Raw genomic sequence first — 55,480 nt, 5'->3', positions numbered from 1 at the left:
AACCTGAAGCTGGCCGAGACGGTGCACCTGTCGCCCACGGCCGTGCTGGAGCGCGTCAAGCGGCTCACGCGCGAGGGCTACATCCTGGGCTACGAGGCGCGGCTGAACCCGGCCAAGCTGGGCGCGTCCATGCTGGTGTTCATCGAGGTGCACCTGGACCGCACGGTCATGGACGTGATGGACAACTTCAAGGCGGCCGTGCAGTCGCGCCCCGAGATCCTGGAATGCCACCTGGTGGCCGGCGGTTTCGATTACCTGCTCAAGACCCGCGTGCGCGACATGGGCGCCTACCGCGAGTTCATCGGCAGCGTCATCTGGACGCTGCCGGGCGTGCGCGAGACGCGCACCTATGCGGTCATGGAAGAGGTGAAGGCGACGACGGCGTTGCCGATTTGAGTGCCGCGTCGCGTCGACTGGTTTGTGCCTACAGAGTTGTAGTCTGAGCCAATAGTGGTGCGCCGTGGTCAGGTCGGAGCTTTGCAGTGGCGCCACACCTCTGGCATGGCCACGCTTTCTGACCGTGGAATCCGCGAGCCCGTTGCCTTAGGGCTCACTGGCGAAGCGCCCGACGGGCGCTCAACGCAGGTGCGGCAAGCGGGCTGCGGCGAGGGTGCTCGGCGTCAGCCCAGCTGTTTGCCAAAGAACCGCATCGTCCGGTCCCAGGCCTGCTGCGCCCACGCGGCGTCGTATTGCGTCTGCGGCAAGCGGCCCGGGCCTTGCGCGGTTTCGTTGGCGAACGCGTGCTGGGCGAGGTAGCGGTGGGCTTCGTAGTTCACGCCGGCCTGCGCGAACTTGGCCTCCAGTGCGTCCACGCCTTCGATGCCGAAGAACGCGTCCTGCGTGGCCCAGTGCGCCTGCAGCGGGATCTTGATCTGGCTGGCGTCGACGAATTCCAGCGGCGGCATGCCGTACCAGACGACGCCCGCGTCGGCCTCGGGCACGAGCATGGACGACAGCACCGTCAGCGCGCCGCCCATGCAGTAGCCGGTTACGCCGACCTTGCCGCTGCCGAGCTTCAGGCCCTTGAGGTATTGCACGGCGCCACGCACGTCCTGCGAGGCGGCCTGGCCGAAGTCCAGCCCCGTCATCAGGTGATGGGCTTCCTCGGCCTCGACGGTGTGCTTGCCGCGGTAGAGGTCGGGCACCAGCGCCGTGAAGCCGGCGCGGGCGAAGCGGTCGGCCACGCCGCGGATCTGGTCGTTCAGGCCCCACCATTCCTGGATGACCACAACGGCGCCGAGCGGCCGGTTGGCCTCGGCGAGATAGCCCGGCACGCTGACGCCATCGGGACGCTGGAAATGAAGGCTCTGGGCCATGGTGTGCTCCTGCAATTCGGTGTGGAGGCCGAATCCTGCCGCAAGTGCCGGGGGTTTCCCGCGCAGGGGGACAATGGGCGCTGCTCATGAACATCGAACACATCGTTTCCACCCGCCTGCCCACGCCCTACGGCGAGTTCACCATCCACGGTTTCCGGGAGGGTGACAGCGGGCAGGAGCATGTCGTGCTGAGCATCGGCGACCTCGCCGGCAAGCCCGGCGATGAACCACCGCTGGTGCGCGTGCACTCCGAATGCATGACGGGCGAGGTATTCGGCTCGCTGCGCTGCGACTGCCGGCCTCAGCTGGAGAGCGCGATGAAGCGCCTCGCCGAAGTGGGCCGCGGCGCCATCGTCTACATGCGTGGCCATGAGGGCCGGGGCATCGGCCTCGTGCAGAAGCTGCGCGCCTATGCCGAGCAGGACGCCGGTGCCGACACCATCCAGGCCAATGCGGTGCTGGGCCTGCCCATCGACGCCCGCCGCTACGACGCCGCCGCATGCATGCTGCGCGCGCTGGGCGTGAACCGCATCCGGCTGCTGACCAACAACCCGCTGAAGATGGCGGCACTGGCCGAGTTCGGCATCGAGGTCGTGGAGCGCGAGGCGTCGCTGACGGCGCCGGGCCCCGAGAACGAGAAATACCTGCGTACCAAGCGCGACCAGATGGGCCACCTGGCCGACTGGTTCGACTGAGCCGCTGCGGCGGCAGCACCCCGCTGCGCGGCGGTGAGCCGCGAGCCGTTGGGTGATGCCGGCGGCGCTCAGCGCGGCCCGCTGCGCCCGCGTGTCGCCCGGCGGGCGCGCACAAAAAAGCCCGGCGGTGCCGGGCTCTTGTCGACGATGCCGCGCGTGGCGCGGCGCCGTGTCACTTCAGGTGGCTGTTGATCAGCTTGGTCATCTCGAACATGTCGGCCTTGGCCTTGCCGAAGATTTCCTTCAGCTTGGCGTCGGCGTTGATGACGCGCTTCTGCAGTTCGTCCTGCAGCTTGTTCTTCTTGATGTATTCCCAGACCTTCTTGGTCACGTCGGTGCGCGGCAGCGGGGCTGCGCCGACGATCGCGGCCAGAGCGTCGCTGGGGGTCAGGGCCTTCATGAAGGCGGCGTTGGGCGTGCGCTTCTTGGCGGGGGCGGCAGCCTTCTTGGCCGGTGCCGCTTTCTTCGCCGGTGCTGCAGCCTTCTTTGCAGGTGCTGCGGCCTTCTTGGCCGGAGCCGCCGCCTTCTTCGCCGGGGCCGCCGCAGCCTTCTTTGCGGGCGCGGCCTTCTTCGCAGTTGCCATGTCGATTCACTCCATCAAAAGTTGTTGATGTGCCGGGCCCGGGTGAAGGCCGCGTAAGCCTTCAATACTCTCTAGCACCCTGCGGCGGCGATGGTACTGCGCTCCCTGGAGGAATAGAAGGCTTTCCTAGAGGGGATGACCCGCACAGCCCCGTGAAATCGGGGCTTTCGGCGCTCCTTGTCGCGGCCAAGCATCAGTACACATCGCGTCGATAGCGGCCTTGCGCGATGAGCGCGTCCACGCGTTGAGCGCCCAGCACCTCGCACAGCAGGGCCTGGACGCCCGCCGCCATGCCTTCGAGGCTGCCGCAAACGTAGATCGCGGCGCCGTTGTCGACCCAGGCGACGAGGCGTTCGCGCTGCAGGGCCAGTGCGTGCTGGACGTAGCGCGGGCCGTTGCCGGCGTCGCGCGAGAACGCGAGATCGGCGTGGGCCAGCACGCCGCTGGCCTGCCAGGCCGCGATCTCGTCGGCGTAATGCGCGTCGTGGGCCTGCTGGCGTTCGCCGTAGATCAACCAGGCCGGTGCCGGCGAGGCGGCGTGCTGGCGGGCCTTCAGGTGGGCGCGAAGGCCGGCGAGGCCGGTGCCGTTGCCGATGAGGATCAGCGGCCGCGCGGCGTTGTCGCCGATGCGGAAGGCCGAGTGCGCGCGCAACCTCAGCGCGGCGCTGCCGCCGAGCGCCAGCCCCTGCGCCAGCCAGCCCGATGCCCGGCCGGTGCTGCCGTCGTCGCGTCGCAGCAGCCGCACCATCAGTTCCAGGCGGCCGTTGGCGGGCAGCGAGGCCAGCGTGTATTCGCGCGGCACCCGGTCCTCGGCATCGTCGAGCTGCAGTTGCACGAGGTCGCCGGCCTGCCAGTCGGGCAGGTCGGCGCCGAGCGGCTCGAAGCCGAGATGCACCACCGGCGCGCCGGCGCTGCCGGGGTTGAGCACACGCCGCTCGACCAGCCGCCAGGGCGTGAAGGGCTGGTCGTCCCAACTCAGCGAGTCACTGGAGCCGGCCACGTGGCTGAGGTGCCGGCGCCACTCGGCGAGCGTGGTGGCGTCTTCGCGGTCCACGTCGAGCCGCGGGAACAGCGGCTGGGCGCCGCGGGCCAGCAACCAGGCATCCAGCGTGCGACCAAAGCCGCAGAACTGCGCGTAGGTGGCGTCGCCGAGCGCGAGCACCGCGATGTGCAGCGTGCCGAGATCGATGTCGTCGCGGCCCATCACGTCGCGCACAAACGGCACCGCGCTGTCCGGTGCGTCGCCCTCGCCGCAGGTGGCGGCAATGAAGAGCGCCTGCCGCGCGCCGGCCAGGTCGGCCGGCTGCGCCTGCCCCAGCGGCAGCACGCGGACCGGCAGCCCGGCGAGGTGAAGCGCGCGCGCGGTCTGCCACGCGAGTGCCTCGGCGGCGCCGGTCTGGCTGGCGTGCAGCACCAGCAGCGGCGTGCCGGCCTCGCTGGCGGGCAGCAGGGCGGCCGCGTCGGCCTGCGCGAGGGCGTGGCGTCGGCGGTGCCGCCACCAGCAGGCGAAGCAAAGCAGCGCATAGCCCGCGACGAGCAGGGCGGCCCAGAGTTCGCGGCTCATGACAGCAGGGCCTCGAGCGCCGGGCTGAAGCGCTCGACGTAGCCGCCGTCATGGCGCTGCAGGAAGCGCGCGGCCAGGCCGTGGGCGGTGGCGAAGGCCAGGCCGGCCTCCAGGCCCATCACCATCAGTGCGGTGGACCAGCCGTCGGCCCACATGGCGCTGGCATGCACGACGCTGACCGAGGCCAGGCCGTGCGCGATGGGCTCGCCCCGGCGCGGGTCGATGGTGTGCGATTGCCGGCGGCCGTCGGCATCGAGGCGAAAGCGTCGGTAGTCGCCCGACGTGGCGATGGCCAGGCCGTGCAAGGCCAGCCGCAGCGGCAGCACGTCTGCATCGGCGGCGGGCGGCTCGAAGTCGACCCACCAGGGCTGGCCGTCGGGCTTGAGCCCGGCGCCACGCAGCTCGCCACCCACCTCGGCGAGGTGGTGCGGCAGGCCGAGTTCTGCCAGCAGATCGGCCAGGCGGTCCACGGCGTGCCCTTTGGCGATGGCGGACAAGTCCAGCCGCAGGCCGCCGGGTTGCTCGATCGAGCGCGTGTGCGCGTCCCAGCCCAGTGCGGCCCAGCCGCGCTGCGCCTGGTCTTCCTGGCCGTCGGCTGGCGGGCCGAATCCCCAGCGCTGTACGAGCGCGCCGGCCGTGGGGTCGAAGGCCCCGTTGCTGGCGGCGGCGATCTGCAGCGCCGCGTCCATCACGTCGGCGAAGCCGGGCGGCAGCACCAGGCGCGTGCCGGGCGCGGCGCGGTTGAAGCGCGACAGCAGCGAGGTGGCGTCCCAGTGGCTCATCTGCGCGATCACGTCGCTGAACAACGCCTCGATGGCGGCGTACAGCGGCGCGAGCGACAGCGGCTCGGGCCCGATCAGCGCGACCGACCAGCTCGTGCCCATGGTCTCGCCGGCCAGGCGCTGCAGCGTCTGGCCCCACGGCGGCGGGCTGCCTTCGATATGCAGCGGCACGAGCACGCGTGCCGCCGGGAGTGCTGGCGCGTTTATTTGGGAAGCACCTCGAACGTGGCGCTGACGGCAGCGCGCTTGATGGGCTTGTCGCGGGTGCCACCGCCCGGGCCGCCCGGCGCGCCGCGCTCGCCCGCATTGGCGCCCACCCAGTACTGGCCGGCTTCGGCCCAGCCGATGGTGAACTCGCCTTCGGCGTTGGTCTGCACCGTGAACTCGCCGCTCTTGTAGCGGTAGCGGTTGCCGGCGCGACGGACCGTGACGTTGGCGTTGGCCTGGGGCTTGCCGTCCAGCAGCAGCTTGAAGCGGCTCTCGTCGCCGTTGGAGAGGTCGGTCACCGGGGTCAGCGGCAGCAGTTCCAGGCCCGTGCCTTCCGGCGTGAAGGCCACCTCGCCCGGCTGTTCGCGGCTGACGAACGTCTGCTGCCGCGTGGCGGTCTCCGTCAGGCTGGTCAGTTCGGCACCGGCGGGCAGGTCTTTGTCCAGCGTCTCGGGCGTGCTGCGGAAGCGCTTGGTCTCGCCGCCCAGCTTGTAGGCGCCCATCAGCGCACGGCTGAAGTTGCTGATGCGGTAGGTGCCGTCCTTGGGGAGCTTCACGTCGAAGCTCTCACGGTGGCGGGCCGAGCTCTGGCCCTCGGGCTGCAGCACGAGGCCGGCCGGCCCGGTGATGCGCAGCTGTTCGAGCTTGAGCGCGCGATCGAAGCTGAAGAGGTCTTCCGACACGGCGGCATCGATGGTGACGACGCCGTCCCGGTTGGTCACGAGCGTCGAGTTCGGCAGCAGCCAGGTCATGTGCGCCTGCGCGAGCAGGGGCAGCAGGGCGGCGGCGGTAGCGATCAGGGTTTTGCGCATGGGGGTTCCTGGGCTCAGGGCTTCACGGTGAGTTGCAGGGCGCCGAGTTCGTCGTCACCTTGGACCTTGATGTCGGCGGCCGCCTTGACGGGCCAGGTGAAGGGCAGGCGCCGCACCTCGCGGCCGCCGGCTTCGCGGCTGACTTCCACCACCATGTCGTAGCTGCCGGGGGCGAGGCCCGCGAAGGCCGGGTGCTGGCTGAGGTTGATGACGTGCTCGCCGGCGCCGCGCGTGGCGCCGCTGACACCGTCGGCCGGCAGGCTCAGCGAGCGTCCGCCCGCGCGCCACCACTGCCGCATGTCACGCACCCACTTCGTGCCGCCGTTGTTGGGCTTCTTCAGGTCGTACCAGACGGCCAGCTGGGCGGCCGCGGTGCTGGTGCCGGACTTTTCGAGCCACACGGCCACATAGGGCTTGTGGTACTCGGCCACGTTCAGGCGCGGCAGGTCGAACTTGAGCTGGACGTCGGCGGCCAGCGCCGGAGCGCCGAGCGACGCCAGGCCGGCTGCGGTGAGGGTGAGTTGGAGCTTCATGGGACGTCTCTAGTGGATCAACAGGAGGGCGAGAAGGGCGGGCAGCACGAGCCCGAATCCCACCAGTGGCCATGTGCTGGGGCGGCGCACGGCGTGGTGTTTCAGGATCAGCAGGCCCGTGATGGAGAAGAGCAGGCAGGCCACGGCGAACAGGTCGATGAACCAGCTCCACGCCATGCCGGCATGGCGGCCCTTGTGAAGGTCATTCAGGTAGGCCAGCCAGCCGCGGTCGGTGTCCTCGAACTCGACGTCGCCGTTCGTGCGGTCGATGCGCAGCCAGGCGTCGCCGCCGGGGCGCGGCATCGGGAGATAGATTTCCTCCGCAGACCATTCTGGGGCTGCATTGCTAACGCTTGTTTTCAGAGTGTCAGCCAACCATGAACGCGCCGCCTCGGGCAGGGGGCCGGCGTGGCTGTCGGCCAGCGTGGCCAGCAGCGCGGGCGGCAACTGGGCGGTGCGCTGGATGACGCGCGGATGGGTCTCGATCCAGCTGGCGTGGTTCAGCGTGATGCCGGTCAGGGAGAACAAGATCATGCCGACCAGGCACATGGCCGAGCTGATCCAGTGCCACTGGTGCAGCGTTTTCAGCCAGGTGGCCCGTTGCGGCGCGTTGCTCACAGCTCGGCCCACTGCCGCAGCAGGTTGTGATAGTGGTGGGTCAGGGCCTTGGTGTCGGCGTCGTCGCCCAGGCGTGCGCGCAGGCGCTGGATGGCCTGGTCCAGCTCGAACAGCATCGTGCGGCGGCCGTCGTCGCGCACCATGCTCTGGGTCCAGAAGAAGGAGCACACGCGCGCGCCGCGCGTGACGGGCTCGACACGGTGCAGGCTGCTGCTGGCGTAGACGATCATGTCGCCGGCCGGCAGCTTGACCTCGTGCTCGCCATAGGTGTCGACGACGATGAGCTCGCCGCCCTCGTAGTCGTCGGGTTCGCTGAGGAACAGCGTCGTGGACACGTCGCTGCGCAGCGGCTGTTCCGTGCCGGCCTGGCGCATGACGGCGCCGTCCACGTGCAGGCCGTAGTGCTCGCCGCCCTCGTAGCGGTTGAACAGCGGCGCCAGCGTGCGCAGCGGCAGCGCCGCGGAGATGAACTGCGGATGGCGCGCGAGCACCTGGCGGATGTGGTCGCCGATCTGGCGGCCGATGGGGTGGTCGACCGGCAGCTGGCGGTTGCGCTTGACCTGGGCGCCTTGTTCGCCGACGGTCTGGCGACCGTCGGTCCAGTCGGCAGCGTCCAGGCCACGGCGCATCTCGCGCACGTCGTCCTTGCTGAGTACGGCGGGGATATGGAGAAGCATGGCTGGAATGCCCAAGCCCGCTTGATGCGGGCTTGGAGTTGGCTAGCTTGGGAGGCCCATTAGAACGAGAAGCGGGCTGTCAGCGTCGACGAGCGCGGCGCGCCGAGGAACAGACGCGAGCCACCATTGTTCAACGACGACATGTAGACCTTGTCGGCGATGTTGGCGACGTTCAGCTGCAGGTTGACTTGCTTGGAGACGCGGTAGGCCGCCATCAGGTCGAACACCGTGTAGGCCGGCAGGTTGGGCGAGTTGGTGGTGGCGGTGGTGCCGCCGACCGTCACGACGCGCTTCTGCTCGGCCGTGTGGCGCGCGCCACCGCCGACGGTCAGGTCTCCCCACTGGTACGAGGTCCACAGCGTGGCCGAGAAGTCCGGCGACCAGCGCACGCCGTCGGTCACGGTGACGGCGCCGGTGGTGCTGTTGACGCTCAGCTGGCTGATCTGCTTGGTCTTCATCGTCTGCAGGCCGGCGGTGATCTGCCAGAAGTTCGTGATCTGGCCGACGGCGGCCAGCTCGATGCCCTGCACGCGCGTCTTGCCGTTCTGGGTGCTGGCCTGCGTGACCGAATCCTGCGTGACCTGCTTGTCGTTCTCGGAGCGATACAGCGCGGCGGTGACGTTCAGGCGCTTGTCCAGCAGTTCCCACTTGGTGCCGAACTCGAAGTTGCTGGTTTCCTGCGGATCGGCCGTGCCAGCGGCCTGGCCGGAGGACGACAGCGTGAAGTTGGCGCTGCCCGGAGGCGTCAACGAGTTGGCAGCGGCTGCGTACAGCGTGCCGTTGTCGGCCAGCTTGTAGACGGCGCCGACGTTCCAGCTGGTGATCCAGTCGCCGGTCCTCAAGTTGGTCGGCACGATGGCGCCGACGCCGTAACCGCGCGGCTGGTAGGTGGCCAGGTTGCCGGAGGTGCCGCCCGTGACGAGCGTGCCGCTGTTGGTGCCGATGCTGAAGTGCTCCACGCGCAGGCCGGCGTTGAGCTTCCACTTGTCGTTCAGCGTGAGCGTGTCGAACGCGTACAGCGCCTGGGTGTTGGTGTGGCCTTCGGTGTCGGCGCCGGTCAGCAGCGGCGTGCCCATCGCGTCGGCGCGGTTCGGGTTGTAGAGGTTGGCAACGGGCACGGCGATGCCGGGGACCGTGACGCCGTTGAGAACGACGTTGGTGGTGGCCGAGCTGCCCGAGGTCGTGCCCAGCGACAGCTGGCGTTCGTAAATCAGCTCCATGCCCAGCGCGAGGTCGTGCTGGATGCCGAGCGTGTTGATGGTCGTGTTCAGGCTGGTCTGGTTCGCCAGGATCTCGTTGGTCTGGTCGACGCGTTGGCGCGAACGGCTGATAGTCCAGCTGCTCGGGTCGGCCGGCGTGACGGCGGTGATCGTGTTGATGCCGGTCAGCACGCGATCCATGTGCGTGCGGCCATAGCGCGAGATGTTGCGGATGGTCGTGCTGCCGCCCAGGTCCATCTCCAGCTTGGCCGTGACCATGTCGGCGTCGACCTTCTCGTAGTCGCTGCTGCTGCCGTAGAACTGGTGGGTAGCCTTGGGGGCGCTGCGCACCTGGGCCGTGGCGTTGTAGAAGCCGTCGAAGCCGATCGTCGCAATGCCGCCGTCAGGCGTGTTGTCCTGGCGCACGTGCTGCGAGAACAGGTAGAAGCGCGTCGGCGTTCCGAGGCCGAAGGCCACGGACGGCGCGATCGCCCAACCCTTTTTCTTCACGAAGTCGCGACCGGGGACGCCGTTGTCCTGCGTCATCACGTTGACGCGCGCGGCGATGCCGTCGCCCAGGCGCACATTGGAGTCCAGCGTGGCGCGCTTGCGGCTGGCATCGCCCAGCGTGATGGTCGCGTCGGTGATGTTGTCGAGTTGCGGCAGCTTGCTGATCAGGTTGATGTAGCCCGCGCTCGCGCCGCGGCCGGTGTCGGCGCCAGCCGGGCCCTTGACGATCTCGATCTGCTCGAGGTTGAACACGTCGCGCGTGACGGCGCCGAGGTCGCGGATGCCGTCGACGAAGGTGGACGTCTGCAGCGAGAAGCCGCGCATCTGGAAAGCGTCACCGGCCGAGGTGTTGCCGTTCTCGCCCAGCTGCATCGTGATGCCGGGGGTGTTCTGCAGCGCTTCCATCAGCGAGACGGCGCCCTGCTCCTGCAGGGTTTCCTTCTTCACGACCTGGATGGTCTTGGGCGTCTCCAGCAGCGTCTGCGTGATCTTGGACGAGGCGCTGGTGTCGGCCTTGTACGGCACTTCCCTGCCCGCCTGCACCTTCACGGTGGGCAGGGCGGGCTCGTCCTTCTTGGCGTCGGCCGCGGGGGCTTGCTGGGCGACGACGGGCAGGCTCAGGCTGGCCGCGAGGGCGGCAATGGCGTGAGGCACGACAGCGTGCTTGCGGCTCTTGATGAAGGACATGCGAACTCCGATGTGGTTTGAAATGGCGCGCGCTGCGACGGCGCGAGTCGTCGTCGCAGCGCGCGCATGACGTGGGAAGAGGGGGTGAGACGTTGCCGGGCTACCGCTCGGCAACGTCGTTAATGAGAATGATAGTGATTCTCATTAACTGGTCAATGCGGGGTGTGGCGTCCCCGCATCGTTTGGGTCAATTCAGTTCGTACGACAGGCCGGCGTCGGCCTCCCAGTCGATGGCGTGGCCGCGCTCGAGGTAGGGCTCGAAGCGCGCGCTGCGGATGTCCAGCAGCGCCTGCTGGTCCAGCCGCTCGAAGCCCGACGAGCGTTTCAGCGTCGCGCTGCGCAACATGCCGGCGGCATCCACGACGATGCGCAGCACCACCACGCCCGCCTCGCCCAGCCGCTTGGACATGCGGGGGTAGCTCAGCCGGGGCTCGACCCGGTAGCGAAAGCTGCCCGCAGCCAGCTCCTTGATGGCGGGCGGCGTCACGGGCGCGGCGGCCACGGCAACCGTGGGCGAAGGCTCGGGGCGTGGCGGCGCGCTCGTGGTCGGCAGCGATTCGGCCACGACCACGACGGGACTGGAGATCGTCACGGGCGGCGGCGGCACGATAGGCATGGGCGCCAGGATCGGCAGCGTGACCTGCATCTTCGGCGGCGGGGGCGTGACCTGTGGCGGCTTGGGGGCCTCCAGCAGCCGCACCTGCACGGGGGCGGGCTCCGCCTTAGACGCCCGGTGCATCATGCCGTGCGCCAGCGCCCAGCCGGCCACCAGGTGCAGGGCGCCGATGGCGATCAGCGCGCCCGGGTGACGTCGCTTCGTACCCCAGCCCGGGCTGCTGCGCTCGGGCGCAGCGGTCGTCTGCGCGACTCGACCCGCGGGAGCCGCAGCCTGCGGGCGCGGCTCGTCCACCGGGGTGGAACTGTCCAAGGCGAGGGTGAAGTTCACGATTGATGCGGGAGATAAATCTTTGCCAATCCTAATACGAAATACAAATGGTTCTCATTACCGCACCTGTGCGACGGGCTTGCCGTCGGCGACGCGCAACGCCCGCCTTATGCTGCGGCCATGAAGATCCTCATCCGTTGGCTGCTGCTGGCCGGTGCGTTGCTGCTGGTCGCTCACCTCTACCCAGGCGTCGTTGTCACGAGCTTCACGTCGGCGCTGATCGCGGCGCTGGTGCTGGGCCTGCTGAACACCTTGCTGCGGCCCATCCTCGTGCTGCTGACGCTGCCGGTGACCGTGCTGAGTCTGGGCTTGTTCCTGTTCATCATCAACGCCCTGATGTTCTGGGCGGCCGCCTCGCTGCTCGACGGGCTCGCCGTGTCCGGCTTTGGCGCGGCGCTGATCGGCTCGCTGATCTACAGCCTGTGCGGCATGGTCATCGACGTCATCATCGAGCGCCTGTTCCCGCAGGAGTAGCCCGCCCCACCGCAGTCGGTGGAGTACCTCGAAGGCGGTCTGCCTGTGTCCTGTGTTCCAAGGCGCGCGCAGCGCCGCCGCCCCTCCAGCGGCCGCCGTGGATCCGGCTTTGCCGGTCCACCAGCGGCGCCCCCTTGAGGGGGCCGCGGCTTCGCCGCGGTAGGGGGTGGTCTCAATTCGGCAGTTCGACGTCCGGCGGGATGTAGCGGCCCTTGTACATCTCGCCCAGGATGGCCTGCCGCTCGTAGACCAGCGTGCGCAGGCGCGCGTCGATGACGGAGGCCTCCACCTGGTCGGCATCGCGCGAGCGCGACTGCCGCAGCCCCGAGCGCAGCCGGTCGATGGCGCCGTTGAGGTCGCCGGCGGCCGCGTGGGTCTCGGCCTGGGCGCGCACGGCACGCAGCGGCTGGCCGAGCTTCTCCCACACCAGCGACAGCTCGTGCCAGGCCAGCGCGTCGCTGGGCTCCAGCGAGACGTGCGTCTGCAATGCATCCGCGGCCTCGCGCAGCTGCGGCCCGGCCGTTTCGGCGGGGCCGGCGGCCAGCGCCAGGCCCACGCGCTGCAGCAGCATCGGGCGGGACTTCTCGCCCTTCAGCGTGTCCAGCGCCGCGATACCCTCCATCGGGCGGCCGCGCGCCTCCGCCAGTTCGGCGCGCAGATAGGTCAGCAGCCGGCTGGCCGCCGCCATCTCGGGCGCGCTGGGCTTGAGCAACTGCAGCGTCACCTCGGTGCTGCGCAGCGTGGTCTCGGCGCGGTCGAAGTTGCGCAGCTTGATGGACGACAGCGCCGCGGCGTAGCGCGCGCCGAGCTGTTCGTAGCCGTTGCTGTCCTTGATGTTGCGGGCGCCGGCGTCGTAGTTCTCGAGCACCTTCCAGGCCTCGACGCGCGGGTCCTGCAGTGCGCGCGCACGCGCCGCCATCAGAGCATGCTCGGCCAGCCCCTGCGGGCGCGAGAACGGCTCCAGCGCGAGGCGAGTGCGGGCGTCGCCGATGCGCTCGCTCGTCAGCGGGTGCGAGCGAAGGTAAGGGTAGGCGCCGTTGTCCATCAGGTGGTAGGCCTGCTCCATGCGCTCGAACATGCTCACCATGCCGCTGCCCGCAAAGCCGGCCTCCACGAGCACGTTGAAGCCCACGCGGTCGGCCTCGCGTTCCATGTCGCGCGAGAAGTTCAGCGACAACTGCGTGGCTGCGGCCTGGCCGCCGACGATGCCGGCGTTGGCCATGTCGATGTTGCCGCGCGTGGCCGCAAGCACGCCCAGCAGCAGGCCGGCCACCGCGACCATGCTGTTCTTGGAATCGCCCGCGATGCGGCGCGCGATGTGGCGCTGCGTGATGTGCGAGAGCTCGTGCGCCAGCACCGACGCGAGTTCGTCGCGCGACACGGTCATCGAGATCAGCCCGAGGTGGGTGCCGACAAAACCACCGGGCAGCGCGAACGCGTTGACGCTCTTGTCGCGCACGAGGAAGGGCTCCCAGGCGAAGCGCGATTGCGTCTCGTCGCCGATCTGGCCCAGCTTGCGCGCCGCCTTGACCAGCGGGTCCCAGATGCCGTCCAGATATTCCTGCAGCAGCGGGTCCAGCACGTAGTCGGGGTCGATGCGGATCTGGCGCATGACCTGGTCACCCAGTCGCCGTTCCGTGCCGACGTCGAGATCCTGCGACACCGAGTCGCCCAGGGCCGGCAGGTTGACCTGGGCATTCAGAGGCGCGCCGGGCAGGGCCAGCGTGGCGGCGGCGATCAGCGTGAGCAGGGGGCGGGTGACAAGCAACTTCTTCATCGAACGGGCACTCCGGCCGGCAGCAGCCATCTGCCTATGATGCCTGTATCTCGGACCGGGAAGGTTTCGTGAGAATGAAGACGCCCGACCTGGCCGGCGCCGCCCGAAAGAACTGACATGACCCACCCACTGACCCATTTCGACGCCCAGGGTGAAGCCCACATGGTCGACGTGTCCGCCAAGGCCGAGACGCACCGCGTAGCCGTCGCGGCCGGCGAGATCCGCATGCAGCCGCAGACCTTCGCCCTGATCGCCAGCGGCACGGCCAAGAAGGGCGATGTGCTGGGCGTGGCGCGCATTGCGGCCATCCAGGGGGCCAAGCGTTGCGCCGACCTCGTGCCGCTGTGCCACCCGCTGCCCATCACGCGCGTGAAGGTCGAGTTCGAACTCGACGAGCCGGCCAGCCGCGTGCTGTGCCGTGCACAGGTCGAGACGCTGGGCCGCACCGGCGTCGAGATGGAGGCGCTGTGCGCCGTGCAGGTGGGCCTGCTGACCATCTACGACATGTGCAAGGCCGCCGATCGCGGCATGGTCATCGACCGCGTGCGCGTGCTGGAGAAGCAGGGCGGCAAGAGCGGCGACTGGCACGCCGACTGAGCGGCAGGCTCAGCGCAGCGTTCGCCAGTCCACCACGCCGGACGCCGGCTGGCACTGCACCATCGCCGCAGGCGACGAGGCCGGCGAAGCGTCCGGTGACGGGGATGCTTCGGTGCAGCTCTCGAACCAGTTGTCGCCCGTCGGGTTGCGGAACTCACGCAGCCGGTCGGCGAGGAAGCGTGCGCCCTCGATGTCGCCGGTGGCTTCCAGTGAGCGCGACCAGTGCATCAGCAGGCGCGCGTCGACCAGGCTGAAGGCCGTGCGTCGCGCGGCGGCCAGCGCGTCGGGGCCCGGGGGCAGGCTCGTGGCGGCGGCGTAGTCGGCGTGATGGCTGAAGAACGGTGAACCCTGGCCGATGGCAATGCGCTGCTTCAGCGGTTGGGCGTCGGCACTGGGCGCGTAGATGGCGGCGATGCGCTGGTAGTCCCCCACGGCGAGCATGCTGGCGGCGATGAGCACGACCCCGACCACGACGCCGGGAGTGGCGGGGGCTGGCGCGGCTGCGTCGTCCACGGGCAGCGCGAGACCCAGCGCGAAGCAGGCCGGCAGCAGGAAGTAGGCGTACCAGAGCGGGTACTCCAGCAGGCTGTGCAGGCCGATGGTCAGCACGATCATCAAGGCAGCCCGGCGCAGCGGGGCGTCGTCGCCCTGGCTGTTCACGGCACCGCGCCAGCCCCGCCAGAGGGCCCAGGCCAGCAGGCCCAGCACGGCGCCGGCCCAGGGCAAGCCCAGCTCGACAGCCAGTTGCGCCGGCAGGTTGTGCGTGTGGTCGAAGAAGGCGATGGGCCGCGTGGGGAAGGGTGTCAGGCTCCACGCAAAATTGAATTCGCCCCAACCCACGCCGGTCAGCGGGTTGGCGGTGATGAGCCCCCAGGCGTCGCGCAGGATGGCTACGCGGGACGGCGAACCCGCCCCCTCGGCGAGCCGCGAAGCACCCCGGAAGGCGTGCCCGCTTTCGGCGGACCAGTGCGACATCAGCCACCAGCTCGCGCCCAGCATGAGCGGCGTCGCCAGCAGGCTCAGGCGCGCCGTGCCGGACAGCCGCCGGTCCACGATGCCCCACACCGCCAGCATGGCAATGCCGATGTAGCCGGTGCGCGAGGCGCTCAGCACGACGGTGAAGACGAACGCCGCGAGCAGCGGCGGCAGCAACCAGCGCCAGCCGCGCCGCTCGGTGACGTACACCGCCGCGATGGCCGACCACATCATCAGGCTGGCCAGATGGTTGGGCTGCCGCAGGTTGCTGACGGCGCTGCCCACGACACCCGAGCGGGCGATGACGACGCCGTTGGCGAGCTCCGGCGCAAAGACCTGCACGAGGCTGATGCCCACGCTCAACAGCCCGGTCAGCAGCAGCCCGCAGCAAAAAGCCTCCGCCGCCTTCTGCCGCGCCGGCCGCGACAGGCCCTGTGCCAGCAACAGCACGGCCAGGCCGGCCCCGATGACGGCAACGGCATTCAACCCCAGCGACAGCGGCAGCCCGCGGCCAACCACCGAAACGACGGGCGCCGCCAGCAACAACGCCATCGCCACCGCCGCCGGACTCTTCAGCCCGGCCCGCCAACCCGGCGCCGACGAGGCCCAGCACACCAGCGCCAACCCCCAGCCCGCCAACGCCAGCAACTGGTTATAGAGCGTCGCCGCGGGCGTCTGATTGAAAGCCAGCAGCGGAGGGAGCGCGGCGGCGAGGATGAGGCTGACGGGCGCGGCGTGCGCCGAAGCGGAGGAGGGCTGGGAGGACATGGGCGCGGATGATGGCATGGGCTCAAGCCATTCCCGCGGTGCTCGGCGTCCTGCAGGTGGTGTCAACCGCCTTGCTGCTGGGGCGCGAGCTTCTTGCACGCCATGGCACTGCCCAATGTGCAAGCGATTTTGTATTCACGAATTGCCGCCTGGGAGTCGCCCTTCTTCTCGAATACTTGTGCCGCACCTATCCGGGCAAGGCGCAAATCCGGTTGCAGCTCGATTGCTTTTTGGAACGCTGTCAGTGCGGAGTCATATTGGCGCAGCATCAGCAGGGCAGCGCCCCGGTCGCTATGCACATTGGCGTGACCGGGATAGATGCTGATCGCCTTGTCGTAGTCTTTCAGTGCTGCGGATGCGAGGCCCAGGCGAGCTTCGGTGTTGCCGCGGTTGGCATAGACGCGGTCGATGCCGGGCATTTCTGGCCTTGTCTCTACCAGCCGCACTGCATCGTCCCAGAGCAGGAATTCATTGGAAAAGGTCTGCAGGCGCAACATCGTGGTCGGGACCATCAACATTGCCAGCGTGCCCGCGATAACACTGCATGTTTTGTCGCTGAGCTTTTGCGTCAGCCACGGGAATGTGGCGCCCAAGCCAAACATCCAGAGATAGCTGCGGTAAATGACAAAGGGCTCAGCAACCCGAACTGTGGAGAATTCGGTGAAAAACATCAGCCACGGGCAAAGCAAGCCAAAGCCCGCAAGTCCGACTCGCCCGCCGCGCCAGAGCAGCCCCAGCCCGGCAAATCCCCAAGCCATGAAGGCAGCCAAGCCGAGCAGATAGGGCCAGGCCCGAAGGCTGGTGGCCAGGGGCTCGTACATGTCTACTGACATCCAGCTGGCACTGGGAAACAACCAGATCAGCAGGTACTTGAAGAACAGGGAGGCCTGCGTCAGGACGGACAAGGGGTAGGCCAGGGATACGTCGAAATCAGGATTGGCTTCGGCATAGCGGCTCAGCAACTCGCTCCCGTTGAGCTGGTAAGCCGCGCCGATGAGGTTGACTTCCTGGTGCAGCTTGGCCCAAGTGACAAACGCGGTGACCAACAGGTAGCCCGAGACCACCAGCCACCCTCGCCGCCATGGCAGGTGGGCGCTGTCCCGGCGCAACAGCACGGCAAGGGCCATCACGAGCATCGGGGCCATCACCGCCAGCTCTTTGCTCAATGTCGCCAGTGCGTAGCAGGCGATCGAGCTGGCCCAATCGCGTAGCCGGCCGCTGTCCAGTGCACGCAGGCCCATGAGCAGCATGGCCAGGACGAACAAGGTGGCCATCAGCGTGGAGCGCTGAGTCAGGTAGGCCACTGCATAGACCGACGCCGGATGCAGCGCCCATAAAGCGGTTGCGCAAAGCGCCAATACCTGCGCCGACGGTGCCGGCTCGCTGCCACGAAGCACGCGTTTGAACAGCGCCTTCAGGAAAACAAAAAACAGCAGCAGATTCGCAAGGTGGATTGCCAGGTTGCCCAGGCGAAACCACAACAGATTCAGGCCGAACAGCTCACGCGTCCATTCGAATGACGCGTAGGGCAGCCAGCGCAAACTCAGCACGTTGGAGATCGACAAATACTCTTCATGGACGGTGCCATCGAAAAAGTAGAGATCGTCAAACAGCACCGGGCTCCATAAAAAGAGCCCGTAGACGGCGCCAACACTGATGAGCAGCAGCCCCCACGCAAGGGTGAGCTTGTTTTTCATGAGGGACATCAGCTTCATGGGGTGGAGTGCATGAGGCGGTGACGGTGCGGATGCTGTATGGACGGCCCGCCATGAGCCTGGCTGCGGCCCTCTGAGGGAGTTGGGCTGCCACAAACGAAGAAGGGCCCCGCAGGGCCCTTCTGTGCAACATGCCTTCTTATTGAAGGGCGCTGCAGGCCGTCGTCATCGTTCCCTTGTTGTTCTTGGTGATAGCGTCGACGGCGGTGGCGTTTTGAGCAGTGGTGATGGTCGTGCCGGCATTCCAAGCAATTGCATTGTCCGTGGGGCTCGGCTCAAAGCAGATCGTTGCGTTGTCGATGTCGGTGCCGATGCCGGTAGCCAGCTTCACCTTGATGTAGCCGCCGCTCACGCTGGTGGCCGCCACTTCCTTCGAGACGCCTGAGGTCACGTTGGCCGGGATGCCTGCGCTACCGCCGGTGCAACCGGTGACAACGCCGCCGGCTTCTTGAGCGCACACGCCAACAGCAACCTTCAAAGCGTCAGCCGCAGTGATCGCGTTGCCGATCTTGGCCTTGATGGTGTAGTTCTTGTACTGCGGAATCGCCACAGCAGCCAGGATGCCGATGATCGCGACGACGATCATCAGTTCGATCAGGGTGAAACCTTGTTGAGCACGGGCCTTCAGTTGCATGTCGGTTACTCCAGAGAGTGTTTGAGAAGAGGGGAGGACAAGCGGATATACGCAGGGGGCGTGCCAGCTTTTTCGACCCCGAAAACCGCGCAAAAGCGGGCTGCCGAAACACTCGGTCACCGGAATCTGACAAAAAACGTCAGCCGGGCTGACGCTTTTGGTCGGTCGGGCCTCGGCGGTCAAGAAACGTCACTCGACGCAGCCGCGCCTGCCGGTCAGGCGCGGCTGCGCGGGGTAACGGGTGCTTACAGGGGCATGTCCTGGCCGGCCTGCAGGGCGGTGATGCGGTGCGGGCTGGTGAGGGCCTGCACACCCGCCATGACGGCTTCGACCTCGCCGGGTTTGATGTGCGTGATGCGCACGTCCACGCTGCCGGGCAGTTGCTGGAGTTCCTGGCCGAGTTCTGCGGGGCACAGGTGCCGGCTGACGTGGGCGAGCTCGGCTTCGTCGTCGCTGAAGGCCGTCTCGATGACCAGGTGGGAGACGCGCAGTTGCGACAGCCGCCGCCAAAGCGCCGGGTTGGGGCCGGTGTCGCCGGTGAACACCCAGTGAGCGTGGTCGCGAGCAGGGCCGGCGTCGACGGCGAAGCCGACGGCTGGCACGGTGTGGGCCGCCGACAGCACCTCGATGACCCGCCCGCCCAGGTTCAGCCGGTCGCCGATGCAGAAGGCGTGCAGGCTGAGCACGGGGGCGTCCGCGCTGGGCAGGCGCGTGAAATCGGGCCAGATCACGCCATTGAAGATGTGCTGCCGCAGCGCCGCGAGCGTTTCGGGCAGGGCGTGGATCTGGATGGGCGGGCGGCCGGCCGCGCGGCGCTGGCGCAACACGGCGTCGGCCAGCAGCGGGATGCCCAGCACGTGATCCAGGTGGGAGTGCGTGAGCAGGATGTGGTCGATCCGGGCCAGCGCGTCCAGTGACAGGTCACCCACGCCAGTGCCGGCGTCGATGAGGATATCGGCGTCCAGCAGGAAGGCGGTGGTCTTGTAGCCGGCGGCAATCGTGCCGGCGCAGCCCAGGACGCGGATGTTCATTCGATACGGCGGCTCGGTGGCGGGCCTCGCGAGATGGCGAGGTGGAGCCAAGAATGTACGCAGCGGGCCGTTAGGAATGGCGGTCGGAATACCGCGTTGGGGCGAGGTCGATCGTGAGGAAATCACACGCGGGCTCAGCGCGCATGTCGCAGCGCTGTCAGCCCCGGTTGGCTGGTGCGGCCGGCGTGCCGGGCCGCAGCGAATGGCCGCTGCGGCGGCTGCGTCAGCCCTGGATGAATTGCATCTGCGTGCCGGCGAGCTCGATGAGGTCGCCGCTGCGCAATGCAATCGATTCGCCGGTCAAGGGGATGCCGTTGACGGTGGGGCGCTGGGCGCCTTCGACATGCGCAAACACGTAGCCGGTGGGGCGCTTGGTGATGGAGGCCACCTGGACGCCGGGCTTGCCGAGCGTGGTGACGACCTTGGTCAACGCGACCTCGCGGCCGGAGGCGGCGCCGGTCAGCACCTTGATGGCGGCCGGGCCGACGGGCGCGGCGCTCAGCCCGCCCAGCCCGGAGTTCAGCGCGCCCGGCATGGTGGGCGTAGGAACTCCCGACCCGGGCTTGAGGATCATGGTCCGCTCGTAGTCGTTACCGTCGTTGAGCAGGAACTTGATCTTGTATTTGCCGATTTCAACGGTGTCGTTGTCAGCCAACAACTGTTTTTTGATGGCCTTGCCGTTGATGTAGGTGCCGTTGGTGGAGTTCAGGTCCTCGATGAAGACGTCGTTGCCGACCATCTGCAGCACGGCGTGCTCGCCGCTGACGGCGAGGTTGTCAATGACGATGTCGTTGTACGGGCGCCGGCCAAGCGTGGTCTTGTCCTTGGTGACCTGCACTTCCTTGATCACGACGCCGTCGAGCGACACCACCAGTTTGCCCATGAATGACCTCAAATTCTGTTGTTCGTGCCGTGACTCTCGGGCGAGGACTCAATGGCCGCCGCGGCGTCCGAAGGGCCACCAGCCCCGGCCTTCGGTACGTTGGCGACCCTCTGCGCGGGCCAGGATCAGCGCGATGTTATCGCGGCCGCCGCGGTCATTGGCTGCATTGATCAGCGTCCGCGCAGCATCGGGAAGTGCAGGATTGCCGTGAAGCAGGTTGGCGATGCTGTCGTCGTCGACCATGTCGGACAGGCCGTCGGAGCAGAAAAGATACACATCGCCCACCTGCACCTCGTGCAGATGCAGCTCCATCAGCACGGTGTCTTCGACGCCGACGGCGCGCGTGACCAGATTCTTGTTGCTGGAGTAGGCGGCTTCTTCGGGCGTGATCAAGCCGGCGTCGATCTGTTCCTGCAGCAGGGAATGGTCGCGGGTGATCTGGGCCAGCCGGCCGGCGCGCAGGCGGTAGCCGCGCGAATCTCCGACATGGCCCAGCAGCAGGCCCTCCGGGCGGAAGGCGCCGAGCACCAGCGTCGTGCCCATGCCGGCGTACTTGGGGTTGGTGTTGGCGGCGTTGAAGATGGCGCGGTTGGCGTTGTCGACGCAAATGTCCATCGCGCGCTTGACTTCGCCGGCCCGCGCTTCGCGGCCGGCGTCTTTGAGCCAGCGGCCGAGTTCTGTGCAGATGAAGCTGGTCAGCATCTGGCTGGCCACTTCGCCGGCGTTGTAGCCGCCCATGCCGTCGGCCAGCACGGCCAAGCCGGCCGCCTCGTCGAGGGCGACCGAGTCTTCGTTGTTGTCGCGTGCGCGGCCCACGTCGGTGGCGCTGAAGAACTCCAGGATCATGGGGCTTGGGGTGGCTCGGGAGGCTCTGCGGAGGAGCGGCGATTCTGCCCTGCTTCCTCCGACGTCAAGCGCAGTGTTTGTGCGAACGCCGCATCCTGTGGTTGTACGGGTTCGGCGATGGCGGGCTCGTTTTGCAGGTCCATGATCAGGACTGCTTCGAGGTCGCGTGCCATCTGTTCGCCGCAGGGGTAGCGCAGCTCGGGACGCTTCTCCTGCGCCAGGGCGAGCACCAGTGCCAGCGACTCCGGGAGTTCGGGGCGGTGCACCCTGACGTCGGGCGCGGGCACCGTGGCGATGAGTTGCATCAGCCGCGCCATCGATTCGCTCTGATGCGGCAGCGTGCCGGTCAGCAGCTGGTAGAGCAACACGCCCAGGGAAAACAGGTCGCTGCGGCCGTCCACGGTCAGCCCGGCCAGTTGCTCGGGCGACATGAAGGAGGGCGTGCCCAGCACGAGCCCGGTCCGGGTGCGGTTGCCGTCACCGACGCGGGCAATGCCGAAGTCCATCAATTTCAGGCCGCCGTTGACGCGGTCGAGCATGACGTTGGCCGGCTTGATGTCGCGGTGGATGACGCCCTGGCTGTGCGCGTAGTCCAGTGCGCGGGCGAGCCGCACGCCGATCTGCACGACCTCGCGCACCGGCAGCAGATGGCCCGGCCGCGTGAAGAGGCTGAGGTCGCGGCCCAGCACATATTCGAGGGCGAGCCAGGCGTCGCGCCCGTCCTCGCCGGCGTCCACGACCTGCAGGATGTCGGGGTGTTGGAGCGTGCGCGCGGCGCGGGCCTCGCGCATGAAGCGGTCGCGCACGTCGGCCAGGTCGTCGGCGGAGAACTCCCGGCTCAGCGACAGGCGCTTGATGGCGACCTGCAGGCCGGTGGAGCGCTGCGTCGCCTTGTAGACGACGGCCATCGCACCGCGCCCGAGCTCGGCGCCCAGTTCGAAATCTCGCAGATCGGCGGATGTGGGGGGCGTCGACGCTGCGGGGCAGGCCGGGGCGGGCGGTGGCGCGGTGTCTGGTGCGCCCGGGGCCACTTCCGCCGCCGCATGGCCGCGACCGAGCAGGCGCTGCCAGAAGCCGCCTGCCCTGCCCGAGTTTTCGCTGCCGCTCATGGCGGCGATCTTAGGTGGCAGCGCGGCGCGAGCGCATCAGGCCAAGTGCCACCACGAGAATGGCGCCCGCAATGCCCACGGTGTAGCCCAGGTCGTGCAGGTTGGTGGCGAACCAGCTTTCCAGCGCGCTGTCGGTGATCGCCATCTCCCCCGCCACGAACCCGAGCAGGGCGGCGCCCAGGGTGATGATGGCCGGGAAGCGCTGCATCAGTTTCAGGAGCAGCGTGCTGCCGAAGACGATGAGCGGAATCGACAGCCCCAACCCGATCAGCAGCAGCACCGGCCGCATGGGCGCGGCGGCCGCACTCGCCGCCGCCGCGATGGCCACGACGTTGTCCAGGCTCATGGCCAGGTCGGCCAGCAGGATGGTGCGTATCGCGGCCCACAGACCATGGACTTCGCCGACCTCGGCGTCCTCGTCGGCCTGATTCATCAGCTTCACGCCGATCCAGACCAGCATCGCGGCGCCGACGAGTTTCAGAAAAGGCAGTTGGAGCAGCTGGATCGCAAACAGCGCCAGCAGCACTCGCATCAGGATGGCCGCAGCAGCGCCTCCCACGATGGCTTGGCGCTGCTGCTTGGGCGGCAGCCGGCGGGTGGCCAGCGCGATCACCACCGCGTTGTCCCCAGACAGCAGGATGTCGGCCCAGATGATTTTCAGCAGGGCGAAGAAGAAGGCGGCGTCGAGATGTTCCATGGGCTGGAAATGAAAAAGCCGCCGGATGAGCCGGCGGCTTGTGCTTGGGCTAGGCCCGGATTACAGCAGGCCCTTGAGCAGCTTGCCCATTTCAGACGGGTTGCGCGTGATCGTGAAGCCGCACTCTTCCATGATGGCGAGCTTGGCATCGGCCGTGTCGGCACCGCCGGAGATCAGCGCGCCGGCGTGGCCCATGCGCTTGCCCGGAGGGGCGGTGACACCAGCGATGAAGCCGACGATGGGCTTCTTCATGTTGGCCTTGCACCAGCGCGCGGCTTCCGCCTCGTCCGGGCCGCCGATCTCGCCGATCATGATGACGGCGTCGGTGTCCGGGTCATCGTTGAAGGCCTTCATCACGTCGATGTGCTTCAGGCCGTTGATCGGGTCGCCACCGATGCCGACGGCCGACGACTGGCCGATGCCCAGTTCGGTCAGCTGAGCCACGGCTTCGTACGTCAGCGTGCCGGAGCGCGAGACCACGCCGACACGACCCTTGCGGTGGATGTGGCCGGGCATGATGCCGATCTTGATTTCTTCCGGCGTGATCAGGCCCGGGCAGTTGGGGCCCAGCAGCAGCGTGCGCTTGCCGCCAGCGGCTTCCTTGGCCTTCATCTTGTTGCGCACTTCCAGCATGTCACGGACGGGAATGCCTTCCGTGATGCAGATGGCCAGGTCCAGGTCGGCCTCGACGGCTTCCCAGATGGCGGCGGCAGCGCCGGCGGGCGGCACGTAGATGACGGACACGGTGGCGCCGGTCTGGCCGGCGGCTTCCTTGACGGTCGCGTAGATGGGAATCTCGGAGAACTTCTCGCCGGCCTTCTTGGGGTTCACGCCTGCGACAAAGGCGTTCTTGCCGTTGGCATAGGCCTGGCAGCCCAGGGTGTGGAACTGGCCGGTCTTGCCGGTGATGCCCTGGGTGATGACCTTGGTGTCTTTGTTGATGTAGATGGACATGGGTCTGTTCCTAGTCAGTTGGGGACAGAGCTACTCGCGAGTACGCTCGGGCGGTCTGTCCCGCAAGGTCTTTAAGCTACGGCGGCGACGATCTTGGTGGCCGCTTCGGCCATCGTGTCGGCGGCGATGATGGGCAGGCCGGATTCGGCCAGCATCTTCTTGCCCAGTTCTTCGTTGGTGCCCTTCATGCGCACGACCAGCGGCACGGACAGGTTCACGGCCTTGCAGGCGGTGATCACGCCTTCGGCGATGGTGTCGCACTTCATGATGCCGCCGAAGATGTTGACCAGGATGCCCTTGACGGCCTTGTTCTTCAGCATGATCTTGAAGGCCTCGGTGACCTTCTCGGCCGTGGCGCCGCCGCCGACGTCCAGGAAGTTGGCCGGCTCGCCGCCGAACAGCTTGATGGTGTCCATCGTGGCCATGGCCAGACCGGCGCCGTTCACCAGGCAGCCGATGTTGCCGTCCAGGCTGATGTAGGCCAGGTCGAACTTCGAGGCTTCGATCTCGGCCGGATCTTCTTCGTCGAGGTCGCGATAGGCGACGATTTCGGGGTGGCGGAACAGCGCGTTGGCGTCGAAGTTGAACTTCGCGTCCAGCGCCATCAGGTTGCCCTTGGAGTCGCAGTTCAGCGGGTTGATCTCAACCAGCGACGCGTCGGTCTCCATGTAGCACTTGTAGAGCTTGGCGAAGATGTCGACCGCCTGGTCGACGGAGCCGCCGGTCAGGCCGATGGCGCCGGCGATCTTGCGCGACTGGGCTTCGGTCAGGCCGGTCAGCGGGTCGATCATCTCGGTGATGATCTTCTCGGGCGTGCTGTGGGCCACTTCTTCGATGTCCATGCCGCCTTCGCTGGAGGCGATGAACGCAACCTTCTGCGTGCCGCGGTCGGTGACCAGCGAGACGTAGAGCTCATTCTTGATGTCGGCGCCGTCTTCGATGTAGAGGCGGCGAACCTTCTGGCCTTCGGGGCCGGTCTGGTGCGTCACCAGCTGCATGCCCAGGATGCCTTCGGCCTTGGCCTTCACGTCCTCGATGGTCTTGGCGACCTTGACGCCACCACCCTTGCCACGGCCACCGGCGTGGATCTGCGCCTTCACGACCCAGACCGGGCCGCCCAGCTTCTGGGCTGCTTCAACGGCTTCCTGCACGGTGAAGGCCGGGATGCCGCGCGGCACGGGAACGCCGAACTGGCGCAGGATTTCTTTGCCCTGGTATTCGTGAATTTTCATGGCTGGGTCTTTCGGGTCGGGAAGTCAGAAAGCGATCGACGCGGACGCTGCGGGCAGCGGCCGAGGGGATTGGAACCGGAGGGAGAGGCGGTCGTTGCGCTGATGCGGGGCCCGCTCGGTGCTGCCGGCAACGTCGTGCAGGAACAACTGCCCATCGGCGGCGCGGCAGTGCGAAGGGCGGCGCAGGAGGGACAGGTGGACGACGGGGGGCATGAAGCGGATGCAGGCGAAGCAACCCGGCCGATGCCGGGACAGCGGTTTGACCGGCTCTCAGGGCGACGTTGCCCAGGAGCTGGAGGCTTGTAACCGGGTGAACCGCCGTTCGGGCGGCAGTCGGCAATGTAGCACGGAGGGGGAAATTACCCTTTGTTCGCGCTGAGAAGCGCGGCTCAGCCCCTGAGCAGTCGGCGCACCACCTCGGCGGAAAAGCCGCGTGCCAGCAGAAAGCGCATCTGCCGGGCGCGCGCCTCGGCGTCTGCGGGCGGCTCCGTGCCGAATCGCTTCAGCCGGACTTCTCGGGCCCGCTCCAGCTCGGTGGCCCGCAGCGTGGCCTGCTGTTCGGCGTCCAGCTTCAGGCCGTGTTGGGCCAGTTCCTGCTGAATCCGCTGCGCGCCGAAGCGCGAGGCGCGGATGTGCAGACGGGATTCGACAAAGCGTGCTTCGTCCAGGTAGCCACTGGCGGCCAGCGAATCCAGCAGCGCGTCCACGGCGGCGGCGGCATCGGGGCCGCCAGCCGCGTCGGCTTCGATGTCGTCGTCGGCTGGCGGCGCGATGCGGGTGCGAGAAGGCTCACCATCGTCATGGCGCGCGGCGGTGCCGTTGAGCGGGCGTTGGGCGCGCTGTTGCGCCTCGATGCGCAGCAGCTTGCGTCGCAACTCGGCGCGGCTGTGCTCCCGCTGGGCCAGCAACCCGATGGCCCGCGCCTTCAGGGACAGCGCCTGCCGCGCCATGCGATGCATCTGGTCGCGATCATTCCTCGGCCGGTGCACTCAGCTGCGCCACGCCCAGGGACTCGCGGATCTTGTTTTCGATCTCGCGGGCCAGATCGGGGTTCTCGCGCAGGAACTCGCGGGCGTTGTCCTTGCCCTGACCGATCTTCTCGCCCTGGTAGGCGTACCAGGAGCCGGATTTCTCGACGATCTTGGCGACGACGCCCATGTCGACGATCTCGCCCTCGCGGCTGATGCCTTCGCCGTAGAGGATGTCGAATTCGGCGGTTTTGAACGGCGGGCTGACCTTGTTCTTGACGACCTTGACCTTGGTCTCGGAGCCGATGACTTCTTCGCCCTTCTTGATGGAGCCGATGCGGCGGATGTCCAGCCGCACGGAGGCGTAGAACTTCAGCGCATTGCCGCCGGTGGTCGTTTCGGGCGAGCCGAACATGACGCCGATCTTCATGCGAATCTGGTTGATGAAGATGACCATGCAATTGGTCTTCTTGATCGTGGCCGTCAGCTTGCGCAGCGCCTGGCTCATCAGGCGGGCTTGCAGGCCGGGCAGGCTGTCGCCCATTTCGCCTTCGATTTCGGCCTTGGGGGTCAGCGCGGCGACGGAGTCGACGACGATGAGGTCCACCGAGCCGGAGCGCACGAGCGCATCGACGATTTCGAGGGCCTGCTCGCCGGTGTCGGGCTGGCTGATCAGCAGGTCGCTCAGGTTGACGCCGAGCTTCTGCGCGTACTGCACGTCGAGCGCGTGTTCGGCGTCGATGAAGGCGCAGGTGCCCGCCATCTTCTGCATCTCGGCGATGACTTGCAGCGTGAGCGTCGTCTTGCCGGAGGACTCGGGGCCGTAGATCTCGACGACGCGACCGCGCGGCAGGCCGCCGACGCCCAGCGCGATGTCCAGGCCCAGCGAGCCGGTGGAGACGACCTGGATGTCCTCGATGACCTCACCTTCACCGAGACGCATGATGGAGCCCTTGCCGAACTGCTTCTCGATCTGGGCGAGGGCGGCTTGCAGGGCCTTGGCTTTTTCGGTGTTCAGGGTTTTGACGGGGGCGTCCATGTGTTTCTCCAGTGCGATGTCGGAATTATGGGGCAATCTGTATGTTTGTACAGTGGTTCGTCCCCAGCGTTGATGAATGCTAGGGGATGGGTGGCTCATGGCGTGAGCCACCTCGTCACCACATAACATCTGTGCAGGAGACAGAAGAACATGCGCATCCTGATTGCCGAAGACGACCAAGTGCTGGCCGATGGGTTGTTGCGGGCGCTGCGCGCCTCGGGTTACGCGGTGGACCGCGTCAGCTCGGGCACCGAGGCGGACACCGCGCTGGCGACACACGAGTTCGATCTGGTCATCCTCGACCTCGGCCTGCCACGGCTGCATGGCCTGGAGGTGCTGCGCAAGTTGCGCGGGCGCGGGGCGACGATGCCGGTCTTGATCCTGACGGCGGCCGACAGTGTGGAGCAGCGCGTGAAGGGCCTGGACCTGGGGGCCGACGACTACATGGCCAAGCCGTTCTCGCTACAGGAGCTGGAGGCCCGTGTGCGTGCATTGACCCGGCGCGGCCTGGGCACGGCCAGCAGCGTCATCAAGCATGGGCCGTTGACCTTCGACGCCACCGGCCGCGTGGCCTACATCAACGAGCAGATGCTGGAGTTGTCGGCGCGCGAGCTGTCGCTGCTGGAGGTGTTGCTGCAGCGCGCGGGGCGCCTGGTCAGCAAGGACCAGCTCGTCGAGCGGTTGTGCGAATGGGGCGAAGAGGTCTCGAACAACGCGATCGAGGTCTACATCCACCGGCTGCGCAAGAAGATCGAGCAGGGGCCGATCCGCATCGCGACCGTGCGCGGGCTGGGCTACTGCCTGGAGAAGATCGCGTCATGAACGGCGTGGCCGGTGGCGGCGCGCGGCGGCCTGCGTAGATGCCGGGTGCGGAAGGTTCCGGCCGGCAACAAGGCTCGCTGTTTGGCGAGATCCTCGATTGGATGCTCGCGCCGCTGCTGCTGATCTGGCCGATCAGCGTGGCGCTGACGTGGCTGGTGGCGCAGGGCATCGCGGGTAGACCGTATGACCGCGAGCTGGGCGAAATGGCCCGCAGCCTGGGGCAGCAGGCGTCGGCAACCGAGGCGCCCGCCAAGGGCCGGGACCGCTACGCGCTCGCCCCCGAGGCCGCCGCGCTGCTGCGCGTGGACGCGACCGACACGGTGTTCTACCAAGTGCTGGGGGGGCGCGGCGAGCTGCTCAGCGGTGACGCGGCGCTGCCGCTGCCGACGGACGATGCGCCGGTGGTGCCTTGGGAGCTGCACTTCCGTGATGACGAGGTGGGCGCGGAGTCCGTGCGCGTGGCCTATCTGTGGGTGACGCCGGAGACGGCTGGCCAGACGGGCGCGTCGAGGACCTTGCTGGTGCAGGTGGCCGAGACGCTGGGCAAGCGCACGCGACTGACCAACGAGATCATCAAGGGCGTCATCCTGCCGCAGTTCGTCATCCTGCCGCTGGCGGTGCTGCTGGTGTGGCTGGCGCTAGCGCGCGGCATCTCGCCGCTGAACGAGTTGCAGCGGCGCATCCGCTCCCGTGACAGCTCCGATCTGTCGCCCATCGATGAGCAGCGCGTGCCGGACGAGGTGGCGCCGCTCGTGCAGGCAATCAATGATTTGCTGGCGCGGCTGGACTCGTCGATGAGCCGCCAGAAGCATTTCCTGGCCGACGCCGCGCATCAGCTGAAGACGCCGCTGGCCGGGTTGCGCACGCAGGCGGAGCTGATCCAGCGCGAGATCGATGCCGGCCGGGCATCGCCCGACGAGTTGAAGCGTTCGCTGGCGCAGGTCGCGCGGGCCAGCGAGCGGGCCGCCCACATGGTCAACCAGTTGCTGGCCATGGCGCGCGCCGAGGATGACGAGCAGGCGCTGCGGCGCGAGCCGGTCAACCTGGCGGAGATCGCGGTCGACACGGTGCGCGATTTCGTGCCGCGCGCGCTGGAGCGACGCATCGACCTGGGCTACGACGGCGCGCTGCCCGAGGACTGCCGCTTGCGCGTGTCGGGGCAGCCGGTACTCATCGGCGAGCTGATCCGCAACCTGGTCGACAACGCGCTGCTCTACACGCCGGCCGGTGGGCTCGTGACGGTGCGCATCGTCGAAGACCCGTTCGGCCAGGTGGTGGTGCTGCAGGTGGAGGACACCGGGCCGGGCATTGCGCCGGCCGAGCGCGAGAAGGTGTTCCAGCCGTTCTACCGGTCGCTGGGCAGCGGCGTGGAGGGCTCGGGGCTGGGGCTGGCCATCGTCCGCGAGATCGTCCAGCAGCATGACGCCGAGCTGATCCTGGACGACACGCGCGTGCGCCGCGCGGCCGGTGGCGAATCGCCGGATGGGCAGGGGCCCGGCGCGCGGTTCACGATCCGCTTTGCGGCGGTCGCTGCTACGTCTTGACGAGCTTGCGCACCCGCGCGATCGACATCAGCAGGCCGAGGCTCAGCCCCAGCGTCACCATCGCCGTGCCACCGTAGCTGATGAAGGGCAGCGGCACGCCCACGACGGGCAGGATGCCGCTGACCATGCCCATGTTGACGAACACATAGGTGAAGAAGGAGAGCGTCACGGCGCCGGCCATCAGCCGGGTGAACAGCGTCGGTGCTTCCGAGGCGATCATCAGCCCGCGCAGGATCAGCGCCGTGAACCCGGCCAGCAGCGCGAGTGCGCCGGCGAAGCCGAACTCCTCGCCGAAGGCCGCAAAGATGAAGTCGGTGGTGCGTTCCGGGATGAACTCCAGATGCGTCTGCGTGCCCTGCATGAAGCCCTTGCCGGTCAGGCCGCCGGACCCGATGGCGATCTCGCCCTGGATGATGTGGAAGCCCTTGCCCAGCGGGTCTTTGCTGGGGTCCAGCAGCGTGCAGACGCGGTGCTTCTGGTATTCCTTCAGCACGGGCCATTTCAGATCGGGCTCGCAGATCTTGTCTTCGCTGAGCACCAGCGTCGTGGCCGCCGCCGCGCCCAGCACCAACGCCGGCACGATCAGCTTCCAGGGCAGGCCGGCGAAGAAGATCACGTACAGCCCGGCCGCCAGCACCAGGATGCCGGTGCCGAGGTCCGGCTGCTTGGCGATCAGCAGGAAGGGCAGCAGCAGCAGGCCGAACGCGGCGATGAAGTCGGGCCAGCGCAGGATGCCCTCGCGCTTCTGGAACCACCAGGCCAGCATCAGCGGCGTGGCGAGCTTGAGCAGCTCGGAGGGCTGGATCTGCGTGATGCCGATGTTGAGCCAGCGCGTCGCGCCCTTCTTCGTGACGCCGAACAGCGCCGTCGCCAGCAGCAGGGCCACGCCGAAGGCGTAGAGCGGGATGGCGATGGCCATCAGCTTCTGCGGCGGCACCTGGGCAACGATGAACATCAGCGTCAGCGCCAGCAGCATGTTGCGCGCGTGGTCGGGGAAGCGCGTGCCGTTGTCATAGCCGGCCGAGTACATGGACAGCAGGCCCCAGACGCACAGCCACAGGATGGCCAGCAGCAGGGGGATGTCGAAGCCGCGCAGCCAGGGGCGCAGGCGGCGCAGCAGCGGCGGGCGTTCGATGACGGTCATTCTGTGTGCCCCCTGGGCCGACTTGCAGCCGGCCCGCCCCCCGGGGGGGTGAAGGAAATTTGGGACGGCCCGGCGTTTCCTTGCGAGGCTCCTGAAGCGGGGGCCGAGGCCCCGGACGCCGCCGACGCCGGTGCGCCGGCCTGGCCCGGCAGCGGCACGTCAGCGGCTTTGCGCGGCGTGCCGATGGGCGCGAAGGTCTGGCCCAGCTGGGTCTTGGCGATGTCTTCCTCGCTGGGGTAGAGGCCCGCCAGCAGGTAGTCGAACACACGGCGCGCGATGGGCGCGGCCGACGACGAGCCCCAGCCCGCGTTTTCGACGATCAGCGCCAGCGCCACGGTCGGGTGGTCCACCGGCGCGAAGCCGACGTACAGCGAGTGGTCGCGCTTGCGCTCGTCGGCCTTGATGCTGCTGTACTTCTCGCCGGCCTTCAGGCCGATGGCCTGGGCCGTGCCGGTCTTGCCACCGCTCTGGTAACTCGCCCCCATGAAGACCTGGCGCGACGTGCCCTCCAGCGTCACGCCGTTCATCGCGTTCTGGATGACGGCCACGTCGGCGGGCTTGAGCGGCAGCGGCGGCAGTGCATCGCTGGCGATGCGGCGCTGCTCGTGCTTGACCACGTCCTCGATCTCGCGCACCAGCCGCGGCTTGAAGCGCTGGCCGCCGGACGCGATGGCCGAGTAGGCCGTGGCCATCTGCAGCATCGTGAAGTTGTTGTAGCCCTGGCCGATGCCCAGCGAGATGGTCTCGCCGGCAAACCATTTCTGGTTCGCCGGGTTCTTGCGGAAGTACTCGCGCTTCCAGGCCTGCGAGGGCAGCACGCCCGTCACCTCGCCCAGCAGGTCGATGTCCGTCTTGCGGCCCAGGCCGAAGGGCTGGAGCTGGTCGTGGATGAGGTCCACGCCCATCTCGTTGGCCAGGCTGTAGAAGTAGACGTTGGAGGACGACACGATGGCCAGCCGCATGTCCTTGGGGCCGGCGCGGTCGGTCTCCGGGCTGCCGTAGTTGTGGCCCCCGAAGCTGTAGGTGAGCGTGTCCATGATGACCGTGCTGGGCGAGCGCTTGCCGGTGTTGAGCGCGGCCATGGCCATCAGCGGCTTGAAGGTGGAGCCCGGCGGGTAGGTGCCGCGCAGCGCGCGGTTCAGCAGCGGCTTGTCGATGTCTTCGTTCAGCTCGCGCCAGCTGTCGGCGTCGATGCCGTCGACAAAGAGGTTGGGGTCGAACGTGGGCTTGGACACGAAGGCCAGCACCTCGCCGTTGCGCGGGTCGATGGCGACGAGCGCGCCGCGCCGGTCACCGAACAGCTGTTCCACCAGCGCCTGCAGCTTGATGTCGATGGACAGGTTCAGCGTGTTGCCGGGCGTGGGCGGCCTGTGGTCGAGCCGGCGCACGGCGCGGCCGCCGGCGCTGGTCTCGACCTGCTCGAAGCCGGTGCTGCCGTGCAGTTCGCGCTCATAAGCCTGCTCCAGGCCGAGCTTGCCGATGTACTCGGTGCCGCGGTAGTTGGCGAGGTCTTCCTCTTCCCACTCTTCCATGCCCTTCTTCTCGGCCTGGTTGATGCGGCCGATGTAGCCGATCAGGTGGGCGCCCACTTCGCCGAGTGGGTAGGAGCGAAACAGCCGGGCCTTGATCTCCACGCCGGGGAAGCGGAAGCGCTGCGCCGTGAAGCGGGCCACTTCCTCGTCGGTCAGCTTGGTGCGGATGGGCAGGGAGTCGGTGTGCTTGGCCTCTTCCAGCAGGCGCTTGAAGCGGCGCTTGTCGCGCAGCTGGATGTCGATGACCTGGCCCAGCGCCTCGATGGTGCCGTCCAGGTCGGCCACCTTCTCGGGGTTGATTTCCAGCGTGTAGGCCGAGTAGTTGCTGGCCAGCACGACGCCGTTGCGGTCCTTGATGAGGCCGCGGTTGGGCACGATGGGCACGACCGCGATGCGGTTGGACTCGGCCCGCTCCGCGAAGCTGTCGTACTGGATGAGTTGCAGCCACACCAGCCGCGCGATGAGCAGACCGAAGCAGAACAGCACGAAGGCGCCTGCCGCCAGCACGCGCAGCCGGAAGCGGGACAGCTCCTGGCGGAGGTTCTTGAGGACGACCATGTCAGTAGCGATATCCCGGGCCGAGCGCCGGGCCGCCCCAAGCCGGCCCGACTGAGGCTGTTCGCGGCTCAATGCCGCGAACAGCCTCGTCCCCTTGGGGGACCGGCCAGACTCGCCCGCGTTCAGCGCGGCGAGGTTGGACGAGGGGCGAATACATCACAGCGGCCGGTGGGCGTCGCGGTCCGGCGCACGCCGCTGTGGCGCGAGCAGCACCACGCTGGCCAGAGGCCACAGCGCGGACTCGATCACGGGCGCCAGCAGCACGGTCCAGCCCGGCCACATGCCGCCGACGATCATGCGCACCACCAGAGCCAGCGCATGCGCCGCGAAGAACAGCGGCAGCACCTGCACGGACTGCGCCCTCAGCGAGAACCACGGCAGCCGGCGGTGCAGCATGATGGCGCAGAAGCTCAGCCCGCTGTAGGCCAGCGCATGCTGGCCCAGCAGGGCGCCGTCGTGCACGTCGACGAGCAGCCCGAAGACGAAGGCCCACAACACGCCCACCCGGCGCGGCTGGTGCACGCCCCAGAATACGAGCACGACGGCCAGCACATCCGGCATGGCGGCCACGCGGCCGACCGGCACCATGTCGATCATCAGCGCGGCGACGAGCGTGAACGCGATGAACCAGGGGTTGGCGGGCAGCAGCAGCCGCTCCGCAGCGCGCGGCATGATCATGGTGTGGCCCCCGAGGCTTTCTGTGCGGCCCGCTCGGCGGCTTTCGCCGCGCGCTCTTCTTTCTTCAAGGCCCGCGCGGCGGCCTTGGCTTCGGCGGCGTTGGCGGCGTCGGCCTCCTTGCGCGCGGCGAGGTGCCGGTCCAGCGGCTGCAGCACCAGCACATGGCGGGCGCTGTCCGGCTGGGCGATGGGCTGCAACTGCACCTGCGCGAAGCTGGAGTCACCGCGCCGCTCGACACGGCTGACCTTGGCGACCGGCAGGCCCGGCGGGTAGATGCCGTCCAGCCCCGATGTGGTCATCAGGTCGCCTTCCTTCACATCGGCATTGGCGGCCAGGAAGCGCAGCTCCATGCCGGACCCGTCGGCGCGGCCCGCGGCCGCGTTGCGCATCTGCGTGCGGGCGTTCAGCAGCGGGATGGCCGCGTCCTTGTCGTTCAGCAGCGTGACCTCGGCCGACAGCGGGTACACGCGCGTCACCTGGCCCAGCACGCCGGCCTCGTTGATGACCGGTGAGCCGGCCACGACGCCCTGCGCGGAGCCGCGGTCGATGACGACGCGGCGCGAGAACGGGTCCGGCGCCTCGAACAGCACCTCGGCGGCATGCGACGGCACGGCCAGTGCGGGCTGCAGCTCCAGCAGCTTGCGCAGGCGCGTGTTCTCGGCCTGCAGGGCCTCGGCGCGCGACAGTCGCTCGGCCTGCTCCACCAGCTGGCGGCGGGCCAGGTCTTCCGCTGCCATCGCGCGCTTGGTGCCGCGCAGGTAGTCGCCGGCTGTTTCCCACGCGTCCACCGGCGCCAGCAGCAGGCGCTGCACCGGCTGCAGCACCAGCGCCAGCGCCGCACGGGCCGGCTGGACGAGCTTGAATCGGGCGTCGGCCACCATCAGCACCAGGGCCAGCGCCGAACACAGCGCGAGCCTGGTCAGCGCCGACGGGCCCTGGCGGAAGAACGGCGGCGGAGAGCGGTCGAGGGTGCCGAGAGGCATCTTGTACGGAAGGCGCGTCGCTGTCAGTCGGCTCGCGGGCCGAGCGCTGGGCTGCCATGGGCCAGAGGCCCATGGCCTGTCGTAGGCACAAGCAGTCCGCAGGGACTGCTTGAGTCCGACTCCAGTTCGCCGAGCCGGCCCGGTTTGGCGATGTGCTCGCGGCTCAATGCCGAGAGCATCGCCGTCCCCCAGGGGGACCGGCCAGACGCACCGCGGTCAGCGGTGTGCGGCTGGACGAGGGGTTCCATGTCACTCGGACGTGAAGATGGAGCCCAGGCGCTCCATGCGCTCCAGCGCCATGCCGCAGCCGCGCACCACGCAGGTCAGCGGGTCCTCGGCCACCAGCACCGGCAGGCCGGTTTCCTCGCCCAGCAGGCGGTCCAGGTCGCGCAGCAGCGCGCCGCCGCCGGTCAGCATCATGCCGCGCTCGGCGATGTCGGCGCCCAGTTCCGGGGGCGTCTGCTCCAGCGCGTTCTTCACGGCGGAGACGATCTGGTTGAGCGGGTCGGTCAGGGCTTCCAGGATCTCGTTGGACGAGATCGTGAAGCTGCGCGGCACGCCTTCGGACAGGTTGCGGCCCTTGACTTCCATCTCCTTGACCTCGGAGCCCGGGAAGGCGGAACCGATGTTCTTCTTGATGGCTTCGGCCGTGGGCTCGCCGATCAACATGCCGTAGTTGCGACGGATGTAGTTGATGATGGCTTCGTCGAACTTGTCGCCGCCGACGCGGACCGAGCCCTTGTAGACCATGCCGCCCAGCGAGATCACGCCGACTTCCGTCGTGCCGCCGCCGATGTCGACGACCATGGAGCCCGACGCCTCGGCCACCGGCAGGCCGGCACCGATGGCGGCGGCCATCGGTTCCTCGATCAGGTAGACCTCGCTGGCGCCCGCACCCAGCGCCGATTCACGGATGGCGCGGCGCTCGACCTGGGTGGAACCGCAGGGCACGCAGATGATGATCCTCGGCGACGGCTTGAACGTCTTCGAGTCGTGGACCATCTTGATGAACTGCTTGAGCATCTGCTCGGTGACGGTGAAGTCGGCGATGACGCCGTCCTTCATCGGGCGGATGGCTTCGATGTTGCCGGGCACCTTGCCCAGCATGGCCTTGGCTTCGCGGCCGACGGCCTGGATGGTCTTCTTGCCGTTGGGGCCGCCCTCGTGGCGGATGGACACCACCGAAGGCTCGTCGAGGACGATGCCCTTGCCGCGCACGTAGATCAGGGTGTTGGCGGTGCCGAGGTCGATGGCCAGGTCGGTGGAGAAGTAGCGGCGCAGGGAGGCGAACATGGTGTGACGCGGGGAGCCTCGCCGGCAGGGCGCGGCTTGAAATCGGGGGCCAGATAAGCAATGAGGCCGCCGGGGCCTCGCTGAAATTCATCGCGAAGCGGGCAGCCTCAAAGGCTTGGAAGATGGGCGGCGATAATACCCGATCACCCCTGTTTTGAGCCCTGGCGCAATAGGTTTTCGGCTCAATCCTTACACCTAAAAACTCCCCATGAGCCTCACCCCTGACGACGTGAGCCGCATCGCCAACCTGGCCCGGTTGGAGCTGCAACCGGCCGAGTCCGCCGGCCTGCTTGGCAACCTGAACGACTTCTTCAAGATCGTCGACCAGATGAGCGCGGTGGACACGGCCGGCATCGAGCCGCTGTACACGCCGCTGTCGGCCATCCAGCAGGTGCAGCTGCGCCTGCGCGACGACGTCGTCACCGAGAGCAACCAGCGCGAGCTGAACCAGCGCAGCGCCCCGGCCGTCGAGGACGGCCTCTTCCTCGTTCCCAAGGTCATCGAATGAAGCCCGTTCACGACATGGGCGTGGCCGAGCTGGCCGCCGCCCTGAAGAGCCGTGCCCTGTCCAGCCGCGAGGCCACGCAGGCCGCGCTGGATCGCATTGCCGCTCACGCCGGCCTCGGCGCCTTCCTGCACGTCGATGCCGACGGTGCGCTAGCCCGTGCCGACGCGGCCGACGCCCAGCTTGCCGCCGGCAACGCCGGGCCGCTGGCCGGGGTGCCCATCGCGCACAAGGACGTCTACGTCACGGCCGACATGCCGACGACGGCGGGCTCCAAGATCCTGGCCGGCTACCGCAGCCCCTTCGACGCTACCGTCGTCGCCCGCCTGAACGCAGCCGGCACGGTCAGCGTCGGCAAGCTCAACTGCGACGAGTTCGCGATGGGCTCGGCCAACGAGAACAGCGCCTTCGGCCCGGCCCACAACCCGTGGGACACCTCCCGCGTGCCGGGCGGCTCGTCGGGCGGCTCGGCCGTCGCCGTGGCGGCGCGCCTGGTGCCCGGCACGACCGGCACCGACACCGGCGGCTCGATCCGCCAGCCGGCCAGCTTCACCGGCATCACCGGCATCAAGCCGACCTACGGCGTCTGCTCGCGCTACGGGATGATCGCCTTCGCGTCCAGCCTGGATCAGGCCGGCCCGATGGCCCGCTCGGCCGAGGACTGCGCGCTGCTGCTGTCGGCCATGAGCGGCTTCGACGAGCGCGACGCGACCAGCGTGCAGCAGCCGCCGCAGGACTTTCATGCCCAGATGCTGGCGGCCCGCGAGGGCGCTGCAGCGGGCAAGCCGCTGGCGGGGCTGCGCGTCGGCCTGCCCAAGGAGTTCTTCCCGGCAGGTTTGTCGGCCGACGTGAACGCCGCCGTGCGCGCCGGTCTCGCCGAGCTGGAGAAGCTGGGCGCGACGCTGGTGGACGTCAGCCTGCCGCGCACCGAGCTGGCGATTCCCGTCTACTACATCATTGCCCCGGCCGAGGCGAGCTCGAACCTGAGCCGCTTCGACGGCGTCAAGTTCGGTCATCGCGCGGCCCAGTACGACGACCTGCTGGACATGTACAAGAAGACGCGCGCCGAGGGCTTCGGCCCCGAGGTGAAGCGCCGCATCATGATCGGCAGCTATGTGCTGAGCCACGGCTACTACGACGCCTACTACCTGCAGGCGCAGAAGCTGCGCCGCATGATCGCGGACGACTTCCAGCAGTGCTTCACGCAGTGCGACGTCATCGCCGGCCCGGTGGCGCCCACCGTCGCCTGGAAGCATGGCGAGGGCAAGGACAACCCGACCCAGGCCTACCTGGCCGACATCTTCACGCTGCCCGGCTCGCTGGCCGGCCTGCCCGGCATGAGCGTGCCGGTGGGCACCGGCGACGGCGGCATGCCCGTGGGCCTGCAACTGATTGGCAACTACTTCAAGGAAGGGCAGCTGCTGCACACCGCGCACGCGTTGCAGCAAGCCACCGACTGGCATCGCGCCGCGCCCTCAGGATTCTGATATGCCCACTTCCAAGCTCATCCGCGGCTACGAGGTCGTCATCGGCCTCGAAAACCACGTCCAGCTCTCCACGCAGAGCAAGATCTTCAGCGGCAGCTCGACCGCCTTCGGCGCCGCGCCCAATACGCAGGCCTCGCCGGTGGATTTGGCGCTGCCCGGCACGCTGCCGGTGCTGAACCGCGCGGCCGTCGAGCGCGCCATCCGCTTCGGCCTGGCGGTCGGTGCCAAGGTGGCGCCGCTGTCCATCTTCGCGCGCAAGAACTACTTCTACCCCGACCTGCCCAAGGGCTACCAGATCAGCCAGTTCGAGATCCCGGTGGTGCAGGGCGGCGCGGTGGAGTTCTTCGTCGGCGACGTGAAGCACAAGGTCAACCTGACCCGTGCCCACCTCGAGGAAGACGCGGGCAAGAGCCTGCATGAGGACTATCACGGCCAGTCGGGCATCGACCTGAACCGCGCCGGCACGCCGCTGCTGGAGATCGTCTCCGAGCCCGACATGCGCTCGGGCGCCGAGGCCGCCGAGTACGCCAAGACGCTGCATGCGCTGGTCATGTGGCTGGGCATCTGCGACGGCAACATGCAGGAAGGCTCGTTCCGCTGCGACGTCAACGTGTCGGTGCGCAAGCCCGGCGAGCCCTTCGGCACGCGCCGCGAGATCAAGAACCTCAACAGCTTCCGCTTCCTCGTCGACGCGGTGAACTACGAGGTCAACTGGCAGATCGACGAGATCGAGGACGGCCGCAAGATCCAGCAGGCCACGGTCTTGTACAACCCGGACACCGGCGAGACCCGGGCGATGCGCAGCAAGGAAGACTCGGCCGACTACCGCTACTTCCCCGACCCCGACCTGCCGCCGCTGGTCATCGGCGCGGACTGGGTGGAGCGCGTGAAGGGCGAGATGCCCGAGCTGCCGGCCGTGATGGCCGCGCGCTTCATCGAGGTTGATGGCCTGCCCGAGTACGACGCGACGATGATGACGCAGAGCCTGGCGACGGCGCGCTACTACGAGGCCGCCAAGGGCGCCGGTGCTAGCCCGAAGCTGGTGTCCAACTGGGTCATGGGCGAGATCAGCAAGCGGCTCAACGCCGACGGTGGCGAGATCGACGCCGCGCCGGTCGGCCCCGAGCTGCTGGCGAAGCTGATCGGCCGCATCTCCGATGGCATGATCTCCAACAACGCCGCCAAGCAGGTGTTCGAGGTGCTGTGGACCGGCGAAGCCACGAACGTGGACGCCGTCATCGACGCCAAGGGCCTGAAGCAGGTCAGCGACACCGGCGCCATCGAGGCCATCCTCGACGAGGTGCTGGCGGCCAACCAGAAGTCGGTCGACGAGTTCCGCGCCGGCAAGGACAAGGCGTTCAACGCGCTGGTCGGCCAGGCGATGAAGGCGACCAAGGGCAAGGCCAACCCGGCGCTGGTCAACGAGCTGCTGAAGAAGAAGCTGGGTTGAGGCCGGGGTGCGGCGAGCGCCTCGCGCGCTCGCCGTTGTCGGCCGGGCTGGCCCCGTGTTTTCCTGAAGCTACTTGGAGGCGCCCGGCTTGGGCGTGTGGGTAGGGAGCGCGGGCGGCAGCTCTTCCAGCGGTGGCAGGGAGCCCGGCGCCGCGCCGGCCCACAGCTTGCGCAGCCGTGCCAGCTCGGCGTCGAAGCGCGCGTTGATGCGCACGCTCTCGGCCTTCTGGTTCTCGATGAGCATCTGCTGGGCCTCGACGCTGGCGTCGTTGGCGTCCAGCGCCTGCTTCAGCTTCGCGGGCAGCGGCTTGCCCTTGTAGAACTCGGCCTCCTGGGTCAGCGGCTTGCGGTCGGCGCCGAGTTCCTTGATGCGGCGCTCCGACAGGTGCAGGGCCTTGCTGCTGTCGTCCAGCGCGGCGCTGCGAGCACGCTGGTGGGCGGCTTCGTTCGGGTAGCGCAGCATCAGCGTGCGGTCGCGGCGCGCGGCGTCCAGCTGCGCCAGGCGTTCAGCGGCGGCGCGGCGTTCGGCGGCGTCCTTGGCGGCGCGTTCCTCCGGGCTCAGGAAGGGCTGCAGCGTGGCGCGCTGGGAGCCGTCGGCGTTGAGCATGCGCTGCTCGCGCGCGGCGCATTCGGCAATGGGGCGGTCGCTGGTCAGCCTGCGGCCATCGGCCGTCGTGCAGCTGTAGATGCCCTTGGCCGGCGCCCCGTCCTGGGCCCAGGAGGCGGTGGTCAACAGCAGTCCGGTGACGAGGAGTGCAGGCTTCACGGGTGTTCAGACTCCATAGCGCTCACGATAGGCCAGTACGGCCGGGCGGTGGGCGGCGAGCTCGGGCGCGCCGTCGAGATAGGCCAGCAGGTCGGCGAGGCCGGCGATGGCCACGACCGGCAGGCCGTAGCGCTGCTGCACCTGCTGCACGGCCGACTGCGGGCTGTCCACGCCGCCTTCGGCTGCTTTTTCCTGACGGTCCAGTGCAATGGACACGCCGCAGGGGGTCGCGCCAGCGGCCTCGATCATCTGGATGGATTCGCGCACCGAGGTGCCGGCCGAGATGACGTCGTCGATGATGAGCACGCGGCCCTTCACCGGCGCGCCCACCAGCGTGCCGCCTTCGCCGTGGTCCTTGGCTTCCTTGCGGTTGTAGGCGAACGGGACGTTATGGCCGCGGCGGGCGAGTTCCATGGCGACGGCGGCGGCCAGCGTGATGCCCTTGTAGGCCGGGCCGAAGATCATGTCGAACGCCAGGCCGGAGGCGATCAGGCGTTCCGCGTAGAAGGCCGCGAGCCGGCCGAGCTTGGCGCCATCGTCGAACAGGCCGGCGTTGAAGAAATAGGGGCTCAGCCGGCCGGCCTTGGTCTTGAACTCGCCGAAGCGCAGCACACCCGCCTCGACGGCGAACGCAACAAAGGACTGGGCGAGAAGGTCGGTAGGCGCGGCAGACATGGTCCTGGATTTTAGGGGGCAACTAACCAGCCGAACCCCCAGAAGGCGGCCGTGCCCGCGGTGTGTTGACGCTGGTCTCGGGCAGGGCCGGCGTGCAGCCGGCCCGAATGCTCAGAACGAGGCCTTGAACTGCACGCCGTAGCTGCGCGGCTCGTTGACGATGCCGGTGAGGTTGTTGAAGTCGATGGCCGCGATGACCTGGCGGTGGTTGGTGATGTTGCGGGAGTAGGCCGCCACCTCGTACTTGCCGCTGTTCCAGGCGTAGCCCGCGCGCAGGCCGCCTTCCAGCGCCGACTTGGCGCGGTACTCGGCCGCCTCGTACAGGAACATGTTGTATTTGTCCTTGTAGGCCCAGTCGGTCAGCACGGTCAGTTCGCCAGCGCCCAGCTCGGTGCTGTACTTCAGCGTCCAGTTCCACACCACCTTGGGCGCGCGCGGCAGTGAATTGCCGTTGATGCTGACCGTGCCGGCCAGCGGACCGGCCGGGTCGAGCACCGTGCAGCCATTGCCGCAGGGGGCGACGAACAGGCCGGCGTCCTTGATCTCGGTGTCGTTGTACGAGAAGCCCAGCGTCGTGCGCCAGTCGCGCGCGATGATGGCCTGCGCATCGATCTCGAAACCCTGGCCTTCCGCCTTGGCGGCGTTGACGAGACGGTTCTGGTTGGTGGCGCCGGAGCCGGCGGTGAGCTGCATGTCCTTCACGCGGTACTTGAACACCGTGCCGCTGATGCGCGCGGTGTTGTCCAGCAGGTCGGCCTTGAAGCCGGCCTCCACGGAGAGCACCTTCTCGGAGTTCGCCACCGAGATCGAGTCGCCGAACAGCACGCGGCCCTGGATGGACGGCGCCCGGTAGCCGGTGGCCACGCGCGCGAACACGCTGGTGGCCTTGTCGAGGCTGTAGTTGGCGCCCAGGTCCCAGCTCCAGTTGGTGGCCTTGGGGTGGGTGGTGATGGTGTTCAGCGCGGTGAAGGTCCCCATCTTGACGCGTGAGGCGTCGAAGTCCTTCTTGTCGTCGGTGTAGCGCAGGCCGGCGGTCAGCTTGAGGTCGGGTGTGACGGCGTACTTCAGGTTGCCGAACACGGCCCAGGACTTGGCTTCCTGGTGCTGCACGGCGTAGCCGTTCTGCGGATCGCCGGCGGCGAAGGTGTCGTAGTTGAAGCTGTCCACCTGCAGCTTCTCGTTGAAGTAGTAGAGGCCGGCGATCCACTGCAGTGCCGCGCCGGTGTTGGACTGCAGGCGGAATTCCTGCGTCGTCTGGCGCAGATAGGGGATGCCGTCGGCGGTCTGGGAGTCGAAGGGGATGTTGGCCTTCTGGCTGCCGTAGTCGGGGCCCGACGGCGGGGCGTAGGGCGCGCCGAAGCCGCCGTCCACGTCGCCGCGGCTGTAGAACTTGGCGCGGTCGTGGGCGGTGATGGAGTACAGCGACACGCCGTCGAAGTCCCAACGCAGCCGCGCGCTGACTTCGCCGGACTTCAGCGTCTGCGAGTTGTAGCCGTCCGTGGGGTAGTAGGCGTCGTCGTAGCCGTCGACGAGGTCGTTGCTGCCCTTCTTGATGATGTTGGCGCGGAAGGTCGTGGCCGTGCCCTTGTAGTCGCGGGCCTGGACCTTGAAGAGGCCTTCGAAACGGCCGCTCTTGTAGAGCGCCTGCAGGCGCAGCGCCTTGTCGTTGTAGCCCTCGAGGTCGGCGGTCGCGCCGGCGCTGGCCGCCAGCGGGTTGTGCACGCGGTCGCTCTGGCGCTGCGCGAGGCCGGCCACGCGCAGCTGCAGGTCGCTGTTGACCGGCACGTTGACGGCGGTCTCCAGGTTCACCGCGCTCCAGCGGCCGAAGCCGAGGTTGGCGTAGCCCTCCAGCCGCTTGGTCGGGCGGGCGGAGTCGAACTTCATGACGCCGGCCGGCGAGTTGCGGCCGAAGAGCGTGCCCTGCGGGCCGCGCAGCAACTCCACCTGCGCCATGTCGAACACCGGGAAGCCCTTGAGCGCGATGCTTTCCTGCACGACGTCGTCGTAGACCAGCCCCACGGGCTGGGAGGCGTTCATGTCGAAGTCGGTGTTGCCCAGGCCGCGCACGTAGAAGCGCGGGAAGGTGCGGCCGTAGTCGGACTCGATGTTCAGGCTGGGCACCTTGCCCGACAGCGCGCGGATGTCCTGGCCGCTGGCGTTGTAGGTGTCCAGCTCTTCCGACTTGATCGCGGAGATCGACAGCGGCACCTCCTTCAGGTTCTCGGCCCGGCGGCTGCCGGTCACGATGACGGCCTGCAGCTGGTTGACCTCCTTCTTGGCCTCGGGTGACGGCGCCTCCTGCGCCAGGGCCAGGCCGGTCGGGAAGGCCGTGCTCAGCGCCAGCGCGAGCAGGGTGGGCGAGATGCGGGGAATCGGCATGAAAAGTCCTCGGGTTGCGGGTAGACGAACGGGAGACACGCCGGCAGGGGGATGCCGCTGATTGCTACTGGATGGTAAAGATCGGTCCGCTCGGCCAACCCTGCCGGCAACCCGCGTCTGTTGTACGTTTGCTGCACTGCGATACTGAGGAAAACCCAGCTTCCTGCCGCCCTCCGCCCATGCGCTTCATCACTGCGAATCTGAACGGCATCCGCTCGGCCTCGAGCAAAGGTTTCTTCGAGTGGCTGGAGCGCCAGCAGGCCGACGCCGTGGGCGTGCAGGAGCTCAAGGCGCAGGCGGACGTGGTGGAAGACAAGTTCCGCCGCTGCGACCGCCTCGACGGCCACTTCCATTACGCCGAGAAGAAGGGCTACTCGGGCGTCGGCCTCTATACGAAGGAAGCGCCCAGCGACGTCATCACGGGCCTGGGCATCGCCGAATTCGACAGCGAGGGGCGCTGGATCGAGAAGCGCTTCGACAAGCCGGGCCGCAAGCTCAGTCTCATCAGCGTCTACTTTCCGAGCGGCACCAGCGGCGAGGAGCGCCAGGCCGTGAAGTACCGTTTTCTCGACGCCGTGTTCCCGCACCTGCAGGCGCTGAAGGCCGAGCGCGAGTTCATCCTCGTCGCCGATGTGAACATCGCGCACAAGGAAATCGACCTGAAGAACTGGCGTGGCAACCAGAAGAACAGCGGCTTCCTGCCCGAGGAACGGGCGTGGCTGACGCGGCTGTTCGATGCGACGACGGGCGGCGGGCTGGTCGACGTGTTCCGCACGCTGAACGACAAGCCCGAGCAATACACCTGGTGGAGCAACCGCGGCGCCGCGCGCGCCAACAACGTCGGGTGGCGGCTGGACTATCACCTGGCCACGCCAGGTGTGGCCGCGCTGGCCCGCAGCGAGGCCATCTACACCGGGCAGTTGTTCAGCGACCACGCGCCGCTGACCATCGACTACGACTTCACGCTCTGACCGGGCGGCGCCGCAAGCTGGTGCCTGAGGGCCGCCGCGGGGCGGGTGCGCACTGCTATGGGGCGATTGACCGCTTGACCACAGGGCAATCCCGGGGGGCGCTGGCCCGGAAACTGCGTACCGGCGCAGGACAATTCCGCCCTCGCGCGCGGGCTACCTCCCGCGTGCGTCCGCCTCAAGCCCGCCCTATCGGGTCCACCTGGAACGCATGACGTGACGATTCCCTCTCCCTCGGCCGCACCGACCACGGCGCCAGCCACCATCCTCGGCCAGCCCAACCAGCTGTTCGTCCTGTTCTTCACCGAGATGTGGGAGCGGTTCTCCTACTACGGCATGCGGGCGCTGCTCGTGCTGTTCCTGGTGACCGAAGCCAGCAAGGGCGGCTGGGGCTGGAGCCGGGCCGACGCGACCAACCTCTACGGCTGGTACACCGGCCTGGTCTACCTGACGCCCATCCTCGGCGGCTTTGTCGCCGACCGCCTGCTGGGCACGCGCCGCTCGGTGCTGCTGGGCGGCTTCATCATCGCGGCCGGTCACATCGCCCTGTTCATGGAGACGGTGCCGATGTTCTACGCCGGCCTGGGCCTCGTCGTGCTGGGCACGGGCCTGTTCAAGCCCAACATCTCGGCCATCGTCGGCCAGTTGTACGGCCCGGGCAACGAGGGCCAGCGTGACGGTGGCTACACGCTGTTCTACATGGGCGTGAACGCAGGCGCCTTCTTCGGCATCTCGCTGTGCGGCTACATCGGCGAGAAGATTTCCTGGAACCTCGGTTTCGGCCTGGCGGGCGTGTTCATGATCCTGGGCGCCATCCAGTTCTGGCTCAGCCAGGGCCTGTTTGGCACCATCGGCGACAAGATCGACGCCGCCAAGAAGGTTGTCGAGGAGAAACTGGACGACACGCCCGAGCATGTCGTCGCCGACCGGCTGAAGGCCATCGTCGTGTTCTCGTTCTTCACGATCTTCTTCTGGTTCGCCTTCGAGCAGGCCGGGGGCTCGATGACCATCTTCGCGGCCGACTACACCGACCGCACGCTGGTCGGCACCGCCGGCTTCGCCTTCAAGATCGTCAACACCGCGATGACGCTGATCCCGGCGGGCATCCTGTCCTGGCTGCTGTTCAAGCTCTACCGTTCCACGGGCGGCCAGTACGCGCTGGCCAATGCGTCGCTGGCGCTGGCCTTCGCCGTCATCTGGGGCCTGAGCCTGTGGATGCTGGGCCGCGAGTTCGCCATGGACCAGACCGAGGTGCCGGCCACCTGGTTCAACGTGCTGAACAGCCTCTTCATCGTTGTGCTCGCGCCGATGTTCTCCAGGGTCTGGGAGAAGCACTGGAACCCCTCCGGCCCGGTCAAGTTCGGCGTCGGCCTGGTGCTGCTGGGCCTGGGCTTCGCGGTGCTGTCATACGGTGCGTCGGGCATTCCGCAGGGCGCCAAGACGGCGCAGATCAGCATGATCTACCTGTCGCTGGCCTATCTGTTCCACACCATGGGCGAGCTGTGCATCTCGCCGGTCGGCCTGTCGTACATCTCCAAGCTGGCGCCCACGCGCCTGCTGGGGCTGATGTTCGGCGTCTGGTTCCTGAACACCGCCATCGCCAACAAGATCGCCGGCTCCACCGGGGCGGTCATCGACGAGGTGTCCACGCACTACTCGATGTCGACCTTCTTCCTGATCTTCACGGTCATCCCCATCGGCGCCGGCCTCGTGCTGATGCTGATGACGCGGCTGATGAAGAAGTGGATGCACGGCGTCCATTGAGCCTGCGAATCGCTGCGCCCCGTGTTGGGGCGCGGCCGCCGCGCCAGCCAGCCGCCTCCGGGCGGCTTTTTTTCGCGCGGCTTTTACATGCTTGCCCACAGTTCTGCACTGATGACAAGAGGTGTCAGCAGTGTCTACGGGTTTTACGGTTTAGGGTTACAGCGCGGACTGTGATTTGCTTACAGTCGCGCGCTTGCTTCGGAGCCCCTCATGAGAACAAACCGCCTGGCGCTGCCCCTGTCATCCCTCGTCGTTGCTTTGCTGGCTGCCTGCGGCCAGCAGCAGGGTGGTCCCGGCGGTCACGCCGGCGGCCCGCCGCCCGTGTCGGTGGCGCCGGCCACCCAGCGCGTGATCCAGGAATTCGACGAATTCACGGCGCGCCTGGAGGCGCCCGATACCGTCGACGTGCGCTCGCGCGTCGCCGGCACCATCGAGGCCGTGCGGTTCACGGAGGGCGAATTCGTCCGCAAGGGTCAGCTGCTGTTCACGATCGATTCGCGCGCCTTCCGCGCCGAGGTGGCGCGCGCCGAAGCCCAGGTGGCGGCGCTGAAGACGCAGGCCGAGCTGGCCCGTGCCGACCTCGGCCGCTCCGAGAAGCTGGTCAGCGTCAACGCGGTGAGCCAGCAGGAAGTCGACCAGCTGCGCGCCACGCTGCGCAGCGCCGAGGCCAACCAGAAGGCCGCCGAGGCCGCGCTGGTGCAGGCGCGCCTGAACGTCGAGTACGCCAACGTGACCGCGCCCGTCAGCGGCCGCACGTCGCGCGCCAACGTCACGCCGGGCAACCTGGTGGGCGTGGGTGACGCGGTGCTGACCACGCTGGTCTCCAGCGACCGGGTCTACGCCTACTTCGATGCCAGCGAAGCCACCTACCTGAAGTACATGCGCGCGGCCAAGCCCTCGACGGCCGTCGTGCAGATGGGTCTGTCCAACGAGCAGGGCTACCCGCACGCGGGCAAGCTGGACTTCGTCGACAACCGGCTGAACCCGGCCACCGCGTCCATCCGCGCGCGCGCCGTGTTCGACAACAAGTCGGGTCAGTTCACGCCCGGCCTGTATGCCCGCGTGAAGCTGGGTGGCAGCGACAGCTACACCGGCGTCGTCGTGCCCGACCGCGCGATCACGACCGACCAGACGCACAAGGTCATCCTCATCGTCGGCGCCAACAACATCGTGCAGCCGCGCCCCGTCACGCCGGGCGCGCTGATCGACGGCATGCGCGTCGTCGACGGCGTGAAGCCGGGCGAGCTGGTCATCGTCGACGGCCTGCTGCGCGCCTTCCCCGGTGCGCCGGTCACGCCGCAGGTGCTGAAGGTGGACGACAAGGGCATGCCCCTGCCCGCCGCTCCGGCGCCCGCCGCCTCGAAGTAAGCAAAGGCTGCCCCCGCCATGGACATCTCACGCTTCTTCATCGACCGGCCGCGTTTCGCGACCGTGTTGTCCCTGTTCATCTTCCTGATCGGCGCGCTGGCCATCCCGCTGCTGCCGATCTCCGAGTACCCCGAGGTCGCGCCGCCGCAGGTCGTCGTGCGCGCCCAATACCCCGGCGCCAACCCGCGCGTGATCTCCGAGACGGTGGCCACACCGCTCGAGGAGCAGATCAACGGCCTCGAGAACGTGCTCTATTTCGAGAGCCAGGCCACCGGCGACGGTGCCATGACGCTGACGGTCACGTTCAAGATCGGCACCCACCCCGAGGCGGCCGAGACGGCCGTGCAGAACCGCATCAACCGCGCGCTGCCGCGCCTGCCCGAGATCGTGCGCACCATCGGTGTGACGACCGAGAAGGCGTCGTCCAACCTGACGATGGTGGTCCACCTCGTCAGCCCGGACAACTCGCGCGACGCGCTCTACCTTCGCAACTACGGCACGCTGAACGTGCGCGACGACCTGCTGCGCGTGCCCGGCATGGGCTCGGTGCTGAGCTTCGGCGCGGGCGACTACGCGATGCGCATCTGGCTGGACCCGCAAAAGCTCGCCGCGCGCGGCATGACGGCGTCCGAGGTGGTCGGTGCCATCCGCGAGCAGAACACGCAGGTCGCGGCCGGCGTGGTCGGCGCGTCGCCGGCCCCCAAGGGCACGGACTTCCAGCTCGCCATCAACGCCCAGGGCCGCCTGGCCAGCGAGGAAGAGTTCGGCAACATCATCGTCCGCACCGACACCAAGACCGGCGCCTTCGTCCGCGTGAAGGACATCGGTCGCGTCGAGATCAGCGCCAACACCTACGCGCTGCGCAGCCTGCTGAACAACAAGGAAGCCGCGGCCATCGCCATCTTCCAGGCGCCCGGTTCCAACGCGCTGGCCATCTCGGACAACGTGCGCAAGACGATGGAGCGCCTGAAGCCCAGCTTCCCGGCGGGCGTGGACTACGCCATCGTCTATGACCCGACGCGCTTCGTGCAGAGCTCCATCGAGAAGGTCGTGCACACGCTGTTCGAGGCCATCGCGCTGGTGGTGCTGGTCGTCATCGTCTTCCTGCAGACCTGGCGTGCCTCCATCATCCCGCTGGTGGCCGTGCCGGTGTCCATCGTCGGCACCTTCGCCGTGCTGCTGGCGCTGGGCTTCTCCATCAACACGCTGACGCTGTTCGGCCTCGTGCTGGCCATCGGCATCGTCGTGGACGACGCCATCGTGGTGGTCGAGAACGTCGAGCGCAACATCCAGGACGGGCTCACGCCGCATAACGCCACCGTCAAGGCCATGCAGGAGGTCTCCGGGCCCATCATCGCCATCGCGCTGGTGCTGTGCGCCGTGTTCATCCCGCTGACGCTCGTGCCGGGCCTGTCGGGCCAGTTCTACAAGCAGTTCGCCGTCACCATCGCCATCTCGACGGTGATCTCGGCGTTCAACTCGCTGACGCTCTCGCCCGCGCTCGCCGCCATCCTGCTGCGCCCGCACGACGCGCCCAAGGACGCGCTGATGCGCGGCATGGACAAGGTGTTCGGCCCGTTCTTCCACTGGTTCAACCGCTTCTTCCACCGCCGCTCGGAAGACTACGGCCGCGGCGTGACGGGCATCCTCAAGCGCAAGTCGCTGGCGCTGATCGTCTACGCGCTGCTGCTGGGCGCCACGGCGCTGATCTTCACGCGCATTCCCAGCGGCTTCGTGCCCGCGCCGGACAAGCAGTACCTGATCGGCGTGGCCCAGCTGCCGGCCGGCTCCAGCCTGGACCGCACGGAGGAAGTCATCCGCCAGATGAGCGCCATCGCGCTGAAGGTGCCCGGCATCCAGGACTCGGTGGCCTTCCCCGGCCTGTCGGTCGCCGGCTTCTCGGCATCGCCCAACGAAGGCATCGTGTTCTTCGGCCTGGAAGACTTCGACAAGCGCACCTCGCGTGACAAGAGCAAGGAAGCCATCCTCGGCCAGGTCAACGGTGCCATCCAGCAGATCCAGGGCGCGCGCATGTTCGTCGTGCCGCCGCCGCCCGTCGATGGTCTCGGCATCGCCGGTGGCTTCAAGATCCAGGTGCAGGACCGCAGCAGCCAGGGCGAACAGGCGCTGTACGGCGCCGCCTGGGGCGCGCTGGGCCAGATCTACGGCAACCCGGGCACCAGCATCGGCACGCCGTACTCCAACTACGACATCAACGTGCCGCAGCTGTTCGCCAACGTCGACCGCGTGAAGGCCAAGCAGATGGGCGTGCCGCTGGCCTCCATCTACGACACGCTGCAGATCAACCTCGGCTCGCTGTACGTCAACGACTTCACCAAGTTCGGCAAGACCTACCAGGTCATCGTGCAGGCCGACGCGCCCTTCCGCGCCAAGGCCGACGACGTGGTGCAGCTCAAGACCCGCAACGACGCCGGCGAGATGGTGCCGCTGGGCTCGCTGATGAGCGTGGAGCCCACCTTCGGCCCGACGCGCGTGACGCGCTACAACGGCTTCCCCAGTGCCGACATCAACGGTGCGCCCAAGCCCGGCTTCTCGTCGGGCCAGGCCGAGGCCGAGATCGAGAACATCCTGAAGACGCTGCCGCGTGGCTTCGGCTACGAGTTCACCGACCTCAGCTACCAGGACCGCCTGACCCGCAGCGTCACGGTGCCAGGACTCAACATCCAGGTGCCGACGCTGGCCGCGGTGCTGGCGTTCTCGGTGCTGCTGGTGGTGCTGGTGCTGGCCGCGCAGTACGAAAGCTGGAGCCTGCCGCTGGCCATCATCCTGATCGTGCCGATGTGCATCCTGTCGGCGCTGTTCGGCGTGTGGATCTCGCACTTCCCGCCGTTCATGCAGTCCGGTGACCTGAACATCTTCACGCAGGTGGCGCTGGTCGTGCTGGTGGGGCTGGCGTGCAAGAACGCCATCCTGATCGTGGAGTTCGCCAAGGAGCTGGAGGAGCACGGCCGCTCGGTGGCCGATGCCGTCATCGAGGCCTGCCGCCTGCGGCTGCGCCCCATCCTCATGACGTCCATCGCGTTCTGCGCCGGCGTCGTGCCGCTGATCCTGGGCTCCGGCGCCGGCAGCGAGATGCGCCGCGCCATGGGCATCGCCGTGTTCGCCGGCATGCTGGGCGTGACCTTCTTCGGCATCTTCCTGACGCCGGTGTTCTACAGCCTGCTGCGCAAGGGCACCGAGAAGCGCCGTGCCCGCGCGGCCGCGCTGAAGGCACAGATCGACGCCTCGGCCCATGCCTTCCACCCCGGCGTCGATGAAGACGCCCCGCCGACCCCGAAGGAGGGCCACTGAAATGAAAGCCCGACTGTCCCTCCTGGCCGCCGCTGCCGTGCTGGCCGGCTGTGCCGCACCGGGTCTCTCGCAGGGGCCGCAGAACCTCGCGCCCGAGACGTTCGCGCAATTGCCCGCCGCTGACGGCGCCGCCACCGGCGCGGCGCAGATGACGGCGGCCTTCGTCGACAGCACGCAGCTGCAACGCGTCGTCGACGAGGTGCTGGCCAACAACCGCGACCTGCGCGCCGCCGCCGCGCGGCTCAAGCAGGCCCAGGCGCTGGCTGATGCCGCCGGCGCGCAACGCCTGCCCACCGTGGGCGCCGGCGCCAGCGCCAGCCGCCAGCGCGCGGCCAACGACGCGGGCCAATACGTCAACTTCAACGCCTACAGCGCCACCGCCACGGCGCAGTGGGAGGTCGACCTGTGGGGCCGCGCGTCGGCCAACGCGCGGGCGGCCGGCTATGACGCCCAGAGCGCCGAACTGGACCGCGACGCCGCCCAGCTCAGCCTGGCCGGCACGGCGCTGAACCTGCAGGCCCAGCTCATCGGCCTGGGCCACCGCCTGAAGCTGGCCAAGGAGACGCTGGTCGTGCAGAACCAGCTGCTGGACCTGGTGAAGGCCCGTGTCGGCGCCGGTCGCGGCACGGCCGTCGACCAGGCCCGCGCCGAGGCGCTCGTCGCGCAGACCACGGCCAGCGTGCCGGCGCTGCGCAATGCCGCCTGCCTGGTGCGCCTGCAGCTCGACGTGCTGCGCGGCCAGCCGCCGGCCGACTGCGACCGTGCCGACAGCGACCCCCTGCCGCCGATGCCGGAGCCGCGTCTCGTCAGCCTCGGCGCGCTGCCCAACCCGGCCGGCCTGCTGGCCGCCCGCCCCGATGTGAAGGCCGCGGCGCTGCGCGCACAGGCCGCCGCGTCCCGCGCCCATGTGGCCTGGGCCGCGCGCTGGCCCAGCCTGGGCCTGACCGGCCAGATCGGCTGGAGCGCCGGTGCGGCCGGCGACCTGTTCAAGAGCGGCACGCAGATCCACAGCATCGCCGCCGCGCTGAACTGGAACTTCCTGGACTTCGGCGCGCGGGCGGCCGAGGAACGTGCGGCGCGTGCCGGCTTCGACGCCGCCGTCGCGGCCGCCGAGCAGGCGCAGCTGACCGCGCTGCAGGACGCGCAGGGCAGCCTGTCCACGCTGCGCGAGATCGAGCAGCAGGCGGCCGCCCAGGCCACCGCGGCCGAGGCCACCCAGCGTGCCCGCGACCTGGCCCTGAAGCGCTACGAGGCCGGCGTGACCGACTTCTACGCGCTGCTCAGCGCCGAGCAGGAGCGCCTGGCCGCGCAGGATGCGCTGATCCAGGTGCAGACCAGCCGCGCCACCTCGCTGCTGGCCGTGCACAAGGCCTTCGCGGCCCGGCTGACGGCCGCCGCCAGCTAACTGGCGGCGACGATGCGCGCCGCCAGCAGCGTCACGCTGCGGCGGTAGGCGTCGGCCACCGCATCGGCCTGCGCGCCGCAGGGCACGGCGAGTTCCGCCGCGCCGGGCAGCGGCAGCTCGGTGCCGGCCGGGGCCTGCAAGGGCAGCCAGTGCCAGCGGGCGCGCAGCTGCAGCCGCAGGCCGGCGCCGTCCGGCCGGGCCAGCCAGTCATCCACCTGCACCACCAACCGCAGTGACTCACCCTGCGGTGCCTGCGGCTTGCCCAGCGTGACCGCATAGGGCTGGCGCAGGCGCCAGAGGTCTTGCGCCAGCAGGCGCGGCAGTGCGTCCCGCAGCGGCTCGGCCCAGCGAGCCTCGGGCAGCGGGCGCAGGCCCGCGCTGCCTTCGGCGACGAGGATCTCATCGCGGTCCAGCAGGTCGGGCAGCGCCACCTGCGGGCTCAGCACCCAGGCGCGTTGGTCGCGGCCCGGCGCGTGGCCCGGGGGCAGCTCGGGCAGGCCCGTCAGGCCATAGAGGCGGCGTGGCGGCGCGCTGCGCGACGCGCAGCCGGCCAGCGCGGCCGCGGCGAGCAGAAAGACCGCATCGCGGCGGCGCAGCTCCCTGGTTGGGTGGTTCATCGGGCGGGCTCCGCAACGGGTGGAGAGACGGGGGCCGGCGCGGCGACGTCGGGCTGGCGGCCCAGCAGCAGCTGCTGCGGCTGGGCATCCAGCGAGCGCGCCAGGCCGCGCAGCGCGCGGGCGGCCTGCGACAGCTCTTGCATCGTGCGCTCGGTTTGCTGCAGCAGGGGGCCATCGCCATCGGCGGCCTCGCGCAGCGAGGCGCTGGCCTGGGCCAGCTCGTTCAGCGAGCGCTGCAGGTCGCGCACGGCGGGGCCTTGCGGGTCGAGCAGGGCGCTGGCCCGGTCGGCACCTTGGTCGAGCTTGTCGGCGGCGCCGGACACCTTGTCGCCCGCGCGGTCCACGCTCGCCAGCGCCGATTCGGCGCCGCGCGTCAGCGGGCCGGCGCGGCGGTCCAGCTGCGCGGCCAGGCTGCGCGCATGCGTCGCGGTGGCGGCGAAGTCCTTCATGCCCTGCTTGAGCTCCGGCGCCGTGATCAGCGTGCGCGCCGCGTTGGCGATGCCGCTGAGGTCGTCGACGATCTTCTTCAGGTCCACGCTCTCCAGCTGGTCCTTCAGGGCCTGGAAAGCGGTGGCGCTGGTCGGGATCTCGGTCGCGTCACCCGTGTAGCCGCCATGCGTGCGGCCGGGCGGTTTGGTACGGAAGTCCAGGTCCACGTAGAGCTGGCCGGTCAGCAGGCTCTGCGTGCCCAGCTGCGCGGTCAGGCCGCGCTGGATGAGCTGCGGCAGGGCGTGGCCGATGTCGCCGTTGCCGCGCCGCCCGTCCAGGCCGCGCACGGCTTCGGCGTCCAGCTGCGCCAGCACCGGGATGGCGAAGGTGTCGCTCTTGCTGTCGTAGTGCACGCTGATGTCCGTCACGTCGCCGATGCGCACGCCGCGGAACACCACCGGTGCGCCTTTTTGCAGCCCGAACACCGAGCCCGAGAAGAACATCACCACCCGTTCGGGCTGCTTGAACCAGTGCTGCCCGGGCAGCGCGATGAGGGCCACCGCGAGCACGGCGAGGCCGGCGACGACAAAGGCGCCGATGGCGAACGGGTTGGCACGGCGACGCGTCATGCCGTCTCCTCCGAAGGATGTGCGGCCGGCGGGCGGCCGCGGGTCAGGAACTCACGCACGGCCGCGGGGCCGTGGTCGCGCAGCTCGGCGGGCGGGCCGAGCGCCGTGGCGGTGCCGGCGTCGACGTCCAGGAACAGCAGCCGGTCGGCCACGGCGAACAGGCTGTCCAGCTCGTGCGTGACCAGCACGATGGCCGTGCCGACCTCGTGCTTGAGCCGCAGCAGCAGGTCGTCCAGCCGCGCAGAGGTCAGCGGATCCAGCCCGGCGGAGGGCTCGTCCAGGCACAGCAGCGGCGGGTCCAGCACCAGCGCGCGCGCGATGGCGGCGCGCTTTCTCATGCCGCCCGACAGCGATGCCGGTTCGGCGTCGAAGGTGGCCGGGTCGGGCAAGCCGGCCAGTGCGAGCTTGAAGCGGGCCTGCTGTTCGCGCTGCGCCTCGTCGAGGTCGGCGTACAGCTCCAGCGGCAGCATCACGTTCTCGCCCACGGTCATGCTGCTCCACAGCGCGCCGGCCTGGAAGGCCACGCCGATCTCGCGGCGCGGCGGGTCGTCGCCGTGCACGTCGCGCGGCTCGCCGCCGGCGACCCAGGTGACGCGGCCGGTCTGCGGCGTCTGCAGCCCGATCATGTGGCGCAGCAGCGTGCTCTTGCCGCAGCCGCTGGCGCCGCAGATGGCCAGCACCTCGCCGGCGCGCACGTCGAAGCTCAGGTCGCGCTGCAGCTCGCGGCCACCGGCGTGCAGGCTCAGGCCCTGCACGCGCATCAGCACCTCCGCGTCGTGCGGGCCAGGCGCCGGGCCGCTCCCCAGCCGGCCCGCGCTGGCGCTGTGCTCGCGGCTTGACGCCGCGGGCATCGCCGACCCCTCGGGGGGCCGACCAAGGTTTGCGTGGGGCGGGGGGCTCATAGACCCAGCCGCTGGAAGATGACGGTCAGCAGCGAGGCGGCCACCACCATCCACACGATGGCCTGCACCACGGCGGCCGTCGTGGCCTCGCCCACGGCCTGGGCGCTGCGGCCCGCGTTCAGCCCCTGCCGGCAACCCGCCAGCGCCACGAGCACGGCGTACACGCTGCCCTTGATGAGCCCGACCGCCAGGTCCCAGCCGGCCAGCGCCTCGCGCGTCGTCGCCAGGTAGGCCATGGGCGGCACGTCGTACAGGCCCACGGCCACCGCCAGCCCCACGCCGAGGCCGGCCACGGCCGCGCACAGCGTCAGCAGCGGCCCGGTCACCAGCAGCGCCAGCATGCGCGGCAGCACCAGGTGCTCCACCGGGTCCACGCCCAGCGTGGTCAGCGCATCGATCTCCTCGCCCGCACGCATGCTGCCGATCTGCGCTGCGAACGCGGCGCCCACACGGCCAGCCAGCACGATGCCGACCACCAGCGCGGCGATCTCGCGCACGACGCCGATGGTGACCAGGTTGGCGATGAAGCTCTGCGCGCCGAAGCGCTGCAGCTGCTGCGCGCCCATGTAGGCCACGATCAGCCCCACCAGCGCGCTGACCAGCAGCACGATGGGCAGGCTGCGCGGGCCGGTCTGCTCGATCTGCCACAGCCAGTCGCTGCGCCGCATGGCCGTGCGGCCGCGCAGCAGCCGGCCCAGCGCCGCCAGCAGGTCGCCGACAAACTCGATGGTGCGGCGCCACTCGGGCACGGCGGTCGGGCTCGCGGCAGCCGGCGCCGCCACGGCTTTGGCCGGCGCCGAGGCCGGCGCTGCCGTGGACGGCGGCAGGCTCAGTGCCAGCAAGGGCCGCAGCGCCGCCGGCAGGCCCGACAACTCCAGCGCCACGCCGCCGCGTGCCAGCGGCGCCAGTGCCTGCCACAGCAGCGCGGCGAACGGCGGGCGCCAGTGCGAGAGGCCCGACGTGTCCAGCGCCACCTGGGTGCCGGGGGCGACGGTGAGCGCGGCGGGCGGCGCGGGCAGCGAGTCGCCTTCGCCCGCCCAGTCGCCGGCCAGCACCAGCCGCCATTGCCGGCCTTCGCCTTCCCAGCGGGCGCGCGACGTCGCCGCTGCGGTGGCGGGCGGGGCGGCTGAGGTGAAGGGCAGGGTTTGCGGCATGACGGGCCATGCTCGTTGCTCGCCGCGGCCCCGCCGCCCGGACGTGGACGGCGCCGCCTGTAGGACGCCGCGCCGCGACGGCCCGGGCGGCCCCCGCCGACAGGCGCGGGCGTCGCGGGACGACAGCCGCGCCCACGGCTGCTGCGCCCACTGGGCCGCCATCGCCGTCAAGAGGAGACGCCATGAAGCCTGTCGAGACCTCCCGCCCGTCGCGCCGCGGCGCTTCGAGCCTGCCTGCGGGTGACGCGTCGCGCCCGCAGGGGCCGTCGCTGCCACACGACCGCGACCA

General features: G+C 68.7%; 50 protein-coding genes (2 of these 50 cut by a window edge). 15 read left to right on the top strand and 35 right to left on the bottom strand.

The window, feature by feature from the left end; all coding sequences use genetic code 11:
- On the top strand, positions 1-396 hold the 3' portion of the coding sequence (locus tag ACG00X_RS11120; RefSeq protein WP_394488245.1) for an Lrp/AsnC ligand binding domain-containing protein. 81 nt of this gene lie to the left of the window's left edge; the window shows 396 of its 477 coding nt (coding positions 82-477); its start codon lies off the left edge, out of view; its stop codon occupies positions 394-396.
- Positions 397-620: 224 nt separating this feature from the next.
- Here the strand turns inward: ACG00X_RS11120 and ACG00X_RS11115 are convergent, their stop codons facing one another.
- A complete protein-coding gene (locus tag ACG00X_RS11115; protein ID WP_394488244.1) occupies positions 621-1,316 on the bottom strand; it encodes a dienelactone hydrolase family protein in 696 nt (231 codons plus the stop codon).
- A gap of 86 nt (positions 1,317-1,402) precedes the next feature.
- Between ACG00X_RS11115 and ribA the strand changes: the two genes are divergently transcribed.
- Complete coding sequence (gene ribA / locus ACG00X_RS11110; RefSeq protein WP_394488243.1) at positions 1,403-2,011, top strand: GTP cyclohydrolase II; 609 nt, start codon at positions 1,403-1,405, stop codon at positions 2,009-2,011.
- 172 nt (positions 2,012-2,183) lie between these two features.
- On the opposite strand, the gene ACG00X_RS11105 is transcribed toward ribA, so the two are convergent.
- The 9 genes from ACG00X_RS11105 to ACG00X_RS11065 form a co-directional block, all read right to left on the bottom strand.
- Complete coding sequence (locus tag ACG00X_RS11105) at positions 2,184-2,594, bottom strand: SWIB/MDM2 domain-containing protein (RefSeq protein ID WP_394488242.1); 411 nt, start codon at positions 2,592-2,594, stop codon at positions 2,184-2,186.
- A gap of 193 nt (positions 2,595-2,787) precedes the next feature.
- Positions 2,788-4,158 (bottom strand): sulfite reductase subunit alpha, encoded by a 1,371-nt coding sequence (locus ACG00X_RS11100; RefSeq protein WP_394488241.1) that lies wholly within the window; start codon positions 4,156-4,158, stop codon positions 2,788-2,790.
- Positions 4,155-5,117 carry an FAD:protein FMN transferase gene (locus ACG00X_RS11095; protein ID WP_394488240.1) on the bottom strand — a complete coding sequence of 321 codons (963 nt, stop codon included), beginning with the start codon at positions 5,115-5,117 and terminating at the stop codon, positions 4,155-4,157. The genes ACG00X_RS11100 and ACG00X_RS11095 overlap by 4 nt, the downstream gene beginning before the upstream one ends.
- 26 nt (positions 5,118-5,143) lie before the next feature.
- Positions 5,144-5,959 carry a DUF4198 domain-containing protein gene (locus ACG00X_RS11090; protein ID WP_394488239.1) on the bottom strand — a complete coding sequence of 272 codons (816 nt, stop codon included), beginning with the start codon at positions 5,957-5,959 and terminating at the stop codon, positions 5,144-5,146.
- A gap of 14 nt (positions 5,960-5,973) precedes the next feature.
- Entirely contained in the window at positions 5,974-6,492 is a 519-nt protein-coding gene (locus tag ACG00X_RS11085; RefSeq protein ID WP_394488238.1) for a DUF2271 domain-containing protein, read from the bottom strand.
- Positions 6,493-6,501: 9 nt separating this feature from the next.
- The gene (locus ACG00X_RS11080; protein ID WP_394488237.1) at positions 6,502-7,122 is read right to left on the bottom strand and encodes a PepSY-associated TM helix domain-containing protein; all 621 of its coding nucleotides are present in this window, start codon (positions 7,120-7,122) and stop codon (positions 6,502-6,504) included.
- The gene (locus ACG00X_RS11075) at positions 7,107-7,787 is read right to left on the bottom strand and encodes a Fe2+-dependent dioxygenase (RefSeq protein ID WP_394488236.1); all 681 of its coding nucleotides are present in this window, start codon (positions 7,785-7,787) and stop codon (positions 7,107-7,109) included. Before ACG00X_RS11075 ends, ACG00X_RS11080 begins: the two co-directional genes overlap by 16 nt.
- A gap of 59 nt (positions 7,788-7,846) precedes the next feature.
- Positions 7,847-10,183 carry a catecholate siderophore receptor Fiu gene (locus ACG00X_RS11070; protein ID WP_394488234.1) on the bottom strand — a complete coding sequence of 779 codons (2,337 nt, stop codon included), beginning with the start codon at positions 10,181-10,183 and terminating at the stop codon, positions 7,847-7,849.
- A 187-nt stretch (positions 10,184-10,370) separates the two neighbouring features.
- Positions 10,371-11,111, bottom strand: a complete 741-nt coding sequence (locus ACG00X_RS11065) for an energy transducer TonB (protein ID WP_394488232.1) — start codon at positions 11,109-11,111, stop codon at positions 10,371-10,373.
- 138 nt (positions 11,112-11,249) lie between these two features.
- Between ACG00X_RS11065 and ACG00X_RS11060 the strand changes: the two genes are divergently transcribed.
- Complete coding sequence (locus tag ACG00X_RS11060; RefSeq protein WP_394488230.1) at positions 11,250-11,603, top strand: phage holin family protein; 354 nt, start codon at positions 11,250-11,252, stop codon at positions 11,601-11,603.
- Between the two features lie 172 nt (positions 11,604-11,775).
- Here ACG00X_RS11060 and ACG00X_RS11055 read toward each other — a convergent pair whose 3' ends face one another.
- Positions 11,776-13,380: a M48 family metalloprotease gene (locus ACG00X_RS11055; protein ID WP_394488228.1), complete on the bottom strand. Its 1,605-nt coding sequence runs from the start codon at positions 13,378-13,380 to the stop codon at positions 11,776-11,778.
- Between the two features lie 117 nt (positions 13,381-13,497).
- Here ACG00X_RS11055 and moaC point away from each other — a divergent pair, with 117 nt between their 5' ends.
- Positions 13,498-13,977, top strand: a complete 480-nt coding sequence (moaC, locus tag ACG00X_RS11050) for a cyclic pyranopterin monophosphate synthase MoaC (protein WP_394488226.1) — start codon at positions 13,498-13,500, stop codon at positions 13,975-13,977.
- 9 nt (positions 13,978-13,986) lie between these two features.
- Here the strand turns inward: moaC and ACG00X_RS11045 are convergent, their stop codons facing one another.
- From ACG00X_RS11045 to recA, 12 genes are all read right to left on the bottom strand, one after another.
- The gene (locus ACG00X_RS11045) at positions 13,987-15,720 is read right to left on the bottom strand and encodes a PglL family O-oligosaccharyltransferase (RefSeq protein ID WP_394488224.1); all 1,734 of its coding nucleotides are present in this window, start codon (positions 15,718-15,720) and stop codon (positions 13,987-13,989) included.
- Between the two features lie 62 nt (positions 15,721-15,782).
- A complete protein-coding gene (locus tag ACG00X_RS11040; RefSeq protein ID WP_394488223.1) occupies positions 15,783-17,435 on the bottom strand; it encodes a tetratricopeptide repeat protein in 1,653 nt (550 codons plus the stop codon).
- 139 nt (positions 17,436-17,574) lie between these two features.
- Positions 17,575-18,069 carry a pilin gene (locus tag ACG00X_RS11035; RefSeq protein WP_394488221.1) on the bottom strand — a complete coding sequence of 165 codons (495 nt, stop codon included), beginning with the start codon at positions 18,067-18,069 and terminating at the stop codon, positions 17,575-17,577.
- Positions 18,070-18,314: 245 nt separating this feature from the next.
- The gene (locus tag ACG00X_RS11030; RefSeq protein WP_394488219.1) at positions 18,315-19,100 is read right to left on the bottom strand and encodes an MBL fold metallo-hydrolase; all 786 of its coding nucleotides are present in this window, start codon (positions 19,098-19,100) and stop codon (positions 18,315-18,317) included.
- Between the two features lie 223 nt (positions 19,101-19,323).
- Positions 19,324-19,983 carry an FHA domain-containing protein gene (locus tag ACG00X_RS11025; protein WP_394488218.1) on the bottom strand — a complete coding sequence of 220 codons (660 nt, stop codon included), beginning with the start codon at positions 19,981-19,983 and terminating at the stop codon, positions 19,324-19,326.
- A gap of 48 nt (positions 19,984-20,031) precedes the next feature.
- The gene (locus ACG00X_RS11020) at positions 20,032-20,829 is read right to left on the bottom strand and encodes a Stp1/IreP family PP2C-type Ser/Thr phosphatase (RefSeq protein ID WP_394488216.1); all 798 of its coding nucleotides are present in this window, start codon (positions 20,827-20,829) and stop codon (positions 20,032-20,034) included.
- Positions 20,826-21,938, bottom strand: a complete 1,113-nt coding sequence (locus tag ACG00X_RS11015; protein WP_394488215.1) for a serine/threonine-protein kinase — start codon at positions 21,936-21,938, stop codon at positions 20,826-20,828. Before ACG00X_RS11015 ends, ACG00X_RS11020 begins: the two co-directional genes overlap by 4 nt.
- A gap of 10 nt (positions 21,939-21,948) precedes the next feature.
- Positions 21,949-22,635, bottom strand: coding sequence for a YjbE family putative metal transport protein (locus tag ACG00X_RS11010; RefSeq protein ID WP_394488213.1), 687 nt, complete (start codon positions 22,633-22,635; stop codon positions 21,949-21,951).
- Between the two features lie 60 nt (positions 22,636-22,695).
- On the bottom strand, positions 22,696-23,589 hold the full coding sequence (sucD, locus tag ACG00X_RS11005; protein WP_394488211.1) for a succinate--CoA ligase subunit alpha: 894 nt from the start codon (positions 23,587-23,589) through the stop codon (positions 22,696-22,698).
- 71 nt (positions 23,590-23,660) lie between these two features.
- The gene (sucC, locus tag ACG00X_RS11000) at positions 23,661-24,821 is read right to left on the bottom strand and encodes an ADP-forming succinate--CoA ligase subunit beta (RefSeq protein ID WP_394488209.1); all 1,161 of its coding nucleotides are present in this window, start codon (positions 24,819-24,821) and stop codon (positions 23,661-23,663) included.
- 389 nt (positions 24,822-25,210) lie between these two features.
- On the bottom strand, positions 25,211-25,780 hold the full coding sequence (locus ACG00X_RS10995; protein WP_394488207.1) for a regulatory protein RecX: 570 nt from the start codon (positions 25,778-25,780) through the stop codon (positions 25,211-25,213).
- Between the two features lie 10 nt (positions 25,781-25,790).
- On the bottom strand, positions 25,791-26,828 hold the full coding sequence (gene recA / locus ACG00X_RS10990; RefSeq protein ID WP_394488205.1) for a recombinase RecA: 1,038 nt from the start codon (positions 26,826-26,828) through the stop codon (positions 25,791-25,793).
- A 150-nt stretch (positions 26,829-26,978) separates the two neighbouring features.
- Here recA and ACG00X_RS10985 point away from each other — a divergent pair, with 150 nt between their 5' ends.
- Together ACG00X_RS10985 and ACG00X_RS10980 are read left to right on the top strand one after the other, a co-directional pair.
- Positions 26,979-27,650, top strand: coding sequence for a response regulator (locus tag ACG00X_RS10985; RefSeq protein ID WP_394488203.1), 672 nt, complete (start codon positions 26,979-26,981; stop codon positions 27,648-27,650).
- A 101-nt stretch (positions 27,651-27,751) separates the two neighbouring features.
- Positions 27,752-29,194, top strand: a complete 1,443-nt coding sequence (locus ACG00X_RS10980) for a sensor histidine kinase (RefSeq protein ID WP_394488201.1) — start codon at positions 27,752-27,754, stop codon at positions 29,192-29,194.
- Here ACG00X_RS10980 and rodA read toward each other — a convergent pair.
- From rodA to ACG00X_RS10955, 5 genes are all read right to left on the bottom strand, one after another.
- Positions 29,184-30,338 (bottom strand): rod shape-determining protein RodA, encoded by a 1,155-nt coding sequence (gene rodA / locus ACG00X_RS10975; protein WP_394488200.1) that lies wholly within the window; start codon positions 30,336-30,338, stop codon positions 29,184-29,186. The genes ACG00X_RS10980 and rodA overlap by 11 nt on opposite strands.
- Positions 30,335-32,428 (bottom strand): penicillin-binding protein 2, encoded by a 2,094-nt coding sequence (mrdA, locus tag ACG00X_RS10970; protein ID WP_394488198.1) that lies wholly within the window; start codon positions 32,426-32,428, stop codon positions 30,335-30,337. Before mrdA ends, rodA begins: the two co-directional genes overlap by 4 nt.
- 156 nt (positions 32,429-32,584) lie before the next feature.
- Complete coding sequence (gene mreD / locus ACG00X_RS10965) at positions 32,585-33,106, bottom strand: rod shape-determining protein MreD (protein WP_394488197.1); 522 nt, start codon at positions 33,104-33,106, stop codon at positions 32,585-32,587.
- Positions 33,103-34,089, bottom strand: a complete 987-nt coding sequence (gene mreC, locus ACG00X_RS10960) for a rod shape-determining protein MreC (RefSeq protein WP_394488196.1) — start codon at positions 34,087-34,089, stop codon at positions 33,103-33,105. The genes mreD and mreC overlap by 4 nt, the downstream gene beginning before the upstream one ends.
- A gap of 249 nt (positions 34,090-34,338) precedes the next feature.
- Positions 34,339-35,382, bottom strand: a complete 1,044-nt coding sequence (locus ACG00X_RS10955) for a rod shape-determining protein (RefSeq protein ID WP_056191483.1) — start codon at positions 35,380-35,382, stop codon at positions 34,339-34,341.
- A 208-nt stretch (positions 35,383-35,590) separates the two neighbouring features.
- Between ACG00X_RS10955 and gatC the strand changes: the two genes are divergently transcribed.
- From gatC to gatB, 3 genes are read left to right on the top strand one after another with little or no spacing between them, the layout of a single operon-like run.
- Entirely contained in the window at positions 35,591-35,890 is a 300-nt protein-coding gene (gene gatC / locus ACG00X_RS10950) for an Asp-tRNA(Asn)/Glu-tRNA(Gln) amidotransferase subunit GatC (RefSeq protein ID WP_394488194.1), read from the top strand.
- A complete protein-coding gene (gene gatA, locus ACG00X_RS10945) occupies positions 35,887-37,374 on the top strand; it encodes an Asp-tRNA(Asn)/Glu-tRNA(Gln) amidotransferase subunit GatA (protein ID WP_394488193.1) in 1,488 nt (495 codons plus the stop codon). Before gatC ends, gatA begins: the two co-directional genes overlap by 4 nt.
- Before the next feature lies 1 nt (position 37,375).
- Positions 37,376-38,824, top strand: coding sequence for an Asp-tRNA(Asn)/Glu-tRNA(Gln) amidotransferase subunit GatB (gene gatB / locus ACG00X_RS10940; protein ID WP_394488192.1), 1,449 nt, complete (start codon positions 37,376-37,378; stop codon positions 38,822-38,824).
- A gap of 69 nt (positions 38,825-38,893) precedes the next feature.
- Here gatB and ACG00X_RS10935 read toward each other — a convergent pair whose 3' ends face one another.
- From ACG00X_RS10935 to ACG00X_RS10925, 3 genes are all read right to left on the bottom strand, one after another.
- Positions 38,894-39,589 (bottom strand): hypothetical protein, encoded by a 696-nt coding sequence (locus ACG00X_RS10935; RefSeq protein WP_394488191.1) that lies wholly within the window; start codon positions 39,587-39,589, stop codon positions 38,894-38,896.
- A 6-nt stretch (positions 39,590-39,595) separates the two neighbouring features.
- Complete coding sequence (gene pyrE / locus ACG00X_RS10930) at positions 39,596-40,264, bottom strand: orotate phosphoribosyltransferase (RefSeq protein ID WP_394488190.1); 669 nt, start codon at positions 40,262-40,264, stop codon at positions 39,596-39,598.
- 111 nt (positions 40,265-40,375) lie between these two features.
- Positions 40,376-42,643 (bottom strand): TonB-dependent receptor, encoded by a 2,268-nt coding sequence (locus tag ACG00X_RS10925; protein WP_394488189.1) that lies wholly within the window; start codon positions 42,641-42,643, stop codon positions 40,376-40,378.
- Positions 42,644-42,822: 179 nt separating this feature from the next.
- Between ACG00X_RS10925 and ACG00X_RS10920 the strand changes: the two genes are divergently transcribed.
- The 5 genes from ACG00X_RS10920 to ACG00X_RS10900 all read left to right on the top strand — a co-directional run bounded on the left by ACG00X_RS10920 (position 42,823) and on the right by ACG00X_RS10900 (position 51,460).
- On the top strand, positions 42,823-43,614 hold the full coding sequence (locus tag ACG00X_RS10920; RefSeq protein WP_394488187.1) for an exodeoxyribonuclease III: 792 nt from the start codon (positions 42,823-42,825) through the stop codon (positions 43,612-43,614).
- A gap of 213 nt (positions 43,615-43,827) precedes the next feature.
- On the top strand, positions 43,828-45,375 hold the full coding sequence (locus tag ACG00X_RS10915; protein ID WP_394488186.1) for a peptide MFS transporter: 1,548 nt from the start codon (positions 43,828-43,830) through the stop codon (positions 45,373-45,375).
- Positions 45,376-45,585: 210 nt separating this feature from the next.
- A complete protein-coding gene (locus ACG00X_RS10910) occupies positions 45,586-46,743 on the top strand; it encodes an efflux RND transporter periplasmic adaptor subunit (RefSeq protein WP_394488185.1) in 1,158 nt (385 codons plus the stop codon).
- An 18-nt stretch (positions 46,744-46,761) separates the two neighbouring features.
- Positions 46,762-50,055 carry an efflux RND transporter permease subunit gene (locus tag ACG00X_RS10905; protein ID WP_394488184.1) on the top strand — a complete coding sequence of 1,098 codons (3,294 nt, stop codon included), beginning with the start codon at positions 46,762-46,764 and terminating at the stop codon, positions 50,053-50,055.
- Between the two features lies 1 nt (position 50,056).
- Positions 50,057-51,460, top strand: a complete 1,404-nt coding sequence (locus ACG00X_RS10900) for an efflux transporter outer membrane subunit (protein WP_394488182.1) — start codon at positions 50,057-50,059, stop codon at positions 51,458-51,460.
- On the opposite strand, the gene ACG00X_RS10895 is transcribed toward ACG00X_RS10900, so the two are convergent.
- The 4 genes from ACG00X_RS10895 to ACG00X_RS10880 are packed head-to-tail and all read right to left on the bottom strand — an operon-like array spanning position 51,457 to position 55,191.
- Positions 51,457-52,077, bottom strand: coding sequence for a PqiC family protein (locus ACG00X_RS10895; protein WP_394488181.1), 621 nt, complete (start codon positions 52,075-52,077; stop codon positions 51,457-51,459). The two genes, ACG00X_RS10900 and ACG00X_RS10895, sit on opposite strands and share 4 nt — an antisense overlap.
- Complete coding sequence (locus tag ACG00X_RS10890; protein ID WP_394488180.1) at positions 52,074-53,135, bottom strand: MlaD family protein; 1,062 nt, start codon at positions 53,133-53,135, stop codon at positions 52,074-52,076. The genes ACG00X_RS10895 and ACG00X_RS10890 overlap by 4 nt, the downstream gene beginning before the upstream one ends.
- A complete protein-coding gene (locus ACG00X_RS10885) occupies positions 53,132-53,986 on the bottom strand; it encodes an ABC transporter ATP-binding protein (protein ID WP_394488178.1) in 855 nt (284 codons plus the stop codon). Before ACG00X_RS10885 ends, ACG00X_RS10890 begins: the two co-directional genes overlap by 4 nt.
- 47 nt (positions 53,987-54,033) lie before the next feature.
- Entirely contained in the window at positions 54,034-55,191 is a 1,158-nt protein-coding gene (locus ACG00X_RS10880; protein ID WP_394488177.1) for an MlaE family ABC transporter permease, read from the bottom strand.
- 182 nt (positions 55,192-55,373) lie between these two features.
- Here ACG00X_RS10880 and ACG00X_RS10875 point away from each other — a divergent pair, with 182 nt between their 5' ends.
- Positions 55,374-55,480, top strand: the start of a protein-coding gene (locus ACG00X_RS10875) for a hypothetical protein (protein WP_394488175.1). The gene runs 184 nt beyond the window's last position; 107 of the gene's 291 nt are visible here — the first part of the coding sequence; it begins with the start codon at positions 55,374-55,376; the stop codon falls past the right edge of the window.

The organism is Pelomonas nitida (genome assembly GCF_043555975.1).
GTDB classification, from domain to species: Bacteria; Pseudomonadota; Gammaproteobacteria; order Burkholderiales; family Burkholderiaceae_C; genus Pelomonas; species Pelomonas nitida.
Note: the sequence above shows the minus strand (reverse complement) of the source record. Positions and strands in the feature narration are given on the sequence as shown.

Excerpts from the sequence above, each read along its gene's own strand:
- ACG00X_RS11070 (WP_394488234.1), bottom strand. The coding sequence starts at position 10,183 with ATGTCCTTCATCAAGAGCCGCAAGCACGCTGTCGTGCCTCACGCCATT.
- ACG00X_RS11020 (WP_394488216.1), bottom strand. The coding sequence starts at position 20,829 with ATGATCCTGGAGTTCTTCAGCGCCACCGACGTGGGCCGCGCACGCGAC.
- ACG00X_RS11045 (WP_394488224.1), bottom strand. The coding sequence starts at position 15,720 with ATGTCCTCCCAGCCCTCCTCCGCTTCGGCGCACGCCGCGCCCGTCAGC.
- ribA (WP_394488243.1), top strand. The coding sequence starts at position 1,403 with ATGAACATCGAACACATCGTTTCCACCCGCCTGCCCACGCCCTACGGC.
- mreC (WP_394488196.1), bottom strand. The coding sequence starts at position 34,089 with ATGCCTCTCGGCACCCTCGACCGCTCTCCGCCGCCGTTCTTCCGCCAG.
- ACG00X_RS10885 (WP_394488178.1), bottom strand. The coding sequence starts at position 53,986 with ATGCCCGCGGCGTCAAGCCGCGAGCACAGCGCCAGCGCGGGCCGGCTG.
- moaC (WP_394488226.1), top strand. The coding sequence starts at position 13,498 with ATGACCCACCCACTGACCCATTTCGACGCCCAGGGTGAAGCCCACATG.
- pyrE (WP_394488190.1), bottom strand. The coding sequence starts at position 40,264 with ATGTCTGCCGCGCCTACCGACCTTCTCGCCCAGTCCTTTGTTGCGTTC.
- ACG00X_RS10920 (WP_394488187.1), top strand. The coding sequence starts at position 42,823 with ATGCGCTTCATCACTGCGAATCTGAACGGCATCCGCTCGGCCTCGAGC.
- ACG00X_RS11015 (WP_394488215.1), bottom strand. The coding sequence starts at position 21,938 with ATGAGCGGCAGCGAAAACTCGGGCAGGGCAGGCGGCTTCTGGCAGCGC.
- ACG00X_RS11075 (WP_394488236.1), bottom strand. The coding sequence starts at position 7,787 with ATGCTTCTCCATATCCCCGCCGTACTCAGCAAGGACGACGTGCGCGAG.
- ACG00X_RS11100 (WP_394488241.1), bottom strand. The coding sequence starts at position 4,158 with ATGAGCCGCGAACTCTGGGCCGCCCTGCTCGTCGCGGGCTATGCGCTG.
- ACG00X_RS11030 (WP_394488219.1), bottom strand. The coding sequence starts at position 19,100 with ATGAACATCCGCGTCCTGGGCTGCGCCGGCACGATTGCCGCCGGCTAC.
- ACG00X_RS10910 (WP_394488185.1), top strand. The coding sequence starts at position 45,586 with ATGAGAACAAACCGCCTGGCGCTGCCCCTGTCATCCCTCGTCGTTGCT.
- mreD (WP_394488197.1), bottom strand. The coding sequence starts at position 33,106 with ATGATCATGCCGCGCGCTGCGGAGCGGCTGCTGCTGCCCGCCAACCCC.
- ACG00X_RS11115 (WP_394488244.1), bottom strand. The coding sequence starts at position 1,316 with ATGGCCCAGAGCCTTCATTTCCAGCGTCCCGATGGCGTCAGCGTGCCG.
- ACG00X_RS10880 (WP_394488177.1), bottom strand. The coding sequence starts at position 55,191 with ATGCCGCAAACCCTGCCCTTCACCTCAGCCGCCCCGCCCGCCACCGCA.
- ACG00X_RS11035 (WP_394488221.1), bottom strand. The coding sequence starts at position 18,069 with ATGCAACTGAAGGCCCGTGCTCAACAAGGTTTCACCCTGATCGAACTG.
- ACG00X_RS10925 (WP_394488189.1), bottom strand. The coding sequence starts at position 42,643 with ATGCCGATTCCCCGCATCTCGCCCACCCTGCTCGCGCTGGCGCTGAGC.
- rodA (WP_394488200.1), bottom strand. The coding sequence starts at position 30,338 with ATGACCGTCATCGAACGCCCGCCGCTGCTGCGCCGCCTGCGCCCCTGG.
- sucD (WP_394488211.1), bottom strand. The coding sequence starts at position 23,589 with ATGTCCATCTACATCAACAAAGACACCAAGGTCATCACCCAGGGCATC.
- ACG00X_RS11040 (WP_394488223.1), bottom strand. The coding sequence starts at position 17,435 with ATGAAGCTGATGTCCCTCATGAAAAACAAGCTCACCCTTGCGTGGGGG.
- sucC (WP_394488209.1), bottom strand. The coding sequence starts at position 24,821 with ATGAAAATTCACGAATACCAGGGCAAAGAAATCCTGCGCCAGTTCGGC.
- ACG00X_RS10900 (WP_394488182.1), top strand. The coding sequence starts at position 50,057 with ATGAAAGCCCGACTGTCCCTCCTGGCCGCCGCTGCCGTGCTGGCCGGC.
- ACG00X_RS10985 (WP_394488203.1), top strand. The coding sequence starts at position 26,979 with ATGCGCATCCTGATTGCCGAAGACGACCAAGTGCTGGCCGATGGGTTG.
- mrdA (WP_394488198.1), bottom strand. The coding sequence starts at position 32,428 with ATGGTCGTCCTCAAGAACCTCCGCCAGGAGCTGTCCCGCTTCCGGCTG.
- ACG00X_RS11060 (WP_394488230.1), top strand. The coding sequence starts at position 11,250 with ATGAAGATCCTCATCCGTTGGCTGCTGCTGGCCGGTGCGTTGCTGCTG.
- ACG00X_RS11105 (WP_394488242.1), bottom strand. The coding sequence starts at position 2,594 with ATGGCAACTGCGAAGAAGGCCGCGCCCGCAAAGAAGGCTGCGGCGGCC.
- ACG00X_RS10905 (WP_394488184.1), top strand. The coding sequence starts at position 46,762 with ATGGACATCTCACGCTTCTTCATCGACCGGCCGCGTTTCGCGACCGTG.
- ACG00X_RS10890 (WP_394488180.1), bottom strand. The coding sequence starts at position 53,135 with ATGACGCGTCGCCGTGCCAACCCGTTCGCCATCGGCGCCTTTGTCGTC.
- ACG00X_RS10995 (WP_394488207.1), bottom strand. The coding sequence starts at position 25,780 with ATGCATCGCATGGCGCGGCAGGCGCTGTCCCTGAAGGCGCGGGCCATC.
- ACG00X_RS10955 (WP_056191483.1), bottom strand. The coding sequence starts at position 35,382 with ATGTTCGCCTCCCTGCGCCGCTACTTCTCCACCGACCTGGCCATCGAC.
- ACG00X_RS11055 (WP_394488228.1), bottom strand. The coding sequence starts at position 13,380 with ATGAAGAAGTTGCTTGTCACCCGCCCCCTGCTCACGCTGATCGCCGCC.
- gatB (WP_394488192.1), top strand. The coding sequence starts at position 37,376 with ATGCCCACTTCCAAGCTCATCCGCGGCTACGAGGTCGTCATCGGCCTC.
- gatC (WP_394488194.1), top strand. The coding sequence starts at position 35,591 with ATGAGCCTCACCCCTGACGACGTGAGCCGCATCGCCAACCTGGCCCGG.
- recA (WP_394488205.1), bottom strand. The coding sequence starts at position 26,828 with ATGGACGCCCCCGTCAAAACCCTGAACACCGAAAAAGCCAAGGCCCTG.
- ACG00X_RS11090 (WP_394488239.1), bottom strand. The coding sequence starts at position 5,959 with ATGCGCAAAACCCTGATCGCTACCGCCGCCGCCCTGCTGCCCCTGCTC.
- ACG00X_RS11010 (WP_394488213.1), bottom strand. The coding sequence starts at position 22,635 with ATGGAACATCTCGACGCCGCCTTCTTCTTCGCCCTGCTGAAAATCATC.
- ACG00X_RS11025 (WP_394488218.1), bottom strand. The coding sequence starts at position 19,983 with ATGGGCAAACTGGTGGTGTCGCTCGACGGCGTCGTGATCAAGGAAGTG.
- ACG00X_RS10980 (WP_394488201.1), top strand. The coding sequence starts at position 27,752 with ATGCTCGCGCCGCTGCTGCTGATCTGGCCGATCAGCGTGGCGCTGACG.
- ACG00X_RS11085 (WP_394488238.1), bottom strand. The coding sequence starts at position 6,492 with ATGAAGCTCCAACTCACCCTCACCGCAGCCGGCCTGGCGTCGCTCGGC.
- ACG00X_RS10895 (WP_394488181.1), bottom strand. The coding sequence starts at position 52,077 with ATGAACCACCCAACCAGGGAGCTGCGCCGCCGCGATGCGGTCTTTCTG.
- gatA (WP_394488193.1), top strand. The coding sequence starts at position 35,887 with ATGAAGCCCGTTCACGACATGGGCGTGGCCGAGCTGGCCGCCGCCCTG.